Annotated in this window: 49 protein-coding genes (2 of these 49 only partly in view); 26 read left to right on the top strand and 23 right to left on the bottom strand. The window is 61.4% G+C overall.

Annotated features, from left to right (window positions below; genetic code table 11):
* The 3 genes from C4S68_RS03065 to C4S68_RS03055 form a co-directional block, all read right to left on the bottom strand.
* Positions 1-326, bottom strand: partial view of a sigma-54 interaction domain-containing protein gene (locus tag C4S68_RS03065; protein WP_235011310.1) — the 5' portion only. The gene continues 856 nt to the left of window position 1, outside the view; 326 of the gene's 1,182 nt are visible here — the first part of the coding sequence; the start codon lies at positions 324-326; its stop codon lies beyond the left edge, outside the window.
* 98 nt (positions 327-424) lie between these two features.
* Positions 425-1,006: an ATP-binding protein gene (locus tag C4S68_RS03060; protein WP_146071987.1), complete on the bottom strand. Its 582-nt coding sequence runs from the start codon at positions 1,004-1,006 to the stop codon at positions 425-427.
* Between the two features lie 55 nt (positions 1,007-1,061).
* The gene (locus C4S68_RS03055) at positions 1,062-1,760 is read right to left on the bottom strand and encodes a response regulator transcription factor (protein ID WP_103932151.1); all 699 of its coding nucleotides are present in this window, start codon (positions 1,758-1,760) and stop codon (positions 1,062-1,064) included.
* Between the two features lie 258 nt (positions 1,761-2,018).
* Between C4S68_RS03055 and C4S68_RS23905 the strand changes: the two genes are divergently transcribed.
* A complete protein-coding gene (locus tag C4S68_RS23905; protein ID WP_103931520.1) occupies positions 2,019-2,342 on the top strand; it encodes a PilZ domain-containing protein in 324 nt (107 codons plus the stop codon).
* Positions 2,343-2,688: 346 nt separating this feature from the next.
* Here the strand turns inward: C4S68_RS23905 and C4S68_RS03045 are convergent, their stop codons facing one another.
* The 4 genes from C4S68_RS03045 to C4S68_RS03030 form a co-directional block, all read right to left on the bottom strand.
* Complete coding sequence (locus C4S68_RS03045; RefSeq protein WP_103931519.1) at positions 2,689-3,579, bottom strand: flagellar motor protein MotB; 891 nt, start codon at positions 3,577-3,579, stop codon at positions 2,689-2,691.
* 34 nt (positions 3,580-3,613) lie between these two features.
* Positions 3,614-4,474, bottom strand: coding sequence for a flagellar motor stator protein MotA (gene motA, locus C4S68_RS03040; protein ID WP_103931518.1), 861 nt, complete (start codon positions 4,472-4,474; stop codon positions 3,614-3,616).
* Positions 4,475-4,661: 187 nt separating this feature from the next.
* Complete coding sequence (locus C4S68_RS03035) at positions 4,662-5,141, bottom strand: hypothetical protein (protein WP_103931517.1); 480 nt, start codon at positions 5,139-5,141, stop codon at positions 4,662-4,664.
* Between the two features lie 2 nt (positions 5,142-5,143).
* The gene (locus C4S68_RS03030; protein ID WP_103931516.1) at positions 5,144-5,512 is read right to left on the bottom strand and encodes a response regulator; all 369 of its coding nucleotides are present in this window, start codon (positions 5,510-5,512) and stop codon (positions 5,144-5,146) included.
* A gap of 397 nt (positions 5,513-5,909) precedes the next feature.
* On the opposite strand from C4S68_RS03030, the gene C4S68_RS03025 reads away from it, so the two are divergent.
* From C4S68_RS03025 to C4S68_RS02990, 8 genes are all read left to right on the top strand, one after another.
* Complete coding sequence (locus tag C4S68_RS03025) at positions 5,910-7,556, top strand: methyl-accepting chemotaxis protein (RefSeq protein WP_160114972.1); 1,647 nt, start codon at positions 5,910-5,912, stop codon at positions 7,554-7,556.
* Between the two features lie 172 nt (positions 7,557-7,728).
* Entirely contained in the window at positions 7,729-8,250 is a 522-nt protein-coding gene (locus C4S68_RS03020; RefSeq protein ID WP_103931514.1) for a chemotaxis protein CheW, read from the top strand.
* Positions 8,251-8,296: 46 nt separating this feature from the next.
* The gene (locus C4S68_RS03015) at positions 8,297-10,510 is read left to right on the top strand and encodes a chemotaxis protein CheA (RefSeq protein ID WP_235011308.1); all 2,214 of its coding nucleotides are present in this window, start codon (positions 8,297-8,299) and stop codon (positions 10,508-10,510) included.
* Entirely contained in the window at positions 10,507-11,391 is an 885-nt protein-coding gene (locus tag C4S68_RS03010; RefSeq protein WP_103931513.1) for a CheR family methyltransferase, read from the top strand. Before C4S68_RS03015 ends, C4S68_RS03010 begins: the two co-directional genes overlap by 4 nt.
* A complete protein-coding gene (locus C4S68_RS03005; protein ID WP_103931512.1) occupies positions 11,388-11,912 on the top strand; it encodes a chemotaxis protein CheD in 525 nt (174 codons plus the stop codon). Before C4S68_RS03010 ends, C4S68_RS03005 begins: the two co-directional genes overlap by 4 nt.
* Entirely contained in the window at positions 11,905-12,297 is a 393-nt protein-coding gene (locus tag C4S68_RS03000) for a response regulator (protein WP_103931511.1), read from the top strand. The genes C4S68_RS03005 and C4S68_RS03000 overlap by 8 nt, the downstream gene beginning before the upstream one ends.
* Positions 12,281-12,733 carry a chemotaxis protein CheX gene (locus tag C4S68_RS02995; protein ID WP_103931510.1) on the top strand — a complete coding sequence of 151 codons (453 nt, stop codon included), beginning with the start codon at positions 12,281-12,283 and terminating at the stop codon, positions 12,731-12,733. Before C4S68_RS03000 ends, C4S68_RS02995 begins: the two co-directional genes overlap by 17 nt.
* Positions 12,733-13,821 carry a protein-glutamate methylesterase/protein-glutamine glutaminase gene (locus tag C4S68_RS02990; protein WP_103931509.1) on the top strand — a complete coding sequence of 363 codons (1,089 nt, stop codon included), beginning with the start codon at positions 12,733-12,735 and terminating at the stop codon, positions 13,819-13,821. The genes C4S68_RS02995 and C4S68_RS02990 overlap by 1 nt, the downstream gene beginning before the upstream one ends.
* Positions 13,822-13,838: 17 nt before the next feature.
* On the opposite strand, the gene dgt is transcribed toward C4S68_RS02990, so the two are convergent.
* The 5 genes from dgt to C4S68_RS02965 all read right to left on the bottom strand — a co-directional run bounded on the left by dgt (position 13,839) and on the right by C4S68_RS02965 (position 19,640).
* Positions 13,839-14,993 (bottom strand): dGTP triphosphohydrolase, encoded by a 1,155-nt coding sequence (dgt, locus tag C4S68_RS02985; RefSeq protein ID WP_103931508.1) that lies wholly within the window; start codon positions 14,991-14,993, stop codon positions 13,839-13,841.
* A gap of 114 nt (positions 14,994-15,107) precedes the next feature.
* Positions 15,108-17,222, bottom strand: a complete 2,115-nt coding sequence (locus C4S68_RS02980) for a tetratricopeptide repeat protein (RefSeq protein ID WP_235011307.1) — start codon at positions 17,220-17,222, stop codon at positions 15,108-15,110.
* A 213-nt stretch (positions 17,223-17,435) separates the two neighbouring features.
* Entirely contained in the window at positions 17,436-19,022 is a 1,587-nt protein-coding gene (purH, locus tag C4S68_RS02975; protein WP_103931507.1) for a bifunctional phosphoribosylaminoimidazolecarboxamide formyltransferase/IMP cyclohydrolase, read from the bottom strand.
* A gap of 35 nt (positions 19,023-19,057) precedes the next feature.
* Positions 19,058-19,372 carry a BrnA antitoxin family protein gene (locus C4S68_RS02970; RefSeq protein ID WP_103931506.1) on the bottom strand — a complete coding sequence of 105 codons (315 nt, stop codon included), beginning with the start codon at positions 19,370-19,372 and terminating at the stop codon, positions 19,058-19,060.
* A complete protein-coding gene (locus tag C4S68_RS02965) occupies positions 19,356-19,640 on the bottom strand; it encodes a BrnT family toxin (protein ID WP_103932148.1) in 285 nt (94 codons plus the stop codon). Before C4S68_RS02965 ends, C4S68_RS02970 begins: the two co-directional genes overlap by 17 nt.
* Before the next feature lie 81 nt (positions 19,641-19,721).
* Between C4S68_RS02965 and serS the strand changes: the two genes are divergently transcribed.
* The 3 genes from serS to C4S68_RS02950 all read left to right on the top strand — a co-directional run bounded on the left by serS (position 19,722) and on the right by C4S68_RS02950 (position 22,375).
* Positions 19,722-21,194: a serine--tRNA ligase gene (serS, locus tag C4S68_RS02960; RefSeq protein ID WP_327333269.1), complete on the top strand. Its 1,473-nt coding sequence runs from the start codon at positions 19,722-19,724 to the stop codon at positions 21,192-21,194.
* A complete protein-coding gene (locus tag C4S68_RS02955) occupies positions 21,194-21,574 on the top strand; it encodes a hypothetical protein (RefSeq protein ID WP_235011306.1) in 381 nt (126 codons plus the stop codon). The genes serS and C4S68_RS02955 overlap by 1 nt, the downstream gene beginning before the upstream one ends.
* Positions 21,575-21,688: 114 nt before the next feature.
* Positions 21,689-22,375, top strand: a complete 687-nt coding sequence (locus C4S68_RS02950; RefSeq protein ID WP_103931504.1) for a LolA family protein — start codon at positions 21,689-21,691, stop codon at positions 22,373-22,375.
* Here C4S68_RS02950 and C4S68_RS02945 read toward each other — a convergent pair.
* Positions 22,365-23,777: an ArnT family glycosyltransferase gene (locus C4S68_RS02945; RefSeq protein ID WP_103931503.1), complete on the bottom strand. Its 1,413-nt coding sequence runs from the start codon at positions 23,775-23,777 to the stop codon at positions 22,365-22,367. The two genes, C4S68_RS02950 and C4S68_RS02945, sit on opposite strands and share 11 nt — an antisense overlap.
* Positions 23,778-23,869: 92 nt before the next feature.
* Here C4S68_RS02945 and C4S68_RS02940 point away from each other — a divergent pair, with 92 nt between their 5' ends.
* The 5 genes from C4S68_RS02940 to C4S68_RS23340 all read left to right on the top strand — a co-directional run bounded on the left by C4S68_RS02940 (position 23,870) and on the right by C4S68_RS23340 (position 32,883).
* Positions 23,870-27,427, top strand: a complete 3,558-nt coding sequence (locus C4S68_RS02940; protein ID WP_103931502.1) for a polysaccharide deacetylase family protein — start codon at positions 23,870-23,872, stop codon at positions 27,425-27,427.
* 59 nt (positions 27,428-27,486) lie between these two features.
* Entirely contained in the window at positions 27,487-29,274 is a 1,788-nt protein-coding gene (locus C4S68_RS02935) for an amidohydrolase (RefSeq protein WP_235011305.1), read from the top strand.
* A 2-nt stretch (positions 29,275-29,276) separates the two neighbouring features.
* A complete protein-coding gene (locus C4S68_RS02930) occupies positions 29,277-30,230 on the top strand; it encodes a DMT family transporter (RefSeq protein WP_235011304.1) in 954 nt (317 codons plus the stop codon).
* A gap of 228 nt (positions 30,231-30,458) precedes the next feature.
* The gene (locus C4S68_RS02925) at positions 30,459-32,147 is read left to right on the top strand and encodes a trypsin-like peptidase domain-containing protein (RefSeq protein ID WP_235011303.1); all 1,689 of its coding nucleotides are present in this window, start codon (positions 30,459-30,461) and stop codon (positions 32,145-32,147) included.
* A gap of 277 nt (positions 32,148-32,424) precedes the next feature.
* On the top strand, positions 32,425-32,883 hold the full coding sequence (locus C4S68_RS23340; RefSeq protein WP_200821458.1) for a peptidoglycan-binding domain-containing protein: 459 nt from the start codon (positions 32,425-32,427) through the stop codon (positions 32,881-32,883).
* Between the two features lie 105 nt (positions 32,884-32,988).
* Here the strand turns inward: C4S68_RS23340 and C4S68_RS02915 are convergent, their stop codons facing one another.
* The 6 genes from C4S68_RS02915 to C4S68_RS02890 all read right to left on the bottom strand — a co-directional run bounded on the left by C4S68_RS02915 (position 32,989) and on the right by C4S68_RS02890 (position 41,546).
* Positions 32,989-34,032: a pectinesterase family protein gene (locus C4S68_RS02915; RefSeq protein WP_103931499.1), complete on the bottom strand. Its 1,044-nt coding sequence runs from the start codon at positions 34,030-34,032 to the stop codon at positions 32,989-32,991.
* A 70-nt stretch (positions 34,033-34,102) separates the two neighbouring features.
* A complete protein-coding gene (locus C4S68_RS02910) occupies positions 34,103-34,513 on the bottom strand; it encodes a hypothetical protein (RefSeq protein ID WP_103931498.1) in 411 nt (136 codons plus the stop codon).
* Between the two features lie 107 nt (positions 34,514-34,620).
* A complete protein-coding gene (locus C4S68_RS02905; RefSeq protein WP_103931497.1) occupies positions 34,621-35,562 on the bottom strand; it encodes a hypothetical protein in 942 nt (313 codons plus the stop codon).
* 201 nt (positions 35,563-35,763) lie between these two features.
* Complete coding sequence (gene pnp / locus C4S68_RS02900; RefSeq protein WP_103931496.1) at positions 35,764-38,193, bottom strand: polyribonucleotide nucleotidyltransferase; 2,430 nt, start codon at positions 38,191-38,193, stop codon at positions 35,764-35,766.
* Between the two features lie 331 nt (positions 38,194-38,524).
* Positions 38,525-38,791, bottom strand: a complete 267-nt coding sequence (rpsO, locus tag C4S68_RS02895) for a 30S ribosomal protein S15 (RefSeq protein WP_103931495.1) — start codon at positions 38,789-38,791, stop codon at positions 38,525-38,527.
* A gap of 286 nt (positions 38,792-39,077) precedes the next feature.
* A complete protein-coding gene (locus C4S68_RS02890; protein WP_103931494.1) occupies positions 39,078-41,546 on the bottom strand; it encodes a glycoside hydrolase family 31 protein in 2,469 nt (822 codons plus the stop codon).
* A gap of 130 nt (positions 41,547-41,676) precedes the next feature.
* Between C4S68_RS02890 and C4S68_RS02885 the strand changes: the two genes are divergently transcribed.
* A complete protein-coding gene (locus C4S68_RS02885; RefSeq protein WP_103931493.1) occupies positions 41,677-42,789 on the top strand; it encodes a Gfo/Idh/MocA family protein in 1,113 nt (370 codons plus the stop codon).
* A 3-nt stretch (positions 42,790-42,792) separates the two neighbouring features.
* Here the strand turns inward: C4S68_RS02885 and C4S68_RS02880 are convergent, their stop codons facing one another.
* Positions 42,793-43,830, bottom strand: a complete 1,038-nt coding sequence (locus tag C4S68_RS02880; protein ID WP_103931492.1) for a LacI family DNA-binding transcriptional regulator — start codon at positions 43,828-43,830, stop codon at positions 42,793-42,795.
* An 88-nt stretch (positions 43,831-43,918) separates the two neighbouring features.
* On the opposite strand from C4S68_RS02880, the gene C4S68_RS02875 reads away from it, so the two are divergent.
* The 8 genes from C4S68_RS02875 (at position 43,919) to iolG (ending at position 52,686) form a co-directional block, all read left to right on the top strand.
* Positions 43,919-44,755 carry a peptidylprolyl isomerase gene (locus tag C4S68_RS02875; RefSeq protein WP_160114971.1) on the top strand — a complete coding sequence of 279 codons (837 nt, stop codon included), beginning with the start codon at positions 43,919-43,921 and terminating at the stop codon, positions 44,753-44,755.
* A complete protein-coding gene (locus C4S68_RS02870; RefSeq protein WP_200821457.1) occupies positions 44,752-45,717 on the top strand; it encodes a formylglycine-generating enzyme family protein in 966 nt (321 codons plus the stop codon). The genes C4S68_RS02875 and C4S68_RS02870 overlap by 4 nt, the downstream gene beginning before the upstream one ends.
* Positions 45,718-45,947: 230 nt before the next feature.
* On the top strand, positions 45,948-46,760 hold the full coding sequence (gene iolB, locus C4S68_RS02865; protein ID WP_103931489.1) for a 5-deoxy-glucuronate isomerase: 813 nt from the start codon (positions 45,948-45,950) through the stop codon (positions 46,758-46,760).
* Positions 46,761-46,823: 63 nt separating this feature from the next.
* Positions 46,824-47,777, top strand: coding sequence for a 5-dehydro-2-deoxygluconokinase (iolC, locus tag C4S68_RS02860; protein WP_103931488.1), 954 nt, complete (start codon positions 46,824-46,826; stop codon positions 47,775-47,777).
* The gene (locus C4S68_RS02855) at positions 47,774-48,790 is read left to right on the top strand and encodes a Cgl0159 family (beta/alpha)8-fold protein (RefSeq protein ID WP_103931487.1); all 1,017 of its coding nucleotides are present in this window, start codon (positions 47,774-47,776) and stop codon (positions 48,788-48,790) included. The genes iolC and C4S68_RS02855 overlap by 4 nt, the downstream gene beginning before the upstream one ends.
* Positions 48,787-50,661, top strand: a complete 1,875-nt coding sequence (iolD, locus tag C4S68_RS02850) for a 3D-(3,5/4)-trihydroxycyclohexane-1,2-dione acylhydrolase (decyclizing) (protein ID WP_103931486.1) — start codon at positions 48,787-48,789, stop codon at positions 50,659-50,661. The genes C4S68_RS02855 and iolD overlap by 4 nt, the downstream gene beginning before the upstream one ends.
* A gap of 25 nt (positions 50,662-50,686) precedes the next feature.
* The gene (locus C4S68_RS02845) at positions 50,687-51,622 is read left to right on the top strand and encodes a TIM barrel protein (RefSeq protein ID WP_103931485.1); all 936 of its coding nucleotides are present in this window, start codon (positions 50,687-50,689) and stop codon (positions 51,620-51,622) included.
* Between the two features lie 38 nt (positions 51,623-51,660).
* Positions 51,661-52,686: an inositol 2-dehydrogenase gene (gene iolG / locus C4S68_RS02840; protein ID WP_103931484.1), complete on the top strand. Its 1,026-nt coding sequence runs from the start codon at positions 51,661-51,663 to the stop codon at positions 52,684-52,686.
* A gap of 60 nt (positions 52,687-52,746) precedes the next feature.
* On the opposite strand, the gene C4S68_RS02835 is transcribed toward iolG, so the two are convergent.
* The 3 genes from C4S68_RS02835 to C4S68_RS02825 form a co-directional block, all read right to left on the bottom strand.
* Positions 52,747-53,676 (bottom strand): sugar phosphate isomerase/epimerase family protein, encoded by a 930-nt coding sequence (locus tag C4S68_RS02835; protein WP_235011302.1) that lies wholly within the window; start codon positions 53,674-53,676, stop codon positions 52,747-52,749.
* Between the two features lie 119 nt (positions 53,677-53,795).
* On the bottom strand, positions 53,796-57,293 hold the full coding sequence (locus tag C4S68_RS02830; protein WP_103932145.1) for an outer membrane beta-barrel protein: 3,498 nt from the start codon (positions 57,291-57,293) through the stop codon (positions 53,796-53,798).
* A 258-nt stretch (positions 57,294-57,551) separates the two neighbouring features.
* A protein-coding gene (locus C4S68_RS02825; protein ID WP_103931482.1) for a Gfo/Idh/MocA family protein crosses the window boundary here: on the bottom strand, positions 57,552-57,671 show its end. It continues 1,203 nt past the right edge of the window; only the last 120 of its 1,323 coding nucleotides appear in the window; its start codon lies off the right edge, out of view — the gene reads right to left on this strand; it ends in the stop codon at positions 57,552-57,554.

Below are 57,671 nucleotides of genomic sequence, written 5' to 3'. Positions count from 1 at the left end.
GTGGGTGAGGTGGAACCGAGCACGAGCTGCCCTGTGTGCGTGTTCAGCGTAAGGACCTGGGTCTCGGGAAAGCGCTCCAGGACCATCGAGCTGAATTCGGTCGACTCAAGATCCGGCAACATGGGATCGAGCAGAAGCAGATCGACGCGGCTGTCGTGGAGATACTCAAAGGCCTCGGCACCGCTCTGTGCTTCCACCAGCATCCAGCGCGGAGGTACGATCTTTTCGCGAAGCTCTCGGCGAAGTCGGCCGTTGGGACTCACCAGCAAAGTGATGATCGCGCCGGCTGGCGCGCTAACAGGCTCGGAGATCGGTAAGGCACTCATGATTTGACTTTCACTCTGACAGAGCCTTCCGCGCACAACATAGTGCTCGTGCAGATACATACGCGTTCGGAAATGGAACGGAGGTATGTATCCTTTCGTCAGGCAGAAAGAGAAAGTTCAATATTCACTGGGGAAAAAGAAAGATTCAGCGTGCCACCCTGCGTGCGAACATCGCACTCGGCAATGGCAAACGAGAGCTGATGATCGGAGCTCAGCTTCTCGATTGTGCGGTTCTCATTTCCAATCGTGCACCGGAATAAGTTATCAACGCACTGTGCCCACACGCGAATGCGGTCACCGGGGTATGAGATGCCTTGGACCAGCAGGAGGGTTGTCGCCAACGCCTCTTCGAGTCGCTTTCCGTCAACGAGCATCATCGCCGATAGCGTGGAGACCTCAGATACGAGGTCCATCCCCTTCTCCACAAACAAGAGGTCGACACCTTCCACGGTGCTTCGTGTCAAAGCGAGGACATCCACTTCCGTGCGGTGCGGCTCAAGGTATTCCGCGGTCACAAGCTGCTGCATGCCGCTGACCAGGGAGCAAAGCCGATCCACAGGGGGAATCGCTTCCATGGCAGTCCTGAGGACATCTTCGGGGTCGAGCGAGGAAAGCCTGTCCTCGTCCAGTCGCACCCGTAGGACGGTCAGCGGCTGGGCGGCTGCGTGAAGTCCGCTCATCAGGCTACGGAACAGCGGGTTCAGCGCGATCCCAGCAGCCGAGATACCCGACGTCTCACTCTTCCCCAAAGACATACCCCACTCCCCGAACCGTCCGAATGAGCTTACGCTCCTCGTCACGGTCGATTTTGTCGCGGAGGTACTTCATGTAGACGTCAACCACGTTGGTCGATGGATCAAACGGGGCATTCCAGACCTCGCGCATCAACGTCATGCGGGAGACGGGCTTGCCAGCGTTCTTCATCAGGTGTTCGAGCAGTGCGAACTCGCGTGGAGTCAAGTCGATCTTGCGGTCTCCACGGGTCACACGTCGCTCATCAGTATGGATCACAAGGTTGGATAGCTTTGGTACGACGCCGGAGACACCGGACACGCCGACTGGGCCAGCTGCAACCGACTTGCGCCGAAGCAGGCTCCGAATGCGAGCCTGCAGCTCCTGAAAAGAGAACGGCTTCACCAGGCAATCGTCCGCTCCACGCTCGAGAGCCTGCACAAGGTCTTCCTTGCGGCTCCTGGCGGTAAGAACGAGTACGGGTAGGTTGGGGTCGATCGCGCGCGTCTGCTGCAGCAGATCGAGACCATCCATGCCCGGAAGATTCAGGTCCAGGATCATCAGGTCGTAGGACTCGCGACGCAGCAGATCGAGCGCAGCCTCGCCATCATAGGCGTTGTCAGCCGTGTATTGCTGGATCTTGAGCTCACGTCGCAGGAAGCGCGAGAGCGCCTGATCGTCATCGATAATCAGCAACCGCATCTGATGCTGCTCCTCCGATACGATCGCCATTGCTTCTTGTCGACTCATACTCACCGCTGTTGCCTCGGGCCCGAACTCTGGTGTGCGACTCCGCTGACTTGGGGGCAAATCTGCGGCTAATCTTTGGTGCTCCATCGGAAAGACCTACTTCCTTATCCTTTTTATAAACTGAACAACGTGACATGATGTGTCGATACCTATTTGGTGGAGTATTTGTCCCACTTGGGACACTGACCCCGTCGTTTGAAGAGACTGAAAATGGTTCGTCCTTACCAATATCGCTCGCCCCGACTGCGAACGCGTTTTCGCGTTGATTTTTTCTCGTGCGGACTAAGGTACATAGGCGAGTGCACCGATCTTAGTCCCGATGGGTTGCGCGCGCGCATGAATACCGAAGTCGCCACTGGAGCTGAAGGCTTTCTCGAGATGCATGTCTTTGGGCGTGTGCACCGGGTAGAAGCCACCGTAGCGAATCTGGAGCGCGAAGATATCGGCTTCAGTTTCCGGATGAATGCCCCAGAAGATGAGCAGACGCTGCGCAGCCTCGTCAGCGAGGTCGGCGGACTTTCCTGGGTCGAATGAGCCCGCGACTCGAATCTTCGATCTCTCGCGGTATCCCGACCTTTCGGCGTTTTTTTCATCACGACATATACGACTTAGCGGCACCCGCCCAGGAGACGTCACGCCGTTGCGCTTCACAATGAGCGCAGGTACCTCGAATTTTGCGGCGGCATAGCTGTGCTGATCGGATTCTTTCGGGTGTGGGATCAGAATCCTGGGTCGCAACCTACCTCAACCTTGCGGAGTTTCCATAAATCATCGTGGAAGGACATTCCACGTAGCGAGGGCGAACGTCTGCGAAGATCGATTGGCGCCACTAAGTCCATCGGGCGTCACCGCAAACGGGCGATTCTCCAGCAGCAGGAGCTTATTCCTTTGCTGCCGCTTTAGCAGGCTCAGGTTTTTCCGGCCCTTTCGCTGCACCCTTTTCACTGCCTGGACTCTCGGCTGGTGCGGCCTCTGCCGGAGGCGGCGGCGCCTGGATTGACCCAATGGTGCCGTTGAAAACCGTTCCTGGACGCTTGTCGCCGTTTGCCAGGTTGTACTGGATCAGAACCGTTACGCGTCGATTTTCCGGTGCAGAAGGATGATCTACATCGCGCAGATCGTTATCCGCAAACCCGCGAACCTGCACCACCTGATTCGGCCGCAGACCATGAGCTTCCATAATCTTTCGAGCCATGTTGGCGCGATCAGTCGAGAGCTCCCAGTTACCGTAGCCTCCTTTGTTAGCGTACTGAGTACTATCAGTATGCCCTTCAATGGAGACCGGGTTGGGAAGTTTCCCCACCTCTTCCGAGAGGACGGTTAGCAGATCTCCCAATATGGGAGTTGGCTTCGCGTCGCCGTTCTCGAAGAAGACTCCCTTGGAGTCTTCCCGCATCTCGATCTTCAGTCCTTCATCGGTCAGCGTGATCGAAACCTGGTTCTTGAGTTTGTCGAAGTTGGCCATCTTCTGCAGCTGCTGCATCAGCTGCTCCTTGACCTTGGAGAAGTCTTCCTTCTTCATGGGGTCCAGCGCCGAGGAGCCCTTGCCGTCCTGCGAGCCGCCCTTTTTCGAGGCCGTGCCATTGGGATCGCGGAAGTACCCGCTGATTGCCTCCTGTACCGGCTTGGTCGTGTTCATCAGCCACATGACCATGAAGAACGCCATCATGGCCGTCACGAAATCGGCATAGGCGACCTTCCAGGCGCCACCGTGGTGGCCGGCGTGGCCGCCCTTCTTCTTGATGACGATAATGGGTTGTTCGTCAGCCATGAATCATTCCGCCTCGAAGCGCGAAAGCGCTCGGCTATGCTCCACCCTTGTTGCGGCAGGCGGCTTCAACCTCTTTGAAGTTGGGCCGGCTGTGGCCAGGGATCGCGCGACGGCCAATTTCAACAGCCATGATGGGCGACGTGCCCTTGATGAAGGCAAGCATCACCACCCGCAGCACGTGATAGTAGCTATGCTCGTCATCGACGTTCTTGCCCATGATCGAGGCCAGCGGCGCGAGCACACCGTAGCAGAGCAGGATGCCCAGGAAGGTTCCGACGAGAGCTGCGGCGACCTTCTTGCCGATCTCTTCCGGAGGCCCACCGAGAGCTCCCATCGTGATCACAATGCCGAGCACCGCGGCCACAATTCCGAGGCCAGGGAGCGCGTCACCCACGGTCTGGAGCGCCACGCTCGGCTGACTCGCTTCATGATGATGCGTGTCCATGTCGACCTCCATCATCTGGTCGACGTCGAAGGCACTGACACCACCCGTAATGGCCATGCGCAAGGTGTCGCAGACGAAGTCGCGGACGTGGTGGTCCTTGAGGAACGCAGGATACTTCGAAAAGGTCTGGCTCTTGTCCGGCTCTTCCACATCAGCCTCAATCGCGATGGCGCCTTCTTTGCGGGCCTTGGTGAGCAGATCGAAGAGCATCTTGAGCGTCTCGGTATATCGCTGCTTGCTGTACGGCGATCCCTTGAGCACACCAATAACGGCCCCTACGAGACTCTTGAGGATGTGCATGGGGTTGGCGGTAACCAGCGTGCCAATGGCCGCGCCGCCAATGATGATCAGTTCGTTCGGCTGAATGAGCACGGGCAACTTGCCGTGCTCCAGCAGGAACCCACCGATCACGGCGCCGAACACCAATATTGTCCCGATGATGGAGAACATTCGAGCCCCTACGGTCGTGTTGCGAAGATTCCTTCGTCAGCAGGTGCAATGGAAGGATCTTCTGGTCAGTGGTCTATCGGCCGGGTAGCGATATGATTCCAGCCACAGGCGGTGAATCGCGCGGATGCTCCGGGCGATCGTTCGTGGGACGAGTCGTAACGTCCTGGGACTTGCCCCTTGATGAGCGTTATGAGATTGGAATCTGGGCTCCCAGGACGGCCAATTTGCCCCCTTGGTATCCATCGATGACTACGTTGTAGAAGCTCTTGTGGAAGGGCTTTTTCAAGACTTCGCCAGCCGGACCGTCAACCAGGGTGCGATCGAAGACCATCTTCTGAAAGATGGCGCGTCCTTCAGCAGTAATGACCGCCGAGCTGATATTGAGTACCTCGTGGGCGGCATCGCGAAGCAGCTCGTCGAAGCCTCCGGCCTTGAGGCGGTCCTTGACCGCATTGTCCGGCAGGCCGACCAGCAGCCCTGCGAGCGAGCCCAGCAAAGACAGGTCCAGCCGAACGACAATAGCGAGGTCCCAGGGGAGCAGCTGGTAGATGCCAAAGACCTGCTTGATTGGCTGCTCGACGGCGTTGGGCAGCGGTGCAAAGGTCACCTTGCGGCCGACCAGGTCGGTGAGGAGCTTGGAGAGATGAAAGCCAACGGTATCAGCCATGGTTATGCACCTTCCAGGATCGGAGACAGCGCGTCCTGAACGTCTTCCGGACTGAACGGCTTGGTAATCAAAAAGTTTGCCCCTGAAGCCATCGCCCGCTCACGGATCTCTGGAGTGTTCTCCGAGGTTATGAAGCCAAAAGGCAGAGCTCCAACTGCGGAGCGCACCTGGATCAGAAAATCGATGCCATTCATCTCCGGCATATTCCAGTCGGAGAGAATCAGTCGCGGCTTTTCGGCTGCGAGTTTGTTGAGGGCATCACGACCGTTTTCAGCTTCCACGATCGCCAGGCCACGAAAACCTGCCTGGCGGATAGCGCGCTGCACGATCATGCGCATGGTCTTGCTGTCGTCAACGAGAAGAATGTCCATTCAGAGCCTCTTGCGGATTGGGGCGAGACGGTTGCGTCACGTCGGCCGGAATACGCATGTGCGTCCTATCGGCACAGGGAAGCCGCATGTTGAGCGTTCCCGTTCGAGTCTGCAGCACACCAAGTCCAGACCAACATGCGTCGCCTCACGCACCTTCTCTCGAAGAACGATAGGCGCGACCGTCCCGTTTACGGACACTGCGTGTCTTTCTTCGGAAGATGGCGATAAGTGACGCATCAGCCATCGGTTGCGCGGCTGCTTGAGCACGGTCCATCGAAAGATGCTCCCCTGCCCTTCAACGGAACTTAGTGCAGAACCGATACATAGCTGCGCAGCAGAAAACGGTGCGGAGCTCAACACAGCCGTGCGTGCAACTCGATCAGCAGGTGATCCCTCAATGAATTTCGACTCGATGACCGTAAAGCAGAAGCTCTTCGGTACGTATGGCCTCCTGGTGGCCCTGACTCTCGCCCTGGGCCTGACCGCCATCTTCGTCACCCACAGCCTCGCGGATTCCAATGACCAGATTGCCGTAAAGACCGGTCAGAAGGCGGCAGACGCTGGACTAATCAACGGTGACTCAGCCGAGTTTCTTTCGAACTCGCGTTCGACCATGATCGCCGGCTACTCGAACGACACCGACAGTCTCGACGACTCGATCAAGAGCTACCAGGAGGCTGAACAAGACATGATCAGTCGCCTGGCCGACATGAAGAAGATCGGCATCGTTGGCCGTGGCGAAGCCCTTGTGGAGGATATCCTCACTACCCTCTCCGCCTCAGATTCCCTGCACGAGAAGCTAATTGCGCAGGTCAGAGCAGGAGATGTCAAAGGGGCTCATGAGACTGTCGTAGCCCTTCGTGCCCCGCTGAAAAAAATCGACAATGACGGCACAGCCCTCTGCCAGTGGGAGAAGGACTTGATGGCGGAGCAAGCGACGGCGGCGGCAGCAAGTGCCCAGCGTGGATACTCCATCCTGATTGGCCTGTTCGTTCTTGCCGGCATTGTGGGGATTGGAGTCATCTTCGTCATACGCGGTCTCGATACGCAGCTTCGCCAGGTGGTCAACGAGCTGAACGACGGAGCAGCCCAGGTATCACAGGCGGCCTCTGAGGTAGCATCCTCCAGCCAGTCACTGGCTCGTGAGAGCTCCGAGCAGGCAGCCATGATCGAAGAGACGTCAGCCTCCGCCGAAGAGGTCAATTCGATGGCGCGCCGCAACGTCGACAACTCCCGCAACGCCAGCGGTCTTGTCACCCAGGCCGTACAGAGCACCGAGCAGACCACAATCGCCGTCGCTGAGAGCGTCGAAGCGATGAACGCCATCGGCGAATCGAGCAACCAGATCGCGAAGACCCTGCAGGTCATCGACAAGATCGCCTTCCAGACCAACATCCTCGCACTCAACGCCGCAGTCGAAGCGGCACGCGCTGGTGAAGCCGGCATGGGCTTCGCGGTGGTCGCTGAAGAGGTCCGCAACCTGGCGCAGCGTTGCTCTGCTGCAGCCCAGGAGATCAGCGGACTCATCGAGGCCTCGCTTGCGAACTCCGACATGGGCCGCGCCAAGATCGGCTCGCTGGTCGAAGCCGGAGAACGCGTCAACGTGGTGTTTAGCGAGATGAAGAATCTCATCGAAGAAATCTGCACCTCCAGCGAGGAGCAAGGCCGAGGCATCGACCAGATCCGCAGCGCCATCCAGAAGATGGAGCAAGGCACACAGAAGAGCGCGGCCAACGCCGAGGAGAGCGCCGCTGCCGCCGAGGAACTGACAGCGCAGTCTGATGCGCTGACGTCGGTCGCGAACACACTCGGAGCCATGGTTGGAAGCTCCGCCAGCGAAGGTCGCGGTCCTATCCGGCTCTCTGCGCCGTCGAGGTCGAAGCCTATGCCGATGCTGAAGCCGAAGCAGAGCCTGAAGACAACCTTTGCGCCCCCGCCGCGTGTCGCGCAACGCAAACCTGTGGCCTTCACACGACTCGCGACCGCCACGCCCGCGTCCGTCTTTCCGCTCGACGACGACGATTCCAACTTCAAGGAGTTCTAGGGGACAGGGATCGCTTACCTGTTGCAGGACGGTCCCACCCAGGAACCCAAACGTATTCGGGAGATGGTTTTGCACTAATGCAAAGCCTCCCGGAAGCCGATAGTCAGCCAGCCAACCAAATAGGTTCGACCGGCACCAAGGTTCAGTCTTACTGCTCCAGAATGAGGTGATCATGGAGATTCAATCGATTCAGACCACGGGCACGAACGCTGCCGCCGCAGCACATCGAGGCTCCGCCGACAAGCACCTGATCTTCTCCCTCGGTAAAGAGGAGTTCGGGATCCAGGTGCTGGCCATCAAGGAAATCATCGGCATGCAGGAAGTCACTCCTGTTCCGAAGATGCCCTCCCATATCAAGGGAGTGATCAACCTTCGCGGTCAGGTCATCCCCGTCGTCGACCTATCGCTTAAGTTCATGCTGACGCCGCAGGAGTACACCTACCGCACCTGCATCATCGTGGTCCGCACGCGCGGCGCCAACGGAGACCGCCTCATCGGCGCCATCGCCGACGGTGTCAGCGAGGTTCTCACGATCGCGCAGGGAGACATCGAGGACAGCCCCGACTTCGGCAACGGCAACCCGACGCCGTACCTCAAGGGCATCGCCAAGGTCCACGGGAAGGTGAAGCTCCTGCTCGACATCCACGAGGTGTTCCGTACGGACTCCGTCGTTGGCCTGAACTTCTCGAACTAACAGCCTTCCCCAAGGCCCCAGCACACACACCAACAGGCAGAGGATCATGGAAACGCAAGCAACTCCAGAGAGCGCAGCGATGCTGCAGGCCGTCGACGATCTGGCCCTGCAGGTCATGCTCAAAGGCGCAGCGGCCTTCCGGTCGAAGGCAATGGCCTCGATCCTCGAGGTCGCGCGCAAGACAAGCCCCGCCGACTTTGTCGTCGAGATGGAACGCCTGGTGAAACTCGCCAAGGCGAAGACCCTCACCGACGAAGACGCCCGCAATGGCGCTTCGGCTCTGCAGGCGATTCTCGCTCCGCCACCGGCGCCCCCCGTCCCCGAACCAGCCGCTCCCGTACCGTTTGAAGAGGACGCGGAGCTGCTCAACGACTTCGTCCTCGAGGCGGAAGAGCACCTGACATCGATCGAGGAGCGCATCCTTCAGCTCGAAAAGGATCCGTCACTCACGGAAGCGATCCACGCGGTGTTTCGCTCGTTCCATTCGATCAAGGGTCTTGCAGGATTCCTTGGCCTCGATGGCGTGCAGGCTGTAGCCCACGAAGTCGAGACCTTGCTGGATCACGCCCGGAACGCCCGCGTCTCGGTCGATTCGGCGATCGTCGACCTCGTGCTCGAGGCGGCCGAATATCTGAAGGACGAGGTCGCGGCCGTCCAGGCCCGCCTGTCGGGTTCGCTTCCTCCCGTCATCCGCAATAACGTGTCACTGCTTGCCTCCGTGCGCAGTGTCAACGAGGAGGTTCAGTCGGGCCGGCGAGCAGTAGCAACGGCCGCAGCAGCAGAGGCAGCAACAGTTGTCGCGGTCGTGGCCCCCGTTGCCGAACCCGTTGCACCCGTGGTCGACACTGCCGTGACAACAGCGGATGTCTCAGAGTCCTCATTCCATGAAGAGGAGGAAGTCGTTGCCTTCACGCTGGATCAGGAGGAAGAGGATCAGGCTGCGGCAACAGCCATCGCGGCACAGCCGGCGGTGCCCGTCGAAGTGGTAAAGGCCGCCCCGGCCCCGGTCGCCGTTGTGGCCGCGCCAAAGGCAGTTCCTGCACCTGCTCCATCACAGCAGGAGCCGATGCGCGTCGAAGTCGCAAGCACCTCGGTCCGTGTGGAGACCTCCAAGCTCGATCGCCTGATGGACATGGTGGGCGAGATGGTGATCGCGCAGTCGATCCTGATGAACCTGTCACGCGCTTCCGCCAACGTCGAGACCCGCATGGCCGGAGAACTCGCGCAGCTGGCAAGAATCACCACCGAAGTGCAGCGTTGTGCGATGAGCATGCGCATGATGCCCATCGGTCCGCTGTTCCAGAAGAACGCCAAGATGGTGCGGGATCTCTCGCGCCGCAACGGCAAGAAGGTAAACCTGGAACTGGCAGGCGAATCGACTGAACTCGACAAGACCATAGCCGAAGAGCTCGCCGATCCGTTGCTTCACATGATCCGGAACGCGCTCGATCACGGCATCGAACCGCCGCAGGAGCGCCTCGCGGTCGGCAAGTCGGAGATGGCAACACTGAAGATCTCTGCCGAGCACGAAGCTGGTCAGATCGTGGTATCGATCTCCGACGATGGGCGCGGTCTCAACCCGGACAAGATCCGGAACAAGGCTCTCGAGCGCGGACTGATTGACGAGAACCAGCACCTCAGCGAGCAGGAGATCTTCCACCTGATCTTCGCACCCGGCTTCTCCACTGCAGAGAAGATTACCGACATCAGCGGGCGCGGAGTCGGCATGGACGTCGTCCGCCAGCACGTCGAGCATCTGCGCGGCCGCATCCTGATCGAGTCCGAGCTCGGCAAGGGCACGACCTTCTACATCCACCTGCCGTTGACACTGGCGATCATCGAAGGCCTGGTCATCGTCGTGGGCGACCATCGCTACATCATCCCGCTCTTCAGCGTGCGAGAGATGTGCCGCCCCACCGAGGACATGCTATTCACCGTGCAGGGCCAGGACGAGATGATCCTGATGCGAGGATCGTTGCTGCCGCTGGTTCGCTTGCATCGGCGCTTCTACATCGAGCCGAAGAGCGAGACCATCACGGATGGCCTGCTGGTGGTCTGCGAATTCGCAGGCAAGCGCTTCTGTCTCTTTGTCGACGATCTGCTGGGCCGCCAGGAAGTCGTCATCAAGAGTCTGGACGAAGCCTTCAAGAGCGTCCGTGGTCTTGCCGGTTCTGCAATTCTTGGAGACGGCCGCATCGGCCTCATCCTTGACGTCGCCGGCATCTTCTCCCAGAACGGTTTCGAGGGGCTTGCCGCATGAGCGCTCTCGCCGCCCCCGTCTTCCCTTCCCGCTCGTCACTGACGCCTCGCGACTTCGATCGTATCCGCAAGCTCGCGTTTGACTATTGCGGACTCGACATTGAACCAGGCAAAGAGGAACTCGTTGCTTCGCGCCTTGGCAAGATCATGCGCAAGCTCAACATCGCGACGTATTCGGAGTATTACGACCACGTCACGGGCGACAAGAGCGAGCAGGCGTTGATCACGATGATCGACTCACTGACGACGAACCACACGAGCTTCTTCCGCGAGCAGCAGCATTTCGACTTTCTGCACGCCACGATCCTGCCGGCACTGGCCAATCGTCAGCAGATCGACGTCTGGAGCGCAGCCTGTTCGAGTGGGGAGGAGCCATACACCGTAGCGTTTTCGATCCGCGACTACTTCAACGGTGGTGGACCCGCACTGAAGATCCTTGCCACGGATATCTCAACACGGATCCTCGAGAAGGCGCAGAAAGCGACCTACTCCATGGACCACGTGAAAGGGATTCCCATGCCCACGATGCAGAAGTATTTCCTGCGTGGTCAGGGTGAGTGGGCGAACCATTTCAAGGTAAAGCCCGAGATCCGCAGCTCCGTTCAATTTCGACGTCTCAACCTCAGTGAGCCGCTGCAGAACATGCAAACGCAGTTTCCGCTGATCCTCTGCCGAAACGTCATGATCTACTTCAACGCTCGGACGCAGGAGGAGCTCGTCGATCGCCTGGCGCAGCAGCTCGAGCCGGGCGGTTATCTCTTCATTGGGCACTCCGAGAGCCTGAATCGTATCAAGCATTCGCTGGAATATGTACGTCCGGCCATTTACCGCAGACCGGGCACGCTCCGTCCTGCGGGGCCACCTAGAAGGAGCGCAGCGTGAGCCAACTTGTTGTCGGGATCGGGGATTGCCAGGTAAGTGCGGACCCCCAATGCACGCTCATTACCTATGCCCTGGGCTCCTGCATCGCGGTTGCGGTGTATGACCCTGTCACCAAGGTCGGAGGTCTCCTCCATTACCTCCTGCCTGACTCGAACATCGATCTCGAGAAAGCCCAGAAGAATCCATTCATGTTCGGTGATACCGGCATCCCTGAGCTCTTCCATCGCGCATACCGCATGGGCGCGCAGAAGCAGCGGCTGATTGTGTCGGTTGCCGGAGGAGCGCAGGTGATGTCGAGCGAGTATTTCAACATCGGCAAGCGCAATCAGCTTGTCGCCAAGAAAGTTCTGTGGCGCGCCGGTGTCCTGGTTCGCCACGAAGAGACCGGTGGCGAGAGCTCCCGGACCCTCCGCATGGAGCTGGCGACCGGGCAGATTATGCTCCGCACCGCTGGACGATTCGAAGTTGTCTTAGGCTCAACCCCCAATCCCGTATCCAAGAAAGGAGCCCAGTGTGCGTGACATTCTCATAGTTGATGATTCCAAGGCGATGCGGAACTTCCTCCGCCGCGCGCTTGCCATGACGAGCATGGACATTGGCAGTGTCCTCGAGGCCGAAAACGGCCTGGACGCTCTCGAGAAGCTCGAAAAGCAACCCGTCGATGTCATCTTCAGCGACATCAATATGCCGGTGATGGACGGCGCCGTCTTCGTCGGTGAACTCGCCAAGATGGACACCCGCCGGAACATCCCCGTCATCATCGTGTCCACGGACTCAAGCGCCGAACGCAAGGCGCAGATGCAGGCCCTGGGAGCCAAGGGATACATCGCCAAACCTTTCTCGCCCGAGGCTCTCGAGCTTGAAGTAGCACGCCTGATGTGGGAGGCCGATGATGACGAAGACTAATGTTGACGAGGTGTTGATCGCCTCTGCCTGCAACGTCCTGGAGACGATGTTCTTCTCCGAGGCGATACCGGCGCAGTCCTCCGGGCGCATGCACGACAACCCGATCGTGTGCCTGCTGCACACCAGTGGCGCCGCTGAAGGAACCTTCAGCATCGCCGTCGATCGCGAAGCACTGCGCCTGCTCTGCATCTCCTTCTACGGCGAGGATGCACCTCCGATCACGCTTCAGCAGGAGCTGGCATGCGAACTCACCAACATGATCGCAGGCTCGACGCTGAGCAACCTCGTGCCAGAGCACTACTGCTCACTCAGCGCGCCGCAGCTCTGCTCCCTGGAGCAGCACGAGACGCTGGGTAAGTCCGGCGAAGAATCCACATCGGTATTGATGGAAGTAGAAGGTGGGCTGCTTTCGGCCTCCTGCAGCCTGAGGATGTAATGGATCAGAGGGGCCCAATTCGTGTGTTGATCGTCGACGACTCTGCGCTTGTTCGTAAGTTGTTGACGGCGGCACTGGCGGACGAGAGCCAGATCGAGGTCGTGGGCACAGCGGCCGACCCGTACGTGGCCCGCGACAAGATTCTGCAGCTCAACCCCGATGTCATTACTCTCGACATCGAGATGCCGCGCATGAACGGCCTCGCGTTCCTCAAGAAGCTCATGCAGTTTCGGCCGATGCCCGTGGTGATGATCACCTCGCTGGCGGCGACCAACTCCAACACCACGTTGGAAGCCCTGCGCGCGGGCGCAGTCGAAATTCTCGCCAAGCCCGATGGGCCCAACTCTGTCGGCGACCTGAAGCTGATTCTCGGGAACAAGATCAGGTCAGCCGCGGCAGCACACATCCGCACCCGGCGCGACGACACGCGACCGGCGATGGCTGGCCTGATGCCTGTTCGCTCCACGCCTCCCACCAATCAGCTGCCTGTCACGTCCTGCGCACCGGGAATGGTGCTCGCCATCGGAGCTTCGACCGGTGGGCCGCCCGCGCTCACAGAGCTGCTTGGATCACTCCCGGCGGATATCCCGCCCATCGTGATCGTGCAGCACATGCCGCCCGTCTTCACCAAGCACTTTGCCGAGCGCCTGAACCACGAATGCGCCTTCCCGGTGAAGGAAGCCGCCGACGGGGATGAGCTCCTGCCAGGCCGCGCACTCATCGCCCCCGGGGACTTCCACATGATCGTGGAGGCTGGCGCGCGCATTCCTCGCGTCAGGGTCATGCAGGGGCCGCCTGTGTGCTTCAGCCGTCCCTCCGTGGACGTGCTGTTCACCTCGGTGGCATCTGTTCTGAAGAAAAACGCCGTAGGCATTCTGCTCACTGGCATGGGCTCCGACGGAGCGCGCGGCATGCTCGCGATGCGCCAGAGCGGCGCTGCCACCATCGCACAGGACGAAGCGAGCTCAGTCGTCTACGGCATGCCGAAAGAGGCCGCCCGCATCGGTGCCGCCGAATCCGTGCTCGCTCTCAACAAGATCGGACCGTTCGCGCTCGAGAAGCTGAAGCAAATGGCGAAGTCTCGCTAAAGCCAGGCTCCAAAGCCTTAGAACAGCCGTCCTGACCGCACAAATCTGCGCACGCTCGCGTACTGCATCAGGATGAAGTTGTCTGTCATCCCGGCGATGTAGTCCGCAACGATGCGTGGCAGCCCTTCGTTCTCGATGTCCGGGAGGTAGCTCTCTGGTAGCTCCTCCGGATACGCCGTCCAGAACTCAAACAACTCCGTCACCACCTGCTCCGCCTTGGAGTGCTCCTGCTCGAGTGCATCGCACGTGTAGAGCGTGCTGTAGAGATATCGCTTCTCCTGCATGCGCTCAAACTCCGCCTGCTCCGAAAAGACAGCTACTCGTCGCGGAAGGTTCCGGATGTCTTCGAGCGTCTCGGCACCCGCCGCCTCCACGTTCGAGGCGATCGTCTCCACCAGGTCCGTGACCAGCGTCTTCTGCATCGCTTGCAGTGCATCGTGGAAGATGTGGGCGTCTTCTGCCCCTGGATGGGCGGCCTTCACCACATCGTAAGAGCGGCCCAGGATGTCCACATGCTCACGGATGTGGCCGATCTCGAGTAGACCAGACTCCACGCCATCGTCAAGATCCGCGGTCAGGTAGGCGATCTCATCCGCAAGATCGATCAGCTGGGCTTCAAGTGGCGGTCGCTGATCGAGGAAGTACTGCGCGAGCTCCGGGTGCGAAGCGGCCGCGTAGTCGCGAGAGTGCTTCACAATTCCCTCCCGCGTGCCGAGGGTCAGGTTCAATCCACGATGCCCGGCGTAGCGCTGCTCGAAACGTTCCACGATACGCAGCGCATGAAGGTTGTGATCGAAGCGAAGGCCGTGCTTCTGGAGGCAGCGATCGAGAGCCCGCTCACCGGCATGTCCAAAGGGCGGGTGCCCGATGTCATGGACCAGCGCCAGCGTCTCCGTGAGGTCCATGTTCAGCTTCAGCGGCGACGCGACCCGGCGCGCCACCTGCGCGACCTCGATGGTGTGCGTCAGGCGGCTGCGGAAGTGATCCGAAGCCCGGCTGGTGAAGACCTGCGTCTTGCCCGCAAGCCGTCGAAATGCGCGGGAGTGAACGACACGTTCGCGATCACGTTCAAAGGCAAAGCGCACGTCACCCGCTGGCGCTGGAAACTCTCGCGTCGAGAGCCGAAGGGCCTCTTCGTCGAAGACGCCGCAGTAATGCAGGTTCTTGCTCATTCTTCCTCTGAGTTTATGCGACCCGCGACCCGCAGGCCCGGGATGCAGAACGTTCCGTTCGAACAGCAGACAGGGTGGGCCTGAGCCCACCCTGCCGGTCTGATCCATCCATCGCTATTTGGTCGGTGCCCCGCCATGTGCCAGCCGGACGCGAGCTCCCTCGAGCTTCTTCTGCACCTTCGCCACATCCGACGGGTCAGCGTCGGGAGCCAGCGACGTGGCATAGAAGTCAAGCGCCTTCTGCCATTCAGCGATCGCCTGCTGCAGTTTGCCACTATGGGCGTAAATCTCACCCAGATGATCATGCAGCGCGGGATCCGTGCCCATTCGCATCACGGCCTTGCGTTCGCAGTCCTCAGCCAGGGCATATTGCCCCTGCTTGAAGTAGGCCCAGGCCAGCGAGTCCAGGAAGGCTCCGTTTTGCGGATCGAAGTCGACAGCCTTCTTGAGCATCGTCACAGCTTCGTCGAGCTGCTTGCCGCGATCCGCAAGCATATAGCCGTAGTCGTTTGCGATCGAGGCGTTGCTGGGATCGATGGCAAGTCCCTTGCGATAGTCCATCTCCGCCTGATCGTAGAGTTTTTGCTTCTCTGCGAGGTTGGCCCGGTAGTCGTTGAGGAAGACCTTCTCTGGGGCTTTGGTGGACAAGGTTTCGACCTTCGCCAGGGCTGCTTCGGCGTCTTTGAAGCGCCGGGCGCGGGCATTGATGTCCGCAATCGTGAAGTAAACCTCGCGGTCCGAAGGCGTATTGGTGAGCTGCGCGTTGGCCAGCTTCAGGGCATCGTCCAGCTTGCCTGCATCGCCAAGCTGACTCGCATAGTTCAGCTGCACATCATGGTTCGCCGGAAGCGCCTTCGCCGCCTCAGCTGCAGCGTCCAGCGCCTTGGCCCATTGGTGGGCATCACGGTAGGACGAGACGATTCCGTCATAGCCGCGAGCGCGGTATTCTCCTCCCAGAGCCACCATCTGGCGATAGGTGTCCACTGCTGTATCGACGTTGCCTGCCTCGCGGCTCACGATGCCGAGCCGATCCAGGAACAGCCCGCGGTTGTTCGCGTCCTGGTCGGCATACTTGCCATCCGGCGTCGCCGTCGCTTTGAGCATCTGCTTCAGCGTCGAGCTGGCCTCGTCATAACGGCCAAGCGCGTCGTAGACGAGCGCGAGGTTGTAGTTCAGCTCGAGGTTGTCGCTCGCCAGGGCCTGCGCCTTTTTCAGGGTGCTGAGCGCCTGTTCGTAGTGCCCCTTCTGGCGCTGCACATCGGCCTCGCGAATGAGTGCCTGTGCGTCCTCAGGGTTCGACTTCAGGATGTCCGCATAGACCTTCGCAGCCTCATCGTTCTGCCCTGCCGACAGCAGAGCCTGCGCCAGACCGCGCTTGGCATCGGTGTTATCGGGATCCTGCGCGAGCGCTCCCTTATAGGCCTGCACGGCCTTCGTCGACTGATGCAGCTGGTCATAGAGCCCCGCAAGCGCGAAGTCCATGCGCACGCTGCGATCGTCTTCCGGCACCGCGGCGATCAGCTCGGCCGCCTTGTCATTCTCACCCTGCTCGGAGTAGAGCCGCGCCAGGTTGAGGACCACGTCCTCGTTGTTTCCGTCGATCTGCTGAGCAGCCTTGAACTCGTCTTCAGCCTTCAGAGTGTCATGGTTCAGACCGTAGAGCTGGCCAAGAAGGACATGCGTCTCGAGATCCTTGGGCTTGAGCTTTGCGATCGTCTCGTATTCCTTGATCGCGGCAGCGAGCATCTGCGCCGACTGCGCACCTTGACCATCGCCAAGCGAGCGCAAAAAGACTCGCCCGAGCAGCTGATGAGCATCGACGTCATCAGGATGCTTGTTCACCTGATCCTGCGCCGAAGACACAGCCTCACGGATGCGGCCGAGGCGGAAGTAAAGATTGGAGAGACCGTCCTGCAGGGTGCGTGCGTCGGGGTCAGCGTCCAGCGCAAGCTTGAACTGCTCGATGGCCTGCGTCGCCAGGTCCTGCCTTCCGGTTGCAGCAGCCTGCTCCTCATACATGCGAGCGAGGCCGTAGTGGTAATAGGAGGACGAGTGGTTCGGAGTGTCCTGTGCTGCGGCCGCAACTTCAGGGGCCGTGCGGGTCTTGAGAGTCTGAGCCTGCGCCGCATGGACGGGCAGGAGACACGCGGCAAGCAGCAGGCAACCGCCTGCAACCATCGGCTGAAGAAGGGAGAACTTCGGGCGCGGCACAACGAGGGAGAACGTCATTAAGGGGGTCCTGTCCAGCCAGGAAACCGCATACGCCACCGGCAAACTTCGCTCCGGCGCACCGGGCGAAGGGCCGCCAGCCGGCAGGGGCTCGCATGCGGCGCTCGCTGTTCTTTAGACGGTACACCATCCCACATGGATGCTGGCGGGAGAAGAAGCTCCCGCCAGCCGCGTGATTCGGTATTTTCCAGCCGTCGTGGCGCAGATGGGGGATCAGCCGTGGCGGAAGTGGCGCACGCCGGTGAGCACCATCGCAACTCCCAGCTTGTTGGCCGCTTCGATCACCTCAGCATCGCGGACCGACCCTCCCGGCTGGATCACAGCCGTCGCTCCGGCCTTCGCGACGGTCTCGAGGCCGTCGGCGAAGGGAAAGAACGCGTCCGATGCCGCGACGGTGCCTTCGAGCGGCAGCGCCGCCTTCATCGCGCCGAAGCGGGCCGCATCCACACGGCTCATCTGCCCCGCGCCAATGCCCACCGACTGGCCGAAGCCGTCCTTCAGGCGCGCGTAGACGATCGCGTTCGACTTGACGTGCTTGCAGACCTTCCACGAGAAGAGGAGGGCTTCCATCTCGTCCGGGGTCGGGTGACGCTCGGTCACGATCTTGACATCCGCCGCGGTGATCGGGTGGAAGTCCTCATTCTGGACCAGGAAACCGCCGGAGATCTGCTTGATGCGGTCGACCAGCGGTGCGGGCTTGAGCTCGAGCAGCCGGAGATTCTTCTTCGCCGCGAAGGCCGCCTTGGCTTCATCTGTGAAGCCCGGAGCGACGATCGCCTCGACGAAGAGCTTCGCCATCTCCGCCGCCGCCACACCGTCGACGACGCGATTTACACCGATCACACCGCCGAACGCCGAGACCGGATCAGCCTCAAGCGCACGGGCGTACGCTTCGGCCACCGTCGTTCCCTGTCCGACGCCGCAGGGGTTGGTGTGCTTGATGATCGCAACCACCGTCGCTTCAAACTCCGAGGCCAGCGCCCAGCAGGCGTCCAGATCAACGAGGTTGTTGTAGCTGAGTTCCTTGCCCTGCAGCTGCGCCGCGTTGGCGATACCCAGCTCGGTGCCGTCGGTATAGACAGCAGCCGCCTGGTGAGGATTCTCGCCGTAGCGCAGCGAGGTCTTGCGCGGCGCCACGATACGCAGCGTGACGGGAAGCTCTGTGGTCTTCTCGACCGAACCGGGCTCGGCAGGCAGCGCGTCCAGCGTGGAGGCGATCGCCGAATCGTACGCCGCAGTGGTGGCGAACGCCTTGCGGGCCAGCTTCCAGCGCGTTGCTGCGCTAAGAGAGCCTGCGTTGGCGTCCAGCTCGGCGGCGAGGTCCGCGTAGTCCTTCGGGTCGGGCACCACGGCCACGTCCTCGAAGTTCTTCGCTGCAGAGCGCAACATCGAAGGGCCCCCGATGTCGATGTTCTCGATGATCTCTTCAAAGTGCACGCCCGGCTTCGCCGCCGTCTTCTCAAAGGCGTAGAGGTTCACCACCACCATGTCGATGGGCAGAATTTCGTGCTCATTCACAGCGGCGACGTGGGCCGGATCGCTCCGGCGATGCAGAAGGCCACCATGGACCTTGGGGTGCAGCGTCTTTACGCGGCCGTCGAGCATCTCGGGAAAGCCCGTCAGCTCGGAGATATCTTTGACACTCAGGCCGGCTTCGCGCAGGACCTTCGCCGTCCCGCCGGTGGAGATCAGTTCCACCCCATGCCTGGCCAGGGTCCCGGCGAACTCCACAAGGCCGGTCTTGTCGGTAACGGAGAGGAGGGCGCGCTTCACTGCTTTCAGGTCGTTTGATTCGCTCATCACATGTCTCATTGTATTCGGCATGTGATGAGGATTCATCCCTGGCGCGGCTCCGCTACCCCCAGATCCTCGAGCATCCGCTCGCGTAGCAGCTGGTTGGCTCGCGTCTGGTATCCCTCCCCATCCTTCTTCAGCCATTCGATGACATCAGCATCCAGGCGCAGGCTGACAGCCTTTTTCACCGGCCGATAGAACTTGCCGCGAACAGCATTCGCCCATGCCTCAGGAGGCAGAGCCGGTGCATCGGATAGATCAATCTCGCTGTCCGGCATCTTTGCCAGAGCTTCGAGTCGCCGCTTCTGGTCCGCCGTAGCCGGAGTGCCCGGCGCCCACTTACTCACCCGCTTCATACCGTCTCCTTTCATGAGGCTCTGCCTTTCGCGCCGAGATCAGGCGCACATACTGATCTTCATCGTTTGTCTCAAGAGTGTGCGCAAGCAGCAACACCAACACACCCTCTGCCATGCCGATCATTTGCCAGCGTTGTTCGCCTTCCACGATCCTGTCAGGCAAGGAAATATGGAACGGGTCGTCGAAGACGAGGACGGCATCCTCAAACGCGACGCCATGTTTTCGCAGATTTGCTGCGTTCTTGTTTTCGTCCCAATCAAAGATCACGCGATACCCCTCAGCGGCGTCTATACGATCAAGTATATACAGCGTCACCTGGGAATCGGGGCAATTTAGAATGGCTTTCGTATGCTCGATTTAGCCTTTGTGCGGGCGAACCTCCCGCTTGTGGAAGAAAAATTGCGTCAGCGTGGCGCGGACCCCGCCCTACTGGCCGGCTTCATGGACCTTGATCGCGAGCGCCGCACCGCCATCACCAAGGCAGAGACGCTACAGAGTGGCGCTAACGCTATTTCTGAGGCGATCGGAAGAGCCAAGCGTTCTGGCGAGCTCACGATCTCAACGACCCCCGCTCCTATCGAGAGAGCCCTGAAGCTGCTGATCGTCGATGGAGACATCCCGGAGTTCACTCACCGGAATCCTGATGGTTCTGTCCCGAGCGAACTAACATCTCAATTACACGTAGACCTTGCCTCGGAGGTTGTGCGGAAAGCCAAGACGATTTTGGCGCAAACACAATCTCTCTCGGAGCGGCTAAATGCTGAACTCTCGGCACTATTAGCGAGCATCCCAAATCTGCCCAGTGACTCTGTCCCCGCAGGTAAGAGCGAGCACGACAACCAGCTCGAAAAGACCTGGGGCGAGCCGACGAAGTTCGACTTCGAGCCGAAAGACCACGTTGCACTCGCCGAGGCCCTCGGCATCGTCGACTTTGAGCGCGCCGCCAAGATCTCTGGCTCGCGCTTCGTCGTGCACTTCGGTGCCGGCGCCCGCCTGGAGCGCGCGCTGGCGAACTTCATGCTCGACCTCCACACCCGCGAGAACGGCTACGCCGAGGTGCTGCCGCCAGTGATGGTCAACTCGAAGTCGCTCTTCGGCACCGGGCAGCTGCCCAAGTTCGCCGAAGACCTCTTCCACTGTGACGACAAGGGGCCATACGTCCCCGGCGAGCTCGCCGACAGCGACCACTGGATGATCCCCACAGCCGAGGTGCCGGTTACCAACCTCTTCCGCGACGAGACCATCGACCTCAGCAACGGCCCGATCAGCTTCTGCGCCTACTCCTCCTGCTTCCGGTCGGAGGCAGGTAGCTACGGCAAGGACGTGCGCGGCATGATCCGCCAGCACCAGTTCCAGAAGGTTGAGCTGGTGAAGTTCGCCACGCCCGAAACCAGCTACGACGAGCACGAAAAGCTGACCCGCGACGCCGAGTCTGTGCTGGAGGCGCTGAAACTTCCCTACCGCCGCATGTTGCTCTGCACCGGCGATATGGGGTTCAGCTCAGCCAAGACCTACGACCTTGAGGTTTGGCTGCCCGGGCAGAACACGTATCGCGAGATCAGCTCCTGTTCCAACTTCGAGGCCTTCCAGGCACGGCGTGCGAACATCCGCTACCGCCCTGCGGGGGCAAAGAAGGCGGAGCTGGTTCACACGCTCAACGGCAGCGGGCTGGCCGTGGGCCGGACGTATCTCGCAATCCTCGAAAACTACCAGCAGGCCGATGGTTCGGTGAAGGTGCCGGAGGCGCTGATTCCCTACATGGGCGGCCTCACGGTCATCGAGCCTGAGACCTTCGGACGCAAGCGCGGAGGTACAGCATAGTGGGCCTCATCAGGCGGTACATCTTCTGGACCTACCCTCGTGGCAGCTTCCACTACGACGTGATGGTCACGCTGATCCTGGCGTTCATCTTCATCACGCCCCGGTTTGTCGATTACAAAGACAAGCCCGCACCTGATGTCCTCTTCAGCACCAACGAAGTTCTGGTGCGCCCCGCAGGCATGGCAGGCACCCAGCAAAAGTTCGTCTACGAGGTGCGCAAGGAAGCCGTGCACGGAGCCAAGGACGACGCTGCAATCCGCACCGAGCTTCTGCAGGTCATCCAGCCCGTGGCCGGTACGCCGATTACCCTCACCGGCTACCAGCAGGTGCTCAACACGCACGGCATTCTCGTGGCCTACGACGCGACCGTTCTGCGCTAGATTGCGGGCGCAGGGCGACATTTTCAGAAAAACACCATCTAAATCTCCGGGACTTCGAGAAGGAGTCCCGGACAGGCGCGGGCAGAAATCGCCGCGCAAGGAGCCCACCTGATCATGCGTCTTCGCCCCATCCTCCTCACCCTGGCCACGTTCGCCTTCTCTGCGGTCGCTCACGCTCAAGGCCAGCTGCAAAGCGTGCTCGCGGAGATGGACAAAGCGAGCGCGAGCTTTCAGAGCGCCCGTGCGGACGTCCACCAGGAGTTCTACGAGAAGGTGATTCACGCCGTTTCGACCGTGCAGAACGGCTCGGTTTACTTTGTGCGCAAAAACGGTCAAACCGGTATGGGCGCAGTCATGAGTGACGTCGGCTCCAGTGCGAAGCCGCAGGTCATCCAGTACTCCGACAACGTGTTGAAGGTATTTAGCCCCGCGCTGAACCAGGTTGACGTCTTCAAGGCCAAGGCGGGTCAGGCGGATAGCTTTCTCACACTCGGGTTCGGTGGCAGCGGCAAGGACCTCGCCGCCAGCTGGAATGTCTCGGATGCGGGCTCGGAGACCATCGCAGGCGTCAAAACTGAAAAGCTGGAGCTGACCCCCAAGGACGCGAAGATCGCGGCCAACTTCGACAAGATCACCCTCTGGATCGACCCGGCGCGTGGAATCTCTCTGCGGCAGGTATTCCATACTCCGGAAGGTGACTACCGCACCGCAAACTATTCCAACATCAAGATGAATGCGAAGGTAGATACCGCGGCATTTGCGATGCATCCCGACAAAGCCACGAAGATCGTCACCCACTAGGCGTTGCCACCTGGCGCAGGGTCCTGCCCATCCGGAGATCCCTCCGAAACGCCAACGCCGCGAAGACGATCAGCACCGGAAGGCACTCCAGCGTGTAGCGCGGCTCGGAGTTGTCCAGCGTCAGCAACAGCGCGGACCGCAACACGACGAAGCCCAGCATGCTCATCTGGACGACATCGAGGCAGCATCGTTGCCTCCACACTCCAGCGCCCGCAACCATCAGGAATCCGAGATTGAGCAGCGCCAGAGCTGCGGCGATGCTAAAGCCCTTGGCGTGCGCCTTCCAGTTCCACCAGTCAAGCGGGAGATCCATCAGCTCCGTGCGCGGCCGCAGCCACATATTCACCACCCGGGCAATCGGCAACACCAGATGCGACCGCAGTGGGTGCAGATGATCTCGCTCCTCAGCGATCCGCTCGAACTGGATGTCGAACTGCGGGCGGGCCAGCTGCATGACGTTGTATTCGGCAAAGACCTTCTCTGTCTGAGCACGCTGCTCCGCGTTGTCGATCGCACGGCGCGGCAGGTCGGTGAGCGCCATCCCTGCGCCGTCGTAGTTCCAATACACGTCGTAGGTCGATTTGAAGTCGATGCCCCACGTCCGGTACCAGTGGTTGAAGCCAGACGGCACCTGCTCCCCCGGATCGGTCGCCGATTTCGGGGCCAGCGGCTCAAAGTGGCCCATCACGCGGGCGTTGCGTATGCCCCAACCGAGCAGAGGCAACAGGACGATTGCGCAACTCAGCGCTGCGGGGGCAATGGCTTCCGCAAGCCCGCGCGATCCGCGCCTTGACCGGGAGCGCCAGCCAACCCAGAGCACCGCTGGAACCACAGCAGCGCTCAGCAGGCCCTGCTCAGGTCGCAGTAGCACGGCGACAGCCAGCGCTGCCCCCACAACAGCGGCCCAGCAGACCTTTCCAACTGAGACCTGCGTCATCCGCTGCAGCCCGTAGAAGGCAACTGCCACGCACAGCAGGCTCGGCGTCTCCGTCAGTGCCACTGCGCAGTAGTTGGCAGTGAATGGGCAAAGCGCCGCGATCCAGAGAGCGATGAGCCCCACGCGCCGCCCACCCAGCCGCGCGGCAATCGCTCCGATCAGCAGACAGGTCGCCAGATCCAGGGCGACATTCAGCCAAAGCACCGGGTAGTAGCTGCCCGCCCCGAAGACCAGGAAGCTCGCTGCGAGGAAGAGCGGATACCCCGGAAGCCGGATCCAGGTCGCGTGCAGAGAGTCCGTCGTCCGGCCGTAGAGGTGGTGCCGCAGGACGTTCTGCGCGATCTCGCCGTACAGCAGCGTGTCGCCACTCACCTCAGGGCGCCCGTGCAAGAACGCGGCACGGACTGTCAGCCCGGCCAGCAGGGCCCAGACCACCGGAAGTCGCCGCTGTAACCCCAGACTCACTGAACTGCATCATACTGGCGGTTGGTCGAACCGGTTCCGCTGCAATCAACTACCCAGGGAAACGCACCCGCAGCCTGAGATAATTCTCCTGAATGAACAAGCAAGTCTTTTACGATCCGCAGCGCAAGCGGTGGAAACGTCTGCGGAAAGTGTTCGACGCCTTCGCACTGTTCCTTTCAGTGCTGGGAGTGCTGTTCGTCATTGGGGTTCTGCGCACCAAACCGTTGCAGGGGCTGGATCTTCGCTCCGCGACGAAGCGGTACCGCGCGATCTACACGCCACCCGCGCCCGAGACGAAGCGCAACGAGAAGCTGAACCACAGCGCTCACCGGAAGAGCGATCTCAAGCCCTCGGATGTCGTCCTGAACACCGGCGAAGGCCTGCGCGCCGCGTTCTACACCGACGCCGATCCGGCCAGCTACGCTTCGCTCAAAGGCCACATCAAGCAGATCGATCTGCTCTTCCCTGAGTGGCTCCACGTCCTCTCCAGCGACGGCAGCCTGACCGCCTACAACTCCGATAACGTCCCCTTCGCCGTAGTTGATTCCGCCGGCGTGCATGGCGTCGATCGCGAGAACAAGGTCGCCAAGACCATCCTCGGCGCCAAGGAAGATACGGAAATCTTCCCGCTGGTCAACAACTACAACTTCTCGACCGGCAACTTCGAATCCTCGCTGGGCAGCTTCCTCAATGACCCGACCGCCCGGGCGACCTTTATCAGCCAGGTCGACGCCTTCCTGAAGACGAACACGCTCTATCGCGGGCTCACGCTGGGCTTCCAGGATATTCCCGCGAGCGCTCAGCCGGGCTTCAATGCCCTCGTTCAGGCGCTCTACGCCGACTTCCACACCCGTAACCTCCGCCTCTATGTGACGGTGCCGGTCGAAGACGCCGACTACAACCTGGGCCTGCTCGCAACCAACGCCGACGGCGTCGTGCTGATGAACTACGGCCAGCATCAGTACGGCACGGACGCCGGCCCCATTGCCGGGCAGGACTGGTTCGAGAACAACCTGCGCGCCGCGATGAAGGTTGTGCCGCGCGAGAAGCTGATCTGCTCTATCGGCAGCTACGGGTACGACTGGACGAGCCAGGTTCACCTTCCGCCCCCGGTTGACCCGAAGCACAAGAATCGCAAGCCAGCCCCTGTCGAGAAGCCAACGCCGATCAATGCTTCCATGCTCACTCCGCAGGACGCGTGGCAGGCGGCCTCGGACTCCGAGGCACAGATTGAGCTCGACGACGCTTCGCTCAATCCGCACTTTGCGTACGACGATGAGGACACGCACGTCCGGCACGAGGTCTGGTTTCTCGACGCGGTGACCGCGCTGAACCAGATGCGTGTCGCCCGTGCGCTCGGCCTCGAGACCTTCGCGCTGTGGCGGCTGGGATCGGAAGACGCAACGCTCTGGAACATCTGGGACAAGCCTCTGAAGGCTGATCCCGTGAAGGATCTCGCGGACATTGCGCCCGGTCTCGACGTAGACACAGAAGGCGATGGTGACATCATTCGTGTCACGGGACGCCCCCGCAACGGGCATCGGACCGTCGTGATCGACGACGACTCGACGATTCCTCAGCCGTATCTCAGCGTGATCTCGGAGAAGATGGACTCCTACCCGCTGCCGTATACGCTGACGCAGTACGGCTACCACCCGAAGAAGATCGCAATCACCTTTGACGACGGGCCCGACCCGACGTGGACGCCGAAGATCCTCGATGTGCTCAAGCAGTACAACGTCAAGGGCACGTTCTTCATGATCGGCGAGGTGGCGGAAGACAACGTCGGCGTGATGCAGCGCGTGTACCGTGAGGGCCACGAGATCGGCAATCACACCTTCACGCACCCGGACATCAGCGAAATCTCCGAGCGTCAGGTCGATCTGCAGCTCAACATCACCGAGCGGCTCTTCGCGGCCAAGCTGGGCGTCAATCCGGTTTACTTCCGGCCACCGTACTCAATCGATCAGGAGCCCGACACCAACGACCAGGCCGCGCCGATCGACCGTATCGAGAACACGCTCGGCTACGTCATCGTCGGCGACAAGATCGACACTGAGGACTGGAACGAGCACCCGAAGAAGACCCCGCAGGAGATCGTCGATTCCGTCTTCCAGCAGATCAGCGTCTTCGATGCCAAGCCCTGGACCCGCGGCTCCATCCTGCTGATGCATGATGGTGGCGGAGATCGCTCTGCCACGGTGGCGGCGCTTCCAGTGCTGATCCAGGCACTCCGTGATCACGGCTATGAGATCGTCCCCGTCTCGGAACTGATCGGCAAGACACGCGACCAGGTGATGCCGCCCCTGAAACCGCATCAGCGGTACCAGGCGGCGATCGACTCCGTCGCGTTCTTCTTCATCGGGTTCTTCAATCACTTCGTCATCGACGTGTTCTTCGTCGGCGACCTGCTGATGAGCATGCGCCTTGTGATCATCGGCCTCTGCGCCATCATCGATCGCTTCCGCAAGCGGAAGGACTTCGCCACCCCGGACTATCAGCCGCGTGTCGCCGTGCTGATCCCGGCCTACAACGAAGAGAAGGTCATCGCGCGCACCGTGCGCTCGGTGATGATGTCCAACTACAAGAACATCCGCATCCTTGTCATCGACGACGGCTCCAAGGATGCGACCTCCGAGATCGTGGCCACCACCTACGCCAAAGAGATCGCAGAAGGCAAGGTCACGCTGCTGACCAAGCCCAATGGAGGCAAAGCCGAGGCCCTGAACTATGCTCTGGACTTTGTGGATGAGGAGATCTACGTCGGCATCGACGCCGACGGCGTCATCGCGCACGATGCGATCAGCCGCCTGGTCTGCCACTTCGCAAACCCCAACATTGGTGCGGTCGCAGGCAATGCCAAGGTCGGCAACCGTGTGAATCTGTGGACGCGGTGGCAGGCCCTCGAATACATCACCTCGCAAAACTTCGAGCGCCGTGCGCTGGACCTCTTCGACGTGGTGATGGTCGTTCCCGGAGCCATCGGAGCGTGGCGCACCGCTGCCGTCAAGGCAGGAGGCTGCTACCACCCCGATACCGTGGCCGAGGACGCTGACCTGACCATGAACCTGCTCGAGCAGCGCTACGCCGTCATCTACGAGGACCAGGCGCTTGCGTTCACCGAGGCGCCGATCACTGCAGACCAGCTCGCGCGGCAGCGATTCCGCTGGTCCTTTGGCATTCTGCAGGCGGTGTGGAAGCACCGTGCGGCGATACGCAATCGTAGGGCGATGGGATTGTTCGCTCTGCCCAACATCGTCGTCTTCCAGATCATGTTGCCGCTGGTGTCGCCGCTGATCGACCTGATGTTTGTCGTGGGCATCATCCACTACTTCGTCGACAAACACTTCCATCCGGAAGCCGCATCGAACGCCGACCTCGTCAAACTTCTGACCTTCTTCGGCGCCTTCATGCTGATCGACTTCGCAGCCTCAGCTCTGGCTTTTGCACTCGAGCGAAAACATCCCGCAAGCCGCGGCGACGCGTGGCTGCTGGTCCACATCTGGGTGCAGCGCTTCACGTACCGGCAGCTGTTCTCGTGGGTGCTGCTCAAGACGATGAAGCGCGCGATCGACGGCAAGCCCTTCAACTGGGACAAGCTCGAACGCACGGCGCAGATGTCGAAGCAGACCGACATGACGCAGCAATAGAGCATCACGACGAGTGTGCTGCCGCCCGGACGAGTGGGCGGCAGTACACTGGTCTTCCTGTGACGACATCTTCCCTTCCAACGTTCCTGGCATTGGCTGCGACCGTGATGTTTGCGGCCAGCGGCAGCGCGCAGTCTGCTCCGCAGGCCGACATCATCTTCGTGCACGGCAACATCCTCACGGGCGTGCATCTTCGCGCGGAGGACCGCTCTGCAACGCCAGCGCGCGTCACCGGCATCGCCGTGTTTGCAGGCCACGTGCTCGCTGTCGGCAACGACGACGAGGTGCTGACGCGCAAGGGACCCAACACCCAGGTGATCGACCTGCACGGTGCCTTCACCATGCCAGGCTTCAACGACGCCCACACGCATATGGCTGGCGCAGGCCAGCAGAAGCTCACCGTCGACCTCGACAATGTGGCCTCGCTGGCGACGATGCAGGAGAAGATTCGCGCCTACGTAGCGCATCTCGCGCCCGGAACCTGGGTGCTGGGCGGCGGTTGGGATCACACCAAGTGGGCATCGAAGGCGCTGCCGACCCGGCAGGATCTCGATGCGGTCACGGGAGGGCACCCTGCCTACCTCGAGCGCACCGACGGCCACATCGCCGTCGTGAACACCGCAGCCCTCAAGCTCGCGGGTATCGACGACACCACGCCAGATCCCCAGGGTGGCAAGATCGATCGCGACGCGGACGGCCACGCGACCGGCATCCTGCGCGAAGGCCCCGCACGGCAGGCCGTCCAGGCAAAGATTCCTCCGCCAGACTATGCCACCCGCCGCAAAGCCTTGGAACTGGCGATCGAGGATGCACTCTCGCACGGCGTGACCAGCGTGCAGGACTTCTCCGATTGGGACGATTGGCTGGTGCTGGAGTCGATGGAGCACGAAGGCAAGCTACAGTTGCGCTTCGCCGAATGGATGGCGTTCGACACCCCACTCGATGTACTGAAGCAGCGCCGGGCAAGTCACGATGCCAATGATCCGCTGCTGCACCTCACGCAACTGAAGGCGTTTATGGATGGGTCGTTGGGATCGAGGACCGCACTGCTCGCAGCCCCCTACGCCGACGACGCCTCCAACAGCGGCCTGCCCCGCTACGATCAAGACAAGCTCGACGAGATGACCGCTGAACGCGCCGTCGCAGGCTTCCAACTTGGCTTCCACGCCATCGGAGACCAGGCCAACGACATGGCCCTGAATGCGATGAATCAGGGCGAGTTTTTTCGAGCCCTTGGTACGTGCTATGACGCACACACCGGTCCATTTCCCCGCAGCCCGCCTCTCCCCTGCGAAGCCACAATGATCGCGCGTGCTCGTTTCCGCATCGAGCACGCGCAGGTCGTCCTACCAGAAGCCTTCCAGCGCTTCCATGACCTCGGCGTGATCGCATCGATGCAGCCTTCGCACCTGCTTACGGACATGGCCTGGGCCGGCCAGCGCCTCGGTCCTGAGCGCGTGAAGTATGCGTATGCCTGGAAGAGCTTCCTCGACCACGGCGTCACGCTGGCCTTCGGCACCGACTACCCCGTGGAGTCGATCAACCCCATGCGTGGGCTCTATTCCGCCATCACGCGGCAAAACGAAGCCGGCACCCAGACCTTCGAGCCACAGGAGAAGCTCTCGATCGGCGAAGCACTCTACGCCTACACGCAGGCATCGGCGTTCGCGGAGTTTCGCGAGACCAGCAAGGGTCGCATTGAGCCCGGCTTCCTGGCCGACTTCGTCGTGCTGGATCGCGATCTGACGAAGGCCTCGCCCCGCGAGATCCTCAACACAAAGGTGCTGCGGACGGTAGTGGGTGGCAGGACGGTCTATACCGCACCGCCGGCCGAGGCAACGCATTGACGGTGCGGGCGTCTCGATCGAGCCGCTCCGGGCAGCTTTCGGCGCACCTCATGCTGATCGGCGTCGTCCTGGTCTGGGGTGCCACCTTCCCGGTCGTCAAGGCGGCGCTGGCCTATGCGACGCCACTCGCCTTCAACCTCGTCCGTATGGCGATTGCAACCGTGGTCCTGGCAGCCCTCAACCACAAGAGCCTTCGTGGCCTGTTCACGGTTGAAGGCCGGCCTGCGCTCGCATTCGGACTCGCCGCGGGCATCTTCATGGCACTTGGCTACCAGCTTCAGACCGTGGGCCTGAAGTACACGACGCCGTCCAAGTCCGGCTTCATCACCGGGCTCGTCGTGGTGCTGGTGCCGCTGTTGAGCGCTGTCCCCGGAATCGCGCACGCGGGTGATCCGAGACCCGGCTGGGCGGCCTTTGCCGGCGCAGGTCTAGGCTTCGCCGGGCTCGTGTTGCTGACGACACCAGTCGGCTCCGGCGCCGACGTGCTCCGCGGTCTGGGCATCGGCGAATGGCTTACCCTCGGCTGCGCGGTTGCCTTCGCCCTGCATCTCCTGACGCTGGCACGGGCCGCCGCTCACGTCGGCGCGCGGCTTCTGGGAACGCTGCAAGTGGGCTTCTGCACCCTGGTGATGCTCGTGACACTTCCGCTCGGCGGCCGTCCGGCGCTCCACATGAATCTCATCGTGGCAGGAGCACTCGCGATTACCGCGCTTCTCGGAACTGCGGTGGCGTTTACCGTGCAGAGCTATGCGCAGCAGCATCTGCCCCCGACACACACGGCATTGATCCTCACGCTGGAGCCGGTCTTCGCCTGGCTCACATCTCTCCTGTTTCTGGGCGAGAGGCTCGGTCGACGCTCGCTCGCCGGGGCAGCCCTCATCCTCGCCGGGATCCTGCTCGCGGAGCTCGGACCAAAGATGCCTCCGGAGCAGGCCAACTTCGCGGCCAATCCTTAGAATCCAAACCCTTGTATCCTAATTCCGAGGGGCCAGGAGCCGCGATGCCCCACCGGACCACAAGACGGAAGCGAATTCAGTCCGTATGTTTGGGCCGGTTTCATCGCATCTTTTCCCCGCCAAACGCGTCTACCTAAGCGCAAGCCTAAGTGTTTGTGGCAGGTAACGTCACCTCCGTCATCCGGGACTTGAAGGTCCGGTGACGATGTCAGCTCCCGCACAAGAGGAATGAACGAAGCTATGGAATCGCAGCAGTCGTCGCAGAACCTGCCCGGCCGAATTCTCGGCCACATCCGTTCGGGCCGCCTCTCCACCACCTTTGCGCTGTTGTCGGCGCTGACCATCGGCGTCCTTGCCGGCTCAGCCCTGACGGGTCGCGTCAGTGCGAGTGGTCAGAAGGTCGACTCGAGCGACGCTCGCCCGTTGACGATACCGAATCCCGTACAGCTCTCCAACGGCTTCTCGTCGATCGTGAAGCAGGTCGGCCCGGCGGTGGTGAACATCAACACGGAGTCGCTGCCGAAGAAGGCCGGGGCCAGCCCACACGGTCGCCGTGGCCAGCAGAACAACAATAACGACGACAACGACGGCGCGCCCGGCAACGGCAACGACATGCAGGACTTCCTCAACCGCTTCTTCGGTGGCGGTGGAGGAAATGGTGGCGAGGACGCGAGCCCCGAAAGCGGACCGCGGCGTGCACTGGGCTCAGGCTTCATCGTCGACCCGCGCGGCTACATCATCACCAACAACCACGTCGTCGACAAGGCTGACCACATCTATGTGAAGCTCGCGAGCGATCCCGACAGCGACATCCCCGGCGATCCCGGCCGCCCCGCTACGGTGGTCGGCGTGGATCCCGAAACCGATATCGCAGTCATCAAGATCGACACAAAGACGCCGCTCCCAACCGTCAAACTCGGTAACTCCGATGCCGCGCAGGTGGGTGACTGGGTACTGGCCATCGGCAGCCCCTTCGGTCTCTCGCAGACCGTGAGCGCCGGCATCGTCTCGGCCAAGAACCGGTCCATCGACGAGGCAAGCGAGACGGGTGTCTCTCAGTCGCAGTTCCAGAAGTTCGTGCAGACCGATGCAGCCATCAACCCAGGCAATTCCGGTGGTCCGCTGGTCAACATGGCGGGCGAGGTGATCGGCGTCAACACCGCGATCTACACCCAGTCGATGGGATCGGAGGGCGTTGGCTTCGCCATGCCCTCGAACATCGTCGTGGGCGTGTACAACATGCTCATCGGCCCCGATCACAAGGTGACCCGCGGTTCCATCGGCATCCAGTTCCAGAGCGTTCAGTCCTCCGCCGTCACCCGCATGTACGGCTCGGCGACGGGCGGCGTGCTCGTCTCCAGCATTGTGCCAAACGGGCCCGCAGCCAAGGCGGGGATGCAGCCTCAGGATGTCATCATCTCGGTCGACGGCCAGACCGTGAAGAATGGGGATGAGCTGGTGGCAATCGTTTCGGCACGTCGTCCCGGAACGACAGTCAAGCTTGGAATTCAGCGGGACGGAAAGAAATTGGTGCTGGATGTCGGAATCATCGACCGCGCCAAGCTCAACTCCGACCTCGCCAGCACGAGCGATCAGGCCACGCCGCCCGCAGAGTCCGATGCCGGCGACAACAAGCTGGGCATCAAGGTCCAGGCCATCACGCCGCAGATCGCCACCAAGCTGGGCGTGAAGGGTGGCGTAACGGTCACCACGGTACGCCCCGGTTCCTTCGCGGACGAGATCAATCTCGGCCGCGGCGAGATCATCACCGAGATCAACCGCCACCCCGTGACCGACGACGCCAGCTACAGAGCGGTGGTTAACTCTCTGAAGTCGGGAGACGATGTTGTTTTCGTGGTGCGAGATATCCGCAACCCGGCTTCGGGGAACGGATACGTCGGCGGAACGCTACCGTAGGAATCTGAACTAACTATTGTCTTCAAATCACTTATCGCGCCCGCCGATCTTCCTGATCGGCGGGCGCTTTCTCTTCAGCATCGGAAGATGTGAGCCCAACGGGCTGCTCTGATCGCCCAAACGGCCGATGGGACTACCACGGACTCGGGCTTGACCGTTGCCGCGAGACTGCGGTTCTATTAACCTTGAGTTCACGGCGGAAGTGATTCCGCCCGTGCCTGGGCCCCTGAGTGACGCGTCTTTGGCACGACCCACCTTCCACAGCAAAGGTAGATACATGCGTCGTTCCCTCCCCCTCGTTGTCTGCACTGCCTCCCTGCTCGCTTGTCTTCCTGCCCTCGCCGTCAAGCCCCACGCTCACGCTGTGGCTCACAGCCATGCGGTCAAGAGCTCCCGCAGCTCGAGTGCACACTCTGGCGCCTCCCTGCACCGCAGCAGCCTGAGCAAGACTCATGGCAAGGCCGCAACCAATCCCCACGGTCATCTCTCGCAGATCTCCATGGACACGGACCGTGCGACGCAGATCCAGACCGCGCTGATCAAGAATGGCTACCTGACGGGTGAGCCCAGCGGCAAGTGGGACGCCGAGTCGATCTCGGCCATGCAGAAGCTGCAGTCGGATAACGGCTGGCAGACCAAGATCATGCCCGACTCGCGCGCACTCATCAAACTTGGCCTTGGCTCGAAACCGGAAGCTGCGACTCAAACGGCTTCTGTCGGCTCGCCTGCTCAGTAATTCAGGCGACTGCCGCGGAATAGGTAAAGCTTTCAGACCAAACGCAAGAGCCGCACCCTTTGGGTGCGGCTCTTCTGTTTCCAGAGGACAGCTTTCACGTACCTCTTACTTGCTCTCCGGCTTCCATCCGTCTGGCCCTTCGAGCCATGAATTGACGGTCAGCTTCGCAGCTTCAGCCCTGGTCAGCTGGCGGGATGGCGCAAGGCGCTTGTCGATCCGCGCAGGGGTGCCATCGGAGTCGCGGGTGTTGAACTCGGCGTAGTCGCTGGTCGCAAGCCGCCCTCCCCACTCAATCCACCCCTCTGGCTCGATGACCGTTCCGCTCACCGTCGTGTCGACGAAGTATACCCGGGCATACGCACGCCACGGACGGCCGAATGAAAGCTTGTCGACCGCCACGTCCGCCGTCACCTTTGTGTGAAGAAACAGGTAGCCCGAATCTTCCAGCGGGTAAAGCCTGCTCTGGGCCGTCAGGGCCACGACGGTGTGGGTCATCCCGTGCAGCTCGCAGTGGTCGAAGACCGCCTTGGCGTCACCGAAGATGAAGTCGACGTGGCCTTCAATGTAGCAATCCTGGAAGAGCTGCCGGGACGCGTGGCACGGTTTGCCTGACGCTTGAGCTGCTGTCGCGTCGGCCTCGGCATGGCAGCTGTTGCTCGCCGCGTACAACGTGTCCTGGTAGCCCAGGAGCCGCACGTGGCCAAGCACCTCGCGGTCACCGCTGATTGACAACGCCACCGCCTGCGAGCCTTCCCCAACGCGGGCGTTCTTCTTCTCCCAATCGTTCTGGATGGTGAGGTTCTCAGCGCGAAAATCGTCGCCTGTCACCTGCACGCTGTAGCTCTTGCCCGTACCGCCCGCCGACTTCGCAGAGTCGTCCCACACGAGCACGACGTCGTCAGGCTTCCTGCCCATGCCACGCAGCTCAATGCCGTTCCTGGCGATACGAATCTTCTCGCGGTAGGTCCCGGGCTCGATCTGCAGGATAAGCCCGGCATCTGTGGCCGAGTCCACCGCAGCCTGCACCGTCTTGAACTGGCCAGAGCCATCGACGGCGACGACGGTGGTTGGCTTGGTCGCAGCAGACGCCGCTACAGGCAACGCGAACAGGCACAACGTCGCGAACGAGAGGCAGCGGAGAGAAGGCATGATCGGCTCCTGGAATGCCGGACGATCCTACCACGCAGACAGGTTGATGATCTCCACTGACCGGGTTCGGTTATCGCCAGCTTACGGCGAGATGCCACCGCAGGCCGCGGTCTGCCGTCTTCTGCAGAACAACTTCGTACTCCAGCAGCTCGTCGAGCACTGCGGGGCCTTCGCTGCCCAGCTGGTGCATATCGTCTTCGAGTGCGCCACGGAGCGCGATGACGCTGCTCAGGCCATCCTCCGCCCGGTACCATTGCGGCGGCGGCAGGCGCTCCAACAGATCGGCGTTGCCGGCGCCTTCTTCGAGCAGTAGTTGCATCGAGTTTTCATCCGCAGAGAAGAACTCCAGCAAGGGCTTGACGCCCAGGTTAAGCGCCAGACGCTCCAACGCACCTTCGTACCGCGCGATCGCACGGCCGTTCACGAAGATGTTGTATCCGGGATCTTCACCCTCGACCACGATGTACATCGTCACTGCCATTCTGTCCGCAGTGTAAACGCGCGGCCGCAGGTTTTGCATCGTCCGTTTCTACAACGAGACTCAACCGAGGCCCTATGGTTCGGCCGCGCAACGGAAGCCGATCCAACCTATCCAAGGTCGAGCATGGACGGGTCGGCATCGTCCGGATCGTCTCCGCCGCGAACCAGCAGCGTTGTCCCGGCGATGAGCAGCAGGATGAGTCCGATCTCGAGACGCTTGGTCAAGGTCGGGCGCATGAGCACAAGGCCCTCAAGCAAGACCACAAACGGTACAAGGGAGCTGTTTGCTGAGAAGCGCATCGCTCCCAGGCGGCGGACCGTGGCAACAGCCAGCCACGCCACCAGCCCGTCGAGGACCGCTGCAGGTACCGTGAACGAGACTCGGACCTCAGCAAAGCCATACCGAGCCAACGCTGCAGCGCCGAAGACCAGCGCAGCCGCGGATAGCGATGCTACTGCACCGGAACCCGCACCTGAGCCCTGCCCCGAAGCGTCCGTTCGCCGGCTTTCGTGGGCGAGCAGAGCTGCTCCGACCCCGGTCATCACCGGAGCGAGAACCATCGCCAGGTCTGCTGTCGGATCAGCCAAAGAAGGCTGAGGCAGGATCAGCAACATGCCCGCCATCGCCGCAAGCCCGGGCCATAGATATCCGGCGAGGGTTTCACCGGCGTCCCCCAGGGCAACAGACGCCACGCCGGCGGCAACAGGAGTGATGGAAAGAGCGATCATCAACGCCCCGGAGTCGATGTCGCGGGGCAGCAGGATCAGCGCCACCGCCGGTCCGCCCAGCATCAGCAGGCCACCGAACGCGTTTCTCCAGACCGACTCCTCGGGCCCAACCGACTTGCCTCTCCGATGAGACCATGCGGCAGCCGCCAGGGTAAGCAGCGCCGCAGTGCCGCACCCCGCAGAACGCGATACAAGCGTGGAGCCTGCATCGGGCCAACGGTCATCCAGAAGCCAACGCGACGCCCCAACAAGGCACAGCGCCACGAAGGGCCACCACCGTGCGACCCACCCACCGCGTTCCTCGTCGTGCTCGCTCGCCAACAACACCTTCCTGCTCTGCAGTTCCCGATTCTCATGAAGCCACGACGTGGACGCAGATTCCATGCCTCTTAGGACGCAATCCGCCAATATCGAGCCTACCTAAAAGATGAAAAGCCGCGCCCGAAGGCGCGGCTTTTCGTGCTCCGATGTCTCACGCGCTACAACAGTAGACCCGAGACAAAGTAATTCGATGCGAAGCGATTAGCGGCTTCCACCCTGGGGTGCAGGACCACGTCCACCACCCGGACCCGAACGACGGCCGCGACGGCGGCGACGACGCTGGGCATCGCCTCCCGCTGCGCTTCCACCTTCGGCCGGCTTGGCATCGGACGCTGCGGGCTCATCACCCTCGGTCTCGCCTTCTTCGCCCTCGAAATCGTCATCATCCTCATCGTCATCGAAATCATCTCCACCTTCGATGGTGATGGTCTCGTCGGTCTTCGGGCGCTCAGGACGCGGAGCGCGCTCGCTGCGCTCTCCACGCTCACGGCCACCGCCGCCGTTGCCGGCCTGCTCCGGAACCTCCGGCAGACCGAGCTTGGCGCGCTGCTCGCGCAGCACAGCCTTGCGGCTGAGCTTGATGCGATTGCCTTCGATGGCGAGCACCTTGACGAGAACCTGATCGCCCTCACGGAGCTCATCCTTCACGTCCTTCACACGATGCTCTGCGATCTCGGAGACGTGCAGGAGGCCGTCGGTACCGGGGAAGATCTCGACGAACGCGCCGAACTCCGCCAGGCGAACAACCTTGCCCAGATAGGTCTTGCCGACTTCGGGCACCGCCGTGATGTCGGAGACCATCTGGATAGCCTTCGCCATGTTGTCGGGATCCGAGCTCGCGATCGAGACGCGACCGGAGTCCTCGACGTCGATCTTGGCGCCGGTGGCCTCCACGATGCCACGGATGACCTTGCCACCAGGGCCGATCAGGTCGCGGATCTTGTCGGTCGGGATCTGCATGGAGTGGATGCGCGGAGCGTACTTGCTGGTCTCCGTCGCTGCACCCGAGATCTCGGCGTCCATCTTGTCGAGCAGGAAGAGACGGCCTTCCTTGGCCTGGGCAAGCGCCTCCCGCATAATCTGCGGCGTGATGCCCATGATCTTGATGTCCATCTGCAGAGCGGTGATGCCCTTGCGTGTACCGGCCACCTTGAAGTCCATGTCGCCGTAGTGATCTTCGGCGCCTGCGATGTCGGTCAGGATGGCGTACTTGTCGCCTTCCTTCACGAGGCCCATCGCCACACCGGCCACCGCACCCTTGAGCGCGATACCTGCCTGCATCAGCGACAGCGAAGCGCCGCAGACCGTGGCCATCGACGACGAACCGTTCGACTCGAGGATGTCGGAGACCACGCGGAGGGTATAGGGGTTCTCGCTGGGGGCCGGGAGGACGGCTTCGATGGCGCGCCATGCGAGGGCTCCATGGCCGATCTCACGACGGCCGACACCGGTCATGCGTCCCACCTCACCTACCGAGAACGGCGGGAAGTTGTAGTGCAGCATGAACGAACGCTTCTGCTCGCCTTCATAGCTCTCCATCCGCTGCGAATCGTCCGAGGTGCCGAGAGTGGCCGAAACCAGCGCCTGCGTCTCACCGCGGGTGAACAGCGCCGAACCATGCACACGGGGCAGAACGCCCAGCTCGATCGAGATCGGACGGATCTCGTCGAAGGCACGGTGATCCGGACGGATGCGGTCGTTCAGCACCTGCTCGCGGAAGATGTCCTCGCGAAGCAGCTCAAAGTACTTCGAGAGCTTCTTGGGAGCATCCTTGTCGTCGGCCGGGAGTTCAGCCTTGAGGGCGTCCTTGATCTCCTTGACCTTGGCGTAGCTGTCGAACTTGGGGTACTTCTTGGTGTTCAGCGCGTCGGCCAGCTTCTCGCCAACCTTGGCGCGAAGCTCCGAGGCGTAGATCTCGTCCTTCTCAACGGGCGAAACCAGACGCTTCGCCTTACCAGCGCGGGAGACCAGGTCTTCGATGCCGGCGCAGATCTTCTTGATCTCACCGTGAGCGAACTCGATCGCGTCGACGACGCGGTCCTCGGTGATCTCCTTGGCGCCCGACTCGATCATCGTGATGCCGTCCTTGGTGCCGACGACCATGATGTTCAGTGCGGAAACGAGACGCTCGGCGTAGGTCGGGTTGACCACGAACTCATCGTTCACGATGCCGATGCGCACTGCGCCCACGGGACCGTGGAACGGGATGTCGGACAGCGCAAGCGCGCAGCTTGCACCGTTGATGCCGAGCACGTCCGGATCATTTTCCTTGTCTGCCGAGTACACAAACGCGACGACCTGCGTCTCGTTGCGGAAGGCCTCCGGGAACAGCGGGCGGATCGGGCGATCGATCTGACGGGAAGTCAGGATCTCCTTCTCGCTGGGGCGGCCTTCGCGCTTGATGAAGCCGCCGGGGATACGGCCACCGGCATAGGTGAACTCGCGGTACTCGACCGTGAGGGGGAAGAAGTCGATGCCTTCCTTGGGGTCGGCCGAGGCCACGGCAGTGGCCAGCACGGCATTGTCGCCGCTGGTGGTGTACGCCGCGCCGGAAGCCTGCTTGGCGATGCGACCCGTCTCAAATTTGATCTGCTTGCCGCCGGCAAGCTCTACGATTACATCCTGCTTCATCGGAGTGATTCCTCTACTCTTTTTTCGTCGATTCGGAACTTGGGTTGTGTCGTCGCGCGCGGAGACAACCTCCGCTTCCGTTGCGCTCACGACAAAAGCCCCGGCGATCTAATGATCAGCCGGGGCCGGGGAATGGAAGGTAACGCGCGCAATGGATCGACCACCGCGAGGCATCAGCGAGCAAAGGGCATGCACCGGCATCGCACTCACACGAGTGCCTAAGCGCGCAGGGGCTCCCATAAGGGTACCCCTCCGACTCATGACGGTGGATGAAATCAACTCGGCTGTACTCCTCAGGACGGTGGAATCACCGGTAGAGCGCCTTGTGACCTTACTTGCGGATGCCCAGCTTACCGATCACTTCACGATAGCGATCAGGGTCGTTGCGCTTCAGGTAATCCAGCAGGCGACGGCGCTTGGAGACCAGCATCAGCAGGCCGCGGCGCGAGCCATGATCCTTCTTGTGGGTCTTGAAATGCTCGGTCAGCTCGCCGATACGCTCGGAAAGAATCGCGATCTGCACTTCCGGACTTCCAGTGTCCGAATCGTGCGTGCGAAACTTCGTAATGATGTCAGTTTTTTTAGCAGGTGCCAGCACGGCAGGTTCTTGCTCCTAGTTCTTGTAAGCTCTCGTCCACTTCTCTCAGTGTCCGATTAAGAATATCACGCAAACAGATGGGCCCGGGCTCAATGGCCGCCCAAATCACTGCCCCATCCCATGGCTCTCGCCCAAAGGCGTCCGAGGCTCGTCCACGACTGAGTCCACCATACTCGTGGAACGTCACCCTCGCACGAGTTTCAGCATACGATCTTCATCCGATCAAACGCTCCCCAGCCCTGAATCGGAACCAGGAATGGTTCCCTTCGGCATTCACGATGCGTGACTAGCGGATGACCACGGTCTGCGCCATCCCTTTGTCCTCCAGCGATACGGCCAGAACCCCGGTTCCTCTCTCCACGCTCGCGCTGTGACCATTGACGGTTGCCACCGCAGCCGTGCTTGCACCAACGATCTCGAGGCGAATCGTGCTCCACCATGGCCGGAAGCGGCCTTCACGCGCCGGAATCTGCACCATGACTGCCCCGTCAGCCGCCACATTGCACGAGACGTGAAGACGCAGGAACTCGCCTTTCTCGAAGTTGAAGCTCACTCCGTCATCCTGATAGAGGTCACCAGCGCAGGGCTCACCGGCAGACGGAGCGTAGACCCGCAGCGTAAGCGACCCCACCGGCTTCTCCGCAGTGGACTGCACCAGAGGCTGCAGCGGCACAATCGCACCCGCGCGGACGTAGACCGGCAGCTTATCCAGCTTGGGCTCGACCATCACAGGCTTCAGAGAGGGCACAGCATCGCGGATCTCCAGGTCGCGCGCCGTCGCCGGGGCACGCCGGTCCAGCCGTTCGCCAGTCCAGTAGTCGTACCAGACTCCCGGCGGCAGATGGACCTCATAGGGCGCCACCTCCTCGGGCGACGGATTGTCCGCCACCAGAATCGACGGGCCAAAGAGGAACTCTCCGCCACCGTCGAGATCCATGGGATGGCCGTCGGCCGCAGCGCGCGGGAAATCCACGAAGAGTGGCCGCACGATCGGCACGCCATCAAGTGAGGTCTCCTCGGCCGCCGTGTACAGGTACGGCATCAGCTTGTAGCGCTCCTCGATGAACCTCCGCCGAATCGCTTCGTGCTCCGGGCCATCGGCCCAGGGCTCATGCGGACGGCTTCCCTTCACCGCGTGGTCGCGATCGATGGGCTGGAAGGCTGCCAGCATGAGCCAGCGCGTCAGCAACTCGGGCGAGGGACTGCCGGCGAAGCCTCCCACGTCGGCCCCTGACATCGAGAAGCCGCTGAGGCCCAGGTTCAGCAGCTGGGGAGTCGTCTGCCGCAGGTGATTCCACGTCGACGAGTTGTCTCCGGTCCAGGTCACGGCGTAGCGCTGGCCCCCAGCGAACGATGCGCGGGTCATCACGAAGGGACGCAGGTTCGGAGCCTGCATCAACTGCCCATCGTGCGTGGCACGGGAGTTCTCCATGCCGTAGACGTTGTGCATCTCGCTATGGAACGCCGTCCGCGGAGCGAAGCCCTCGGACTCGGCTCCCGCGATGCGGTGCTCCACGTCGTCCGGCATCGTCTTCGTCGGGTAGACAAAGACGGCGGGCTCGTTCATGTCGTTCCAGAAGCCGGCCACGCCCATGTGCACAAAGTCCTTGTAGAGTGTGCCCCACCAGTCGCGCGTGGACTTCCGGGTGAAGTCCGGGAAGACCGAAGGCCCCGGCCATACGGGACCGACGTACTCCTTGCCGCCCTCCTTCACGAAGTTGTCCCCCGCCTCGCCCGAGTCGTACGGAGCGTAGCCCTGATTGGGCAGGTGCGCAATGTGCAGATCGGTGATGATGACGGTGCGGAAGTGGTCTTCGGCCAGCTTGTGGATCATCCCCGCGAAGTCCGGAAAGCGGTCCGGATCGACGGTGAACGGACGGTTCTTGAGCTGGTAGTCAATGTCGAGCCAAAGCACGTCTGCGGGGATGTGGTCGCGACGGAGGTGGGCAGCGATGTCCTCGACCTGCGACTGGGGGGAGTAGCTGTAACGCGACTGCTGAAACCCCAGCGACCAGAGCGGCGGCAAAGGCGTCGGGCCGGTGAGCCACGCATACTCGCCCAGGACAGCTTTGGGCTCCGGTCCGTAAAGCAGGTAGTAGTCGATGGGGCCGTCGGGCGCGGTGATGGTATTGCGCTCCACGCGCTCGCGGCCAAAGTCAAAGGAGGTGCGGAAGGTGTTATCGAGGAAGAAGCCCACATATCGCCCTCCACGCTCCTCAAGGAAGAAGGGGATCGATTTGTAGATGGGGTCGCTGGACTCCTGCCAGCCGAAGTTGTCCGTGTTCCACATGACGAAGGTCTCGCCGGCACGATCCAGCGGGCCGGGCTTGTCGCCGAGTCCGAATTCATGGGTGAGCAGGTCATGCGCGCGCGTGATGCGGATGCCGTCGTCGCTCATCACTGGCGGAAGCACGTCCTCATGCAGCACGTTGCCGCTGAGGTCCGTGACCTTGATCCGCAGGTCGGCCCCAACCACCACGCGGAGCTTCGGTGTGTGGAAGCCGTCGGGATCGAGGCTCACGGGGACACGGGCCACGCGGGACCCCGGAAGGACCGCCCATGAGGCATCCTCAGCTGGCTTGCTGCTGCGCCATACGCGCACCCGCAATACGTCCTCACGAAGGGCGTCGATCCGGACGGTGAGGTCCCCCGAGGTCCGGGTCATACCGGAGGGAGCCGTCTGGCCCTGCAGCACAGCGGAGGCAGCCAGGACAACGATTGCGGAGAGCGAGCGAAAGGTACGTCGAATGACCATGAGGGAGCCATCCTAGCGCAAATGGGCAGGCACGCGCCGGAGACGTGCGCTTACTTCAGCGCTTCAGTTTTCCATGCAGGCGCGTGTATATATGGGAGTGCTGTCGCCCCGGCGACCCGAGAAACCAACGATGCCCGATACGCTCACGCACCTGAATACTCCCGGCCATTTGGAAGAGATTGCCGCTGCCGCCCTCCCTCCGCTGCCGCGTTTCCCACGCCCCATTTGCATTGTCGGCGCTGGAGGCATCATCCAGTCCGCGCACTTGCCTGCCTATACGAAGGCCGGATTTCCGGTACTCGCCATCGCGGATCAGCAGCCAGGCAAAGCATCTGAGGTCGCAGCCAAGTTCGGCATCCCCCATAGCTTCGACGCGCTCTCCGACATGATCCGCTTCGCGCCGAAGGATGTGGTCTTCGACATCGCCGTCCCCGCCTCTCGGCTCATCCCGATCCTGGAGCAGTTACCCGACGGCTCAGCCGTGCTGATTCAGAAGCCCATGGGCGAGACCATCGCCGAGGCACGCACGATCCGCGACCTCTGCCGCGAAAAGGGTCTGATCGCTGCGGTGAACTTCCAGCTTCGCTTCGCGCCGAACAACCTCGGCGCCGTCGCGCTCGCGCAGCAGGGCGTGCTCGGCCGGCTGCATGACATGGAAGTGCAGGTCCGCACCTACACTCCGTGGCACCTGTGGACCTTCCTCTCGACGGCGCCCAGGCTCGAAATCCTGTACCACTCCATCCATTACCTGGACCTCGTCCGGTCATGGTTCGGGGAACCGCGCAGCATCTACGCGAAGACCGTGAAGAACCCTCAGTGCGAGCATCTCGCGCCCACCAAGTCAACGATGATCCTCGACTATGGCGACGACAAGCGCGTGTTCATCGCGACCAATCATGCGCATGACTTCCCTGCCGAATCTCACCACAGTTATGCGCAGTGGGAGGGCACCAACGGAGCAATCCGGATCGATATGGGAGTAAACCTGGACTACCCTGTCGGCCAGCCTGATCGCCTGCGCTTCGCACTTCGCGGCCCCGGAAACCCATGGCGCGAAGTACCCGTTCGCGGCAGCTGGTTTCCTGACGCCTTCATCGGGTCGATGGGTTCGCTACAGGCTTACGTCGAAGGCTCGGCGACGGAACTCCCGACGCACTTCGAGTCCGCTTACAAGACGATGGCGCTGGTGGAGGCGGCATACCTGTCGAGTGATCGCGGTGGCGTCCCCATCGAGCTCGATTAGCTCCTAAGCATTCAACGGAGTGCGCTTGCGGCGCTTCCCGACCGTGGACTCGCGGGCAACGAGCTTCGGAGGAATCATGATGCACTTCAGCTCGGCCTGCGGCTTCTCCGCAAGCTCAACAGCGACCTGCGCGGCACGCTTCCCCAGCTCGGTGGTGTTCTGGTCGATGGCGCTCAGCGGCACCTTGAGATACGCGGCGTAGCGCAGGTTTCCGCAGCCGATGATGGCCACGTCCTCCGGCACCCTCAGGCCCGCCTCGAGCACCGCCTCGATGGCGCCAATTGCGGTCGTGTCGTTGTAGCAGAAGACTGCGTCCGGCCGGGGCTTGAGCTTGAGCAGATCGCGCATCATCGCGTTACCGACCAGGTCACCAGCCTCTTCGACGCGCTCACGCGTGACCACGAGGTCCTCGTCAGCGGGGAGACCTGCGGCGGCCAGGGCGTTCCTGTAGCCACGCAGGCGATCGAACGCCGGGCTGCTGTAGCGCGCTCCAATGTGGGCGATCCGCGTGCGACCCAGGTCGATAAGGTGCCGTGTCGCCATCTCGCCGACCACCACATCATCGTTGCCAATGAAGTTCGCCGCAAGGTGCGGGAAGTTGCGATCGAACAGCAGGTAGGGCGTGCGATTGTCGCCCAGTTCGTAGAAGTTCTTCAGAACCGCCTGGCAGGACGCGATGATCAGGACATCCACGCCGCGCTGCAGCAGCGTGCGAATCTCCTGCATCTCGATGACCGGGTCTTCTTCGCTGGAGGCCAGCAGCAGCGCACGGTGCGTCTTGCGCAGCTCGCCGGAAAGCGACTTCGCGAACTCCGCGAAGAACGGGTGCACCAGGTCCGGCACCACCAGCCCGACCGTATATGTCTTCCCACTCGCGAGACCGCGGGCCAGCATGTTGGGCTGGTAGTTCAGCTCCTTCATGCGCTTGAGGACACGCGCACGTGTCTTGTCGCCAACGTCGGAGTTGCCGCGAAGTACCTTTGAGACTGTGACCGTCGAGATACCGAGGTCGCGTGCAATATCCTTAAGCCGAACCGCCATGTCGTTTCCTGACGACATCATCCCACAAGGCAGCCCCATTGATCACGCGCTATCATCAACTCGGCCTCGGGCCCGAGTTGCAACGACTATGCCTCTGATCGTGAATGGCGAACCCGTGTCGGACGAGGCGATTGCGCACCAACTCCGGCTGCTGCAGCAAACGTTGCTTCCAGAGGCGTCTCTCTCTGCAGCAGACGACCCACGCATCTTCGCCATCGCCGAGGAGAATGCCGTCCTGCAAGTCCTGTTACGGCAGGCAGCGGCGAGACGCCACCCGGACATCTCCCCCGACGATATTGCCGCCGAGCTTGCGCGAAGGCGAGGCACGCCGCAAAGTGTTACCTGCAGCCACAGCGAGCGCGATGCAATCATCCGTGCGCTGCAGATTGAGCGCCTCATGGACGAGATCGTCAGGACGGTTCCGCGCCCCCCGGCCAAAGAGGTAGAAGCCTCGTACATTGCGCAACGCGAACGCTTCCGTGAGCCCGAGACGCTGCAGGTACGCCACATCATCGCCAACGTGGACGGCGTTCGCGACGAAGCACTCGCGCTCGCGACCATCACAGAGGCCCGCGAAGCGCTGGACGCAGGCGAGGCGTTCCACAAGGTCGCAGATCGCTTCTCCGACTGCGCTGGCGTGGGTGGCGACCTTGGCTGGATCGCCCGCGGCGAGATGGTCGAGGAGTTCGATGACGTCGTCTTCGCGCTGAAGCCCGGTACAGTCAGCGAGACCTTCCGCACCGTCTTCGGCTTTCACATCGCTACCGTTCTGGCGCGCCGGGCCCCGCGTCAGCTGGGTCTCTCGGAGGTGCGAGCCCAGATTGCCCGCGAACTGCACGACGATCGCAAACAGGCCGCCGTACTCACCTACCTGCGCGGCCTCGCAGCGCAGTCCGAGATTCGCCGGACAGGAGTCTCCGTTTGAACAAACCCATACCGCCGTGCTGTGTCCCAAGTAAGAGCCGTGCAGCCGTCCTGCAGATCTCGCGGGACGCCTCCGCTGCGCGAGTTCGCGTCAACTCCGGCTCCCCTGCCGACATGGTCGAACTGCCCGGCGGCACCTTTCTGATGGGCACGGACTATCCGCTGGGCTTCCCTGCCGATGGCGAAGGTCCCATCCGCGAGGTGCGGATCGATCCCTTTCTGATCGACCGGTACCCCGTGACCAACCGCGCGTTTGCTCGCTTCGTGGACGCGACCGGTTACCGTACCGAAGCCGAGACCTTCGGGTGGTCTTTCGTCTTCGAAGGCGATCTGCCCGAGACTGCCGAAGCAGCCCTGAGCGAGGATCGTGTTCCGTCGGCGGACTGGTGGCGTCGCATCTGGGGGGCCGACTGGCGCTCGCCGGAAGGCCCAGGGTCAGCCATCAATGACAGGCAGGACCGGCCGGTCGTCCATGTGAGCTGGAACGACGCTACCGCTTACGCAACCTGGGCCGGAAAGCGCCTTCCGACGGAGGCTGAATGGGAGTACACGGCGCGTGGCGGACTCGTTCAGCGACTCTACCCCTGGGGCGACGATCTCACACCCGGTGGCATTCATCTCTGCAACATCTGGCAAGGCGAGTTCCCGCACTTCAACTCTGCGGAAGATGGCTTTACCAACACTTGCCCGGTCGATGCCTTTGCCGCAAACGGCTACGACGTCTTCTCCATCACCGGCAACACCTGGGAGTGGTGCGCGGACTGGTTCCATCCGACATTTCACGAGCTCGCCACGAGGCTTAACCCGACAGGTCCTCTTGAGGGCGGAAGCCGCGTCGTTCGCGGAGGTTCCTATCTCTGCCACGAGTCCTACTGCAACCGTTATCGCGTTGGTGCGCGCAGTTCGAACACTCCTGACAGTGCGACAACCAACACCAGCTTTCGCTGCGCGCGTGATATCTGAGGCTCAGTCGACTCTCCTGTACCGCGCCCATCCTGTTGAGCAGGGATACGCACGAGCCTCTTCCCCATCCCTGGAGCCCAACGCTTCATAGACGGCGAAGGATCCGACGTCGCTCCGCAAGACGGGTTGAGGCTGACGATAAATTCACATACCAGGAGTTGACAGTCTTCTGTATGGCGCATTTATAGTCGTTCGCGTAACCGGTAACGTAATTTCCCGGGCCTGCGAATATGAATCTCCATCTGAAACCCGAAGCCTACACCGACCGCGCAGCCGACTTTGGCTTCGAACACATCTCGTTCGCGGTGCGCCGTCTCCTGGCCGGAGCCAGCTTTCATGAGCTCCTCACCGGCCGCGAGCTTTGCATCGTGATGCTCGGTGGGACGTGCTCAATCACCAGCTCTGCGGGCGACTTCGCGACGGTCGGCGATCGTGCCACGGTCTTCGACGGGAAGCCGCACGCGCTGTACCTCCCGCTCGACACCGACTACACCGTTACAGCCACCACCGATTGCGACATCGCCTTCTGCTACTGCAAAGCGGAGCAGCACTTTCCCGCACATCACATCACGCCGGACGAGTGCGCGGTCGAGATCCGCGGCGGGGGCAACGCGACGCGGCAGATCAACTCGATCATCCCGCCGCATTTCCGCGCGCAGAGGCTGCTCATCTGCGAGGTCTATACCCCCTCAGGCAACTGGTCCAGCTTCCCACCGCACAAGCACGACGTTCACAACCCTCCGGGCGAAGTGGATCTCGACGAGATCTACTACTACAAGATCGACAAGCCAGGCGGATTCGCTATCCAGCGCGTGTACACCGCGGACGGCAGGCTCGACGAGACCATCACCGTACGGGATGGCGAACTGGTCATCGTCCCCGAGGGATATCACCCCGTCTCCGCAGGCCACGGCTACAACGTGTACTACCTGAACGTTCTCTCGGGTTCGGCGCGCTCCATGGCAGCCTCCGACGATCCCGATCACGCCTGGGTTCGTGAGCACTGGACGGACAAAGACCCGCGCGTTCCTCTGGTCCGCTAGGGCATCGATGCTCCACGATCACGCGCACCGCGAAGTATCTGCTACGAAGCAAGGAGTCCGTTGATGGACGTCGTCATTCTTGGCCGCATCGGCTATGACCTGTACTCGGATCAGTTCAACGTGCCGCTGCCACAGGTCCGTACGTTCTCGCGCTACCTTGGCGGCTCGAGCGCGAACATGGCCGTGGGCCTGTCACGTCTCGGCGCAAAGGTGGGCATGATCAGCTGCCTCGGCAACGATGCGCTGAGCGGCTTCCTCAAGGACTTCCTCTTGGCCGAGGGTGTGGACATCTCGCACGTGCAGACTGCCCCGGGCTATCTGCCGTCGCTCTGCCTCACTGAAGTCACACCACCCGACAGCTTCCCGCAGGTCTTCTATCGTCATGATGCCGTCGATACACGACTCGACGCGACCGATGATGACCTTCGCTTCGCAGGCAGTGGAAAGATGTTCGTCTTCAACGGCACTGCGTTGTGCGCTTCGCCCTCACGCGAGAGCGCGTATCGCGCGATGGAGGCAGCGAAGGCCGCAGGCGTCACCGTCGTCCTCGACGTCGACTTCCGCTCCATGTCCTGGCGCAGTCCCGCAGAGGCCGGACTCGCGATACGCCTCGCGCTTCCCTACGTAGACGTCCTCATCGGCAACCAGGGCGAACTCAAGCTCTCTGCTGGCGTCGATGACCTCGATCAGGCTATCGCGAAGATCCAGAAGATCGGTGTCCCTGTCCTCGTCTCCAAGCTCGGAGACGAAGGCACTCGCATCCTCACCAAAGATGGCGCCACGTATCTGCCGCCGTATCGTGTGCAGGTGGCGACCACCATAGGCGCCGGCGATGGCTTCGCTTCGGGCTTCCTCTATGCCTACACCAATGGCAAGTCGCTGACCGACTGCCTGCACTACGGCAACGCCGCGGCAGCCATCGTCGTCAGCCGCGTGCCATGTTCCGAAGCCATGCCCACGCTCGCCGAGGTCGAGACGATGATCCGCGAGCAGAAAGCGATCCCCGTACCTGCATGAGCTTCTCGAGCGCAACCTTCTTTCCCGACGCACTCCTGCACGCGATCATTGATGCTCGTGTGGAGCGGCCTTCGCTTGCACTGAATGCAGCGCAACACCGCAAGCGGCGCGACAAGCTTACCCTTGATGGCCGCCTCAACATCATCGCTGCGGATCACCCTGCACGCTTTGTGTCGAACGTGGGAACCAACCTTCTGGGCATGGCCGATCGACGCGACTACCTGGCGCGCATTCTTCGTGTACTGGTCAGCGATGGCGTCGATGGCGTGATGGCGTCGATGGACATTCTCGAAGACCTGCTGCTGGTGGACGCACTTCGCGCCGAGCAGGACCTCACCCCCCTCCTCGAGAACAAGGTGCTCATCGCGAGCCTCAATCGCGGAGGCCTCGCAGGCGCAGCATGGGAACTCGACGATCCCATGACTGGCCCGTCCCCCGCGACCTGCGCTCAATGGAACCTCGACGGTGCGAAGACCCTGCTGCGCGTGGACATCAACGAGCCCGCCTCACTGAAGACCATGATGGCCTGCGCCGAAGCCATCACCGCCTGCAACGCACTCGACCTGCCCATGTTCCTCGAACCACTTCCTGTCGCAAAGACCGACAAGGGCTATCCGGTCACGAAGACGGCCGAGGCCGTGGCGCGACTCGCGGGCGTGTCCAGCGCACTCGGAGACTCAAGCCGCAACCTCTGGCTGAAACTTCCGTACACGGAAGACTTCGCCACGGTCGCGCGCTCGACGACGTTGCCCATCGTGCTGCTTGGCGGTGAGTCCGCTGGCAATCCCAAGCCCTTCCTCGAGCAGCTCCGCACCGCGATGGATTCAGGCTATAACGTACGCGGCGCAATGGTGGGCCGCAACGTGCTCTTCCCTGGCAACGGCGATCCCGGCATCATCGCGCGCGCAGCAAGTGCCATCATCCATGACAAGCTCGATGCGCAAGCCGCGTTCGATGGTTTCGCATCCCCTCTTGAAGCACCCGACACGCTCTATCCGGGAGGCACGCGATGAGCACGCGACGTCTCACGATGGCGCAGGCCCTGGTCACTTATTTGAAGAACCAGTACGTCGAGCGCGATGGCCAGCAACACCAATTCTTCGCCGGAATGCTTGGCATCTTCGGGCATGGCAACGTTGCGGGCATCGCACAAGCACTGCAGGAGAATCCGGACTTCCGCTATTACCCAATCCGGAACGAGCAGTCCGGCGTTCACCTTGCAAGTGGCTTCGCCAAGGCCAGCAATCGTATGCGTGCGTTCGCGTGCACCTCATCCATTGGCCCCGGCGCGACGAATATGATCACCGGCGCAGCGCTCGCGACGATCAATCGTCTGCCTGTGCTGTTACTTCCCGGCGACATCTTCGCGACGCGCAAGGTCGCGCCCGTCCTGCAGCAGCTGGAGTCAGCGTTCACGCAGGACATCAGCGTCAACGACTGCTTCAAGCCTGTGAGCCGCTACTGGGACCGCATCACGCGACCTGAACAGATCATCACCGCGCTCCCCGAAGCAATGCGCGTGCTGACTTCGCCCGCGGACTGTGGTGCTGTCACGCTCTCGCTTCCTCAGGACGTGCAAGCCGAAGCCTTCGACTATCCGGAAGAGATGTTCGAACGCCGCGTGTGGATCATCCGCCGTGCAGAACCTGACGCAGTGTCGCTGCAGCGTGCAGTTAAAGTCCTGCGTAGCGCAAAGCGTCCCCTCATCATCGCGGGCGGCGGCGTGCTGATGAGCGAGGCGGCGCAGCAGCTCGCGAAGTTTGCTGCGCAGACCGGAATCCCCGTCAGCGAGACGCAAGCAGGCAAGGGTTCGCTAGCGTGGGATCATCCGCAGAACCTCGGCGCCATCGGTGCGACAGGAACGCTCGCCGCCAATCGCGTCGCTGCTAACGCCGATGTCATCCTCGGCATCGGCACGCGCTACTCGGACTTCACCACCGCGTCGATGACCGCGTTCCAGAACCCCGACGTCCGCTTCATCAACCTCAACGTCGCAGAGTTCGACGCCTACAAAGTGTCCGCGCTCGCCCTCGTTGCAGATGCACGCGCAGGGTTGGAGCGCCTCGCGGCAGGGCTCGGCAACTTCAAGATCGAATCGACATACGCCGCAGAGTATGCCGCACTCATCGCGGAGTGGCTCAAGGAAGATGCCCGCCTGCTGTACATCGAGAGCAACGGCAAGCCAGCCCAGAGCGCGGTCATCGGAGCGATATGGGATGTTGCCGAAGATCGCGACATGATCGTCTCCGCCGCAGGCAGCCAGCCCGGCGATCTCCATAAGCTGTGGCGCGCGCGCACGCCCAACAGTTACCACATGGAGTACGGCTACTCCTGCATGGGTTATGAGCTTCCCGGCGGCATGGGCGCGAGGCTCGCTGATCCCACCCGCGATGTCTTCGTCTGGGTGGGCGATGCCACCTACCTGATGATGCCGAGTGAGCTGGTCACCGCCGCACAGGAAGGCATCAAGATCATCGTTGTGATCGTGGACAACAAGGGCTTCGGCTCGATCGGAAGCCTCAGCCGCTCGCTCGGTATGGAAGGCTTCGGCACCACCGTGAAGAAGCGAACCGACAGCGGCGCACTAGATGGTGACAACTTTGTCGTTGACTACGCAGCCAACGCTCGCAGCCTCGGGGTCGACTCCGTGAAGGTCGCCACCATCGCCGAATTCAAAGACGCATTGCTCGCTGCCAAAGCATCACCCAGAACGAGCGTGGTCGTCATCGAGACCGAAGGCACACGAGGCGTACCAAGCTACGACTCCTGGTGGGACGTTGCCGTACCTGAAGTCTCGACCATGCCGGGCGTGCAGCAAGCCCGCGCAAACTACGAAGTCGCCCGCAAGCGCGAGCGCTACTTCTTCAACAATAGCAACAAATAACCCCGCTGGAGGCGAGAGAAAACCGATGAAGCCGTTCCTGATCGGCAATGCCCCCTGCTCGTGGGGCATGCTGGAGTTTCAAGAAGCAAAGAGCGCCAAGCCCATCGGCTACCAGCAGATGCTCGACGAACTCGCGGCCTGCGGATACACGGGCACAGAACTCGGCGACTGGAACTTTATGCCGTCTGATCCGGCCGCCCTTCGCGTGGAACTCGTGAAGCGTGAACTCACCATGCTGGGCGCCTTCGTCCCAGTTGCCTTGAAGGACGAAAGTTCGCACCAGTCCGGGATCGACAACGCAGTGAAGACCGCGAAGTTACTCGCAGCAGTGGCGACAACGCCAGCACCGTATCTTGTCCTCGCAGACAACAATGGCAGTGTGCCTGAGCGTACGAAGCTGGCCGGCCGCATCACACCAGCGCAGGGACTCACTTCCTCCGAGTGGGCCACCTTCGCTCTCGGTGCAGAGCGTGTCGCGAAAGCTGTGTTGGAAGAGACCGGCCTGCGCACCGTCTTCCATCATCACTGCGCTGGATACGTCGAGACGCCTGCCGAGATTGCCAGCCTGCTCGAGCGAGCTGATCCAGCGTTGCTTGGCCTCGTCTTCGACACGGGCCACTTCGCCTTCGGTGCGGGAGAGCAAGGTGCGGACATGATCTCGTTCCTCGACCGCTTCGCCGATCGCGTGTGGTATGTCCACGCCAAAGACTGCTCTGCGTCTATCGCCAGCCGCTCCCGCAATGAGCAATGGGACTACTTTACTTCCCTCCAGCACGGAGTCTTCTGCGAGCTCGGCAAAGGCATCGTGGATTTCAGCGCACTGCTCAAGTGGCTTCGCAGCCGCGAGTATTCCGGCTACATCGTCGTGGAGCAGGACGTGCTGCCTGGCATGGGCGCACCGAAGGATAGTGCAGCTCGCAACCTGAATTTCCTGCGCGAAGTCGAATCCGCGCTTCTATAGATGTTGAGGCAACACAACGTGAAAGGCATCGGTCCCTTTTGAAGCAAGACCCTCTACATATCGGAATCATCGGCGCTGGCCGCATTGGCCGCGTGCATGCCGAGTCCATTGCCTTTCGGCTCCCGCAGGCGCGGGCTGTGGCCATTACAGACGCGAATCGCGCTTCTGCTGAAGAGGTCGCTGCACTCTACGGTATTCCCACCGTGGCAGCCTCCAGCGCTGAGTTGCTCGCCAATCCGGAGATCGACGCCGTCCTCGTCTGCTCCTCGACAGACACGCATGCCCAGCTCATCGTCGACGCTGCGTTGGCGGGCAAGCATATCTTCTGCGAGAAGCCAATCGCTCTTGAGCTGAACGAAATCGACCGGGCCCTCGGCGCAGTTGAGAAGGCCGGTGTAAAGCTGCAGATCGGCTTTAATCGCCGCTTCGATGCGAACTTTGCGCGCGTGCACGCGGCTGTGGCAAATGGAGAGATTGGCACTCCCAGCCTCATGCACATCATCAGCCGCGATCCCGCGCCCCCCCCGATTGAATACGTAAAGGTCTCCGGCGGCATGTTCCGCGATATGACCATCCACGACTTCGACATGGCGCGCTTCCTCATCGGCGACGAAGTGGAGAGCATCTATGCGGCCGGTAGCGTTCGCGTGGATCCCGCCATTGGTGAGGCTGGAGACATCGACACAGCGTTGCTTGTGCTCCACTTCCGCAACGGAGTGATCGGCACCATCGACAATAGCCGCAAGGCTGTTTACGGCTACGACCAGCGCGTTGAGGTGCTCGGCTCCGCGGGTAAGATCTCTGCGGAGAACTGCTATCCGAACCAGGCCGTCGTAAGCTCCGCCACCAACGTGTACCGCGACCTGCCGTTGAACTTCTTCATGGATCGCTACGCCGCGAGCTTCACCAATGAACTTGGCAGCTTCGTGCAGGCCATTCGGGATGATACCCCCACGACCGTGAACGGCCTTGATGGTCGCATGCCGGTCGTCATGGCGATGGCTGCGCGGCTCTCACTCGCAGAGCGTCGCCCCGTAGCGCTGAGAGAGGTCGCGGCAGTCTAGTCGATCCATCGGCGGAAACAAGCGGCAGCGTGGCGTTACATCACGCTGCCGCTTTTCCATCTAGACGTTGATACCCGCTGCGTCGAGGCACTTCTTCATACCTTCCCAGCTGCGGATGGTCGATGACTCTGGCGACTTGCCGTCCTTCCAATGCGTTTCCAGGTTCGTCGCATTCTTATAACCGATCGCCTTGAGCGCTTTGAACTGCGCCGTCCAATCGATATAGCCAACATCCACCGGTGCCCACTGCATCTTGCCGCTGGCATCCTTCTGCGCGTTCTTCACGTGGCAGTGATGGATGCGGTTCTTCGGGATCGCGTCCCAGCCCCCTGGGAATGCGTCCAGCTCGCCTCGCATCACGGCGTTGCCCGGATCCCAGTTCAGCGCAAGATGTTTGGATGGGACGCCGGCAAGTGTGGCTGCGGCCTCGCGCCCCGTCGCGGTGTTGCAGGCATACTCGTTTTCCAACACAAGCGTGATCCCCTGCTGGCCGGACTTCTCCGCAGCCTGCCTCAGCACATCGTTGATCGCCGGACGAAATGGTTTCTGATCATCGAGGCGCCAGAAGTCGAAGCAGCGGACCTTGTCCGTGCCAAACTGCTTGGCAAGTGAGATCGACCGTTCCAGAACCTCGTCCTGCTGCTTGAAGTTCTTTTCATCCGCTCCGTGCAGATCCTCCTTGGACGAATACTGCGAATGCGGCGCACCAGGAAAATTCACCTTGTACAGTGGGCTGCCAATATCCGTCACGGTGAGTTCATACTTCGCGAGGATCTTGCGAGCTTCAGCAATCTCCGCGTCAGTCGAAGTTTGGAGATTCTTGCCCCACATCTCGCGGAGTTCCACAAAGTGCAGGCCGAACTGCTTCGAGATCACGTAGCAGGCATGATCGAAGTCCTGCGAGATCTCGTCGGAGATGACGCCAACGTGAAACGGAGCGGCAGCTGCCCATGCCGATTTTGGCAGGGCCCAAGCTGCAGCAGTCCCCACGATTGATCCCGCAAATTGTCGACGATTCAGATGCATATCTCCCACCCCCGTTTTGACTTTATATACAAGGTAAAGCCCGAGACGCATCGACGTCTCGGGCTCGCCTTTGATCGAATCGATTAGAACGTAAGCTTTACGCCGGCCTGAAGTACACGGGGACCGCCGACGCCGTTGACGTTGCCAACGCCTGAGCCAAGCGTGCTGGTAATCTTGCCAAGGTTGGAGCCGAGCGAACCGCTTGGGTTTGCAAAGGCCGGGGTATTGGTCATATTGAAAGCATCGGCGCGAACCTCAAGCACGGACTCCCGGAACAAGGGAAAGTTCTTGAAGAGCGACAAGCTGTCATAGAAGTAGCCAGGACCACGGAACTGGTTACGCTGCGTGTTGCCCACCGTGCAGGCTACCGGGTTCGTGGAAGAGTAGGCGGTGCAGGTCGCCGGCGCGGCAAAGGCTGTCGGGTCGAACCATGTCGGATAGGATGACGTGACGCCACCGGTGGTCTGGTGCAGCACGTGATATGGCGCAATCTGGTTCACCGTCTGCGTTGTGCCTGGGGTCGCGCTGGATGTGGAGATTGTGAAGGGCAATCCCGACAATCCCGAGAGGATCGCGGAGGTGCGCCACCCGCCCAGCACGTACTGGCTGAACCCAGAGTTGAAGAACCGATGACCGTGTCCCGCAGGCAATTCGTAGGTAACTGTCTGCTCGAAGTTCTTTGTGCGGTCAAAGTCCGCGACCGCGTAGTTGCGACGCATCGGGCCTGCCCAGAACAGCACGTTTCCGTCCTGAGCTCCAGTCTGGTAATTCTGGGCTTTGCCCCACGTAAATGCGGAGCTGAAGGAAAGCCCATGCGTGAAGCGGCGGGTCAGCTGCACCTGAAGCGACTCATAGTTGGTCGAGAAGCCCATGAAGTACTGCGTTACCGCAGCTGATTTGCCGAAGGCGAGGAAGGAGGGGTCATACGCTCCGCTCTGTCCGTAAATCTGAGGCTGGTTGATGTTCTGGGCGACGTCAATCCGCGTTCCGTGATTTGCCACGTAGGCGATTTGCAGCGAGGTAGCCGATCCCAACGCCTGTTGGACCGCAGCATTCCACGACGATACGTACGCGTTCCTGAAGTTCAACGGGATATAAAGCGCTGCGAGGCCGATCGTGCCATTCGCTGCGGTCTCGTAGAGCTGGCCATTCGATCCAAACTGCGCAGTTGAGGTGGCAGGGATGCCGGTCACAAAGTTCACCAGGCCCCCAGTCGGGTTTAGCGCAGCGCCATAGGTCGGGACATTGTTGTAGTAGCTGCTCGTCTTGATCGGATAGTTGTACGCGTAGGAGTTATCGACGAACGGCACATAGCTGATGCCGTAGCCCGCACGCACCACCGTGTTCTCGGTAACGCGATAGGAGGCGCCAACACGCGGAGCGAAGTTACGGTAATCCGTGGCCATACCGAGGTTGGAGGGATTGCCATCCAGCCCGGCGAGAACAAGATTATTGGTCGTGGGGTTGTAGTTTACGAAACCACCCGGCTTACGCGGAGTTGCCGGAGGATAGAGCTCCCAGCGAAGCCCAAAGTCGAGGGTCAACTTCGGGGTCGCCTGCCACTTGTCTGATACGAAGAAGAACAGCCACGTCTGACGATAAGCGGGGAAGGTGCTGTTGGTGTCCTGACCGACCTGATACGGCACGTCGAACAGTACGCTGGCGACGTCGTTTGCCTGCCCGGTCGCAGTTGCGGTCGAACCGGCCGGACCATACTTGGCCGCGTTTGGAGCCGACGTCGAATTCTCGTTGAAGTAGAACTGGCCCGCAGCCGCATTGTTGTTGCCCTGCAGGAGATCGTCACGAACGCGGCGAACGTCCACACCAGCCTTGAGAGTATGGTTGCCGAGAATCTTGGTCCAGTTGTTTGCCAGGTCGATGTTCGACTCGGCGCGGAGCCACGGAAGCGACGCCGAATAGCCGATGAGCGGCGACGTAAAGTTATTGACCGAGAACGCGACCTGACCGCTGGTAGTAGCGGTGTTATTCGTGCCGTTCGGTCCGTTGCCAGGAATTCCTAGAGTCCGCGCATCGTTTGCACCATAGTCGCTTTGGGTCGCAGAGTTGCGGAGGTGCGCCACACCGAGCCGCACTTCGGTCAGCAGCGTCGGCGAGAACGTGTGGTCGTAGTTGCCGCCGGCGCTGTATGCCGTTGCCGTACCGGTCGCTTCAAATCCACTGCTGGCAGGTCCGCCCAGGAAGTTGCCGAACAGAGGCGCCTGGTAGGTATTGATCAGCTGGTGACTGAAGCGCCCGCTGAGATGATCCTTCGGGGAGATGTTGTAGTCCGCCTTGATGTCGTAGCTCCACACGTCCTTGTGGAAGGGTGAGTTCTGCGAGAAGTTGTTTGACGTGGCGGCAGCCAGATACTTCGACGAAGCGAGGTTCATCGCCGGATTGCGTGCGATCGTGTCGAGGTCCTTCAACACGGTCAGCGCCGTCTGGCTGATACCGGAGTTCGTGAGCGGGATCTGGTTGTTCGTAAATGCGGTGCGGCCGGTGCCGCAGGCGCTAGTCGTTGCGCTGCCGGAACAGTCGACCGTGTCGCCGGTATTGGGGTCATACACCTGCCCCGAATACGCGCTCAGGTCGATCGCGTTGTTGACGACGTTGTAGTACGGAATCGTCGCTGTCTGGGTGGACTCTTCGTGGTCGGAGACACGGAGGATGTCGCCGAAGATGAACAGCTTGTTCTTCAGGATCGGACCGCCGAAGGAAGCCCCGGTGTAGTTGTAGACGAGGCGGCCGTTGGGGCCCGTCGCAAAGTAGTTGCGGGCATTGACGCCGTTGTTCTCCATCTGCTGGAAGACGGAGCCGTGGAACTGATTTGTACCGGACTTCAATGTGACGTTGACGACGGTACCGACAGCGCGGCCAAACTCGGCTTCAAAGTTATTCGTCGTAATGTCGACGTTCTGGATGGCAGCGGCCGGCGGCACCAGGATGATGTGGATGCCCGTGCGCTGATCGTCGTCGATGCCTTCGATCTGGTACAGGTTCACATACGACGACTGGCCATTTGCGTTGGTCGACAGATCGTTATTCGCGTTGAAGAACTGCGAGTTGTTGAACACGACCGGGGCCATGCCCGGGACCGTGTTCAGGAGCGACTGGAAGCTGTTACCGCTCGAAAGCGGCAGGTCGGCGATCTGCTTTGCCTCAATGGTGGCGGAGATGTCCGCGCGGTCCGTCTGCAGCTGCGGCGGTGCTTCCGTCACAGTCACCGTTTCGGTCACACTGCCGGTGACCATGCCAACGTCGACGCGTGTCGTCACGTTCGTGTCGACGGTGATGTTCTCACGCGATTCCTTCTTGAAGCCGCTGGCGACGATCGTCACCGTGTACACGCCGGAAGGAAGTGTCGGCTGGGTGAAGTTTCCGCTTTCGTTGGTCACGGTGTTGTAGACCGTGTCCTGACCAACTCGCGTGATGGAGATCTGAGCGTTGGCGAGAGCTGCGCCCGTGGGGTCTGTAACGGTACCGACGATCGTGCCGCTGACGGCCTGCGCCAGAATCTGTACCGGTACAGCGAAGAGAACGATAGCGAGGACGATGCCTGCCAGTTTGCGAAGCACGTGCATGAAGCCTCCGATAAGCGACAACCAATACGCCTGACTTCGTTTGCACCTGCAACAAATCGGTCAGACGGGTCTGGACACACGACATCGTTCCAGACCTTTTGAAATCGGCGAGCACACTAGCAAAGCAAATTTATGGGTGTCAAGGCATTTAGTGGGAAGACCGAATATGTCGCGTCACCGATAACGAAAAGGGCATCGAGCCCCTCCTTCCGGAGTTCACCCGATGCCCTTCTCAGTGCATGATTCTGCAAGCCAGGCCTAGACGTGAGGCGCCCAGCCCTTCTCGTACTCGCGTCCCCAGCCCTTCATCGCTTCGGAGTCATTGAGGATCTTTCCATCGGTAGAGTCGAGGTGGAGTTCACGTCCCACCTCCCACGC

The organism is Bryocella elongata, assembly GCF_900108185.1.
In the GTDB taxonomy this organism is placed as follows: Bacteria; Acidobacteriota; Terriglobia; order Terriglobales; family Acidobacteriaceae; genus Granulicella; species Granulicella elongata.
Note: the sequence above shows the minus strand (reverse complement) of the source record. Positions and strands in the feature narration are given on the sequence as shown.

Bases quoted from the DNA above. Each gene is read 5' to 3' on its own strand.
- C4S68_RS03060 (WP_146071987.1), bottom strand. From the start codon at position 1,006: ATGAGCGGACTTCACGCAGCCGCCCAGCCGCTGACCGTCCTACGGGTG.
- C4S68_RS03055 (WP_103932151.1), bottom strand. From the start codon at position 1,760: ATGCGGTTGCTGATTATCGATGACGATCAGGCGCTCTCGCGCTTCCTG.
- C4S68_RS23905 (WP_103931520.1), top strand. From the start codon at position 2,019: ATGGTTCGTCCTTACCAATATCGCTCGCCCCGACTGCGAACGCGTTTT.
- C4S68_RS03045 (WP_103931519.1), bottom strand. From the start codon at position 3,579: ATGGCTGACGAACAACCCATTATCGTCATCAAGAAGAAGGGCGGCCAC.
- motA (WP_103931518.1), bottom strand. From the start codon at position 4,474: ATGTTCTCCATCATCGGGACAATATTGGTGTTCGGCGCCGTGATCGGT.
- C4S68_RS03035 (WP_103931517.1), bottom strand. From the start codon at position 5,141: ATGGCTGATACCGTTGGCTTTCATCTCTCCAAGCTCCTCACCGACCTG.
- C4S68_RS03030 (WP_103931516.1), bottom strand. From the start codon at position 5,512: ATGGACATTCTTCTCGTTGACGACAGCAAGACCATGCGCATGATCGTG.
- C4S68_RS03025 (WP_160114972.1), top strand. From the start codon at position 5,910: ATGAATTTCGACTCGATGACCGTAAAGCAGAAGCTCTTCGGTACGTAT.
- C4S68_RS03020 (WP_103931514.1), top strand. From the start codon at position 7,729: ATGGAGATTCAATCGATTCAGACCACGGGCACGAACGCTGCCGCCGCA.
- C4S68_RS03015 (WP_235011308.1), top strand. From the start codon at position 8,297: ATGGAAACGCAAGCAACTCCAGAGAGCGCAGCGATGCTGCAGGCCGTC.
- C4S68_RS03010 (WP_103931513.1), top strand. From the start codon at position 10,507: ATGAGCGCTCTCGCCGCCCCCGTCTTCCCTTCCCGCTCGTCACTGACG.
- C4S68_RS02995 (WP_103931510.1), top strand. From the start codon at position 12,281: ATGATGACGAAGACTAATGTTGACGAGGTGTTGATCGCCTCTGCCTGC.
- C4S68_RS02990 (WP_103931509.1), top strand. From the start codon at position 12,733: ATGGATCAGAGGGGCCCAATTCGTGTGTTGATCGTCGACGACTCTGCG.
- dgt (WP_103931508.1), bottom strand. From the start codon at position 14,993: ATGAGCAAGAACCTGCATTACTGCGGCGTCTTCGACGAAGAGGCCCTT.
- C4S68_RS02980 (WP_235011307.1), bottom strand. From the start codon at position 17,222: ATGACGTTCTCCCTCGTTGTGCCGCGCCCGAAGTTCTCCCTTCTTCAG.
- purH (WP_103931507.1), bottom strand. From the start codon at position 19,022: ATGAGCGAATCAAACGACCTGAAAGCAGTGAAGCGCGCCCTCCTCTCC.
- C4S68_RS02970 (WP_103931506.1), bottom strand. From the start codon at position 19,372: ATGAAGCGGGTGAGTAAGTGGGCGCCGGGCACTCCGGCTACGGCGGAC.
- serS (WP_327333269.1), top strand. From the start codon at position 19,722: ATGCTCGATTTAGCCTTTGTGCGGGCGAACCTCCCGCTTGTGGAAGAA.
- C4S68_RS02950 (WP_103931504.1), top strand. From the start codon at position 21,689: ATGCGTCTTCGCCCCATCCTCCTCACCCTGGCCACGTTCGCCTTCTCT.
- C4S68_RS02940 (WP_103931502.1), top strand. From the start codon at position 23,870: ATGAACAAGCAAGTCTTTTACGATCCGCAGCGCAAGCGGTGGAAACGT.
- C4S68_RS02925 (WP_235011303.1), top strand. From the start codon at position 30,459: ATGAACGAAGCTATGGAATCGCAGCAGTCGTCGCAGAACCTGCCCGGC.
- C4S68_RS23340 (WP_200821458.1), top strand. From the start codon at position 32,425: ATGCGTCGTTCCCTCCCCCTCGTTGTCTGCACTGCCTCCCTGCTCGCT.
- C4S68_RS02915 (WP_103931499.1), bottom strand. From the start codon at position 34,032: ATGCCTTCTCTCCGCTGCCTCTCGTTCGCGACGTTGTGCCTGTTCGCG.
- C4S68_RS02910 (WP_103931498.1), bottom strand. From the start codon at position 34,513: ATGGCAGTGACGATGTACATCGTGGTCGAGGGTGAAGATCCCGGATAC.
- pnp (WP_103931496.1), bottom strand. From the start codon at position 38,193: ATGAAGCAGGATGTAATCGTAGAGCTTGCCGGCGGCAAGCAGATCAAA.
- C4S68_RS02890 (WP_103931494.1), bottom strand. From the start codon at position 41,546: ATGGTCATTCGACGTACCTTTCGCTCGCTCTCCGCAATCGTTGTCCTG.
- C4S68_RS02885 (WP_103931493.1), top strand. From the start codon at position 41,677: ATGCCCGATACGCTCACGCACCTGAATACTCCCGGCCATTTGGAAGAG.
- C4S68_RS02880 (WP_103931492.1), bottom strand. From the start codon at position 43,830: ATGGCGGTTCGGCTTAAGGATATTGCACGCGACCTCGGTATCTCGACG.
- C4S68_RS02875 (WP_160114971.1), top strand. From the start codon at position 43,919: ATGCCTCTGATCGTGAATGGCGAACCCGTGTCGGACGAGGCGATTGCG.
- iolB (WP_103931489.1), top strand. From the start codon at position 45,948: ATGAATCTCCATCTGAAACCCGAAGCCTACACCGACCGCGCAGCCGAC.
- iolC (WP_103931488.1), top strand. From the start codon at position 46,824: ATGGACGTCGTCATTCTTGGCCGCATCGGCTATGACCTGTACTCGGAT.
- C4S68_RS02855 (WP_103931487.1), top strand. From the start codon at position 47,774: ATGAGCTTCTCGAGCGCAACCTTCTTTCCCGACGCACTCCTGCACGCG.
- iolD (WP_103931486.1), top strand. From the start codon at position 48,787: ATGAGCACGCGACGTCTCACGATGGCGCAGGCCCTGGTCACTTATTTG.
- C4S68_RS02845 (WP_103931485.1), top strand. From the start codon at position 50,687: ATGAAGCCGTTCCTGATCGGCAATGCCCCCTGCTCGTGGGGCATGCTG.
- C4S68_RS02830 (WP_103932145.1), bottom strand. From the start codon at position 57,293: ATGCACGTGCTTCGCAAACTGGCAGGCATCGTCCTCGCTATCGTTCTC.